General features: G+C 64.8%; 56 protein-coding genes (2 of these 56 cut by a window edge). 15 read left to right on the top strand and 41 right to left on the bottom strand.

Going from position 1 to position 56376, the window contains the following annotated elements; genetic code table 11:
• Positions 1-116 carry the beginning of an Lrp/AsnC family transcriptional regulator gene (locus V9L18_RS04155; RefSeq protein WP_337345894.1) on the bottom strand. The gene continues 367 nt to the left of window position 1, outside the view, so the window shows 116 of its 483 coding nt (coding positions 1-116); its start codon is at positions 114-116; its stop codon lies off the left edge, out of view.
• A 175-nt stretch (positions 117-291) separates the two neighbouring features.
• On the opposite strand from V9L18_RS04155, the gene V9L18_RS04150 reads away from it, so the two are divergent.
• The 6 genes from V9L18_RS04150 (at position 292) to V9L18_RS04125 (ending at position 5896) form a co-directional block, all read left to right on the top strand.
• The gene (locus V9L18_RS04150; RefSeq protein ID WP_337345893.1) at positions 292-1671 is read left to right on the top strand and encodes an amino acid permease; all 1380 of its coding nucleotides are present in this window, start codon (positions 292-294) and stop codon (positions 1669-1671) included.
• Between the two features lie 190 nt (positions 1672-1861).
• On the top strand, positions 1862-2899 hold the full coding sequence (locus V9L18_RS04145; RefSeq protein ID WP_337345892.1) for a thiamine pyrophosphate-dependent enzyme: 1038 nt from the start codon (positions 1862-1864) through the stop codon (positions 2897-2899).
• A complete protein-coding gene (locus V9L18_RS04140) occupies positions 2892-3944 on the top strand; it encodes an alpha-ketoacid dehydrogenase subunit beta (RefSeq protein WP_376044069.1) in 1053 nt (350 codons plus the stop codon). Before V9L18_RS04145 ends, V9L18_RS04140 begins: the two co-directional genes overlap by 8 nt.
• The gene (locus V9L18_RS04135; RefSeq protein ID WP_337345891.1) at positions 3937-4266 is read left to right on the top strand and encodes a biotin/lipoyl-containing protein; all 330 of its coding nucleotides are present in this window, start codon (positions 3937-3939) and stop codon (positions 4264-4266) included. The genes V9L18_RS04140 and V9L18_RS04135 overlap by 8 nt, the downstream gene beginning before the upstream one ends.
• Positions 4267-4270: 4 nt before the next feature.
• Positions 4271-5098, top strand: coding sequence for an alpha/beta fold hydrolase (locus tag V9L18_RS04130; protein ID WP_337345890.1), 828 nt, complete (start codon positions 4271-4273; stop codon positions 5096-5098).
• A gap of 150 nt (positions 5099-5248) precedes the next feature.
• On the top strand, positions 5249-5896 hold the full coding sequence (locus tag V9L18_RS04125; protein ID WP_337345889.1) for a phosphoribosyltransferase: 648 nt from the start codon (positions 5249-5251) through the stop codon (positions 5894-5896).
• Positions 5897-5985: 89 nt separating this feature from the next.
• Here the strand turns inward: V9L18_RS04125 and V9L18_RS04120 are convergent, their stop codons facing one another.
• The 3 genes from V9L18_RS04120 to V9L18_RS04110 form a co-directional block, all read right to left on the bottom strand.
• Positions 5986-7317, bottom strand: a complete 1332-nt coding sequence (locus V9L18_RS04120; protein ID WP_337345888.1) for an MFS transporter — start codon at positions 7315-7317, stop codon at positions 5986-5988.
• Between the two features lie 151 nt (positions 7318-7468).
• Complete coding sequence (gene hpaB, locus V9L18_RS04115; protein ID WP_337345887.1) at positions 7469-8923, bottom strand: 4-hydroxyphenylacetate 3-monooxygenase, oxygenase component; 1455 nt, start codon at positions 8921-8923, stop codon at positions 7469-7471.
• A 60-nt stretch (positions 8924-8983) separates the two neighbouring features.
• Positions 8984-9520 carry a flavin reductase family protein gene (locus V9L18_RS04110; RefSeq protein ID WP_337345886.1) on the bottom strand — a complete coding sequence of 179 codons (537 nt, stop codon included), beginning with the start codon at positions 9518-9520 and terminating at the stop codon, positions 8984-8986.
• 163 nt (positions 9521-9683) lie between these two features.
• Here V9L18_RS04110 and V9L18_RS04105 point away from each other — a divergent pair, with 163 nt between their 5' ends.
• Positions 9684-10412, top strand: coding sequence for an IclR family transcriptional regulator (locus V9L18_RS04105; RefSeq protein ID WP_337345885.1), 729 nt, complete (start codon positions 9684-9686; stop codon positions 10410-10412).
• 24 nt (positions 10413-10436) lie between these two features.
• On the opposite strand, the gene V9L18_RS04100 is transcribed toward V9L18_RS04105, so the two are convergent.
• The 4 genes from V9L18_RS04100 to V9L18_RS04085 form a co-directional block, all read right to left on the bottom strand.
• The gene (locus tag V9L18_RS04100) at positions 10437-11807 is read right to left on the bottom strand and encodes an MFS transporter (protein WP_443197927.1); all 1371 of its coding nucleotides are present in this window, start codon (positions 11805-11807) and stop codon (positions 10437-10439) included.
• A gap of 110 nt (positions 11808-11917) precedes the next feature.
• Positions 11918-14950 carry an SMC family ATPase gene (locus V9L18_RS04095; protein ID WP_337345884.1) on the bottom strand — a complete coding sequence of 1011 codons (3033 nt, stop codon included), beginning with the start codon at positions 14948-14950 and terminating at the stop codon, positions 11918-11920.
• Positions 14947-16134 (bottom strand): exonuclease SbcCD subunit D, encoded by a 1188-nt coding sequence (locus V9L18_RS04090; RefSeq protein ID WP_337345883.1) that lies wholly within the window; start codon positions 16132-16134, stop codon positions 14947-14949. The genes V9L18_RS04095 and V9L18_RS04090 overlap by 4 nt, the downstream gene beginning before the upstream one ends.
• 92 nt (positions 16135-16226) lie before the next feature.
• A complete protein-coding gene (locus tag V9L18_RS04085) occupies positions 16227-17180 on the bottom strand; it encodes an aquaporin (RefSeq protein ID WP_337345882.1) in 954 nt (317 codons plus the stop codon).
• 167 nt (positions 17181-17347) lie between these two features.
• On the opposite strand from V9L18_RS04085, the gene V9L18_RS04080 reads away from it, so the two are divergent.
• A complete protein-coding gene (locus V9L18_RS04080) occupies positions 17348-18430 on the top strand; it encodes an ADP-ribosylglycohydrolase family protein (protein WP_337345881.1) in 1083 nt (360 codons plus the stop codon).
• Here V9L18_RS04080 and V9L18_RS04075 read toward each other — a convergent pair.
• Complete coding sequence (locus V9L18_RS04075; RefSeq protein ID WP_337345880.1) at positions 18417-18953, bottom strand: DUF4395 domain-containing protein; 537 nt, start codon at positions 18951-18953, stop codon at positions 18417-18419. The genes V9L18_RS04080 and V9L18_RS04075 overlap by 14 nt on opposite strands.
• Before the next feature lie 67 nt (positions 18954-19020).
• Positions 19021-20055, bottom strand: coding sequence for an exonuclease domain-containing protein (locus tag V9L18_RS04070; RefSeq protein ID WP_337345879.1), 1035 nt, complete (start codon positions 20053-20055; stop codon positions 19021-19023).
• 195 nt (positions 20056-20250) lie between these two features.
• Here V9L18_RS04070 and V9L18_RS04065 point away from each other — a divergent pair, with 195 nt between their 5' ends.
• The gene (locus V9L18_RS04065) at positions 20251-21024 is read left to right on the top strand and encodes a DedA family protein (protein WP_337345946.1); all 774 of its coding nucleotides are present in this window, start codon (positions 20251-20253) and stop codon (positions 21022-21024) included.
• A 106-nt stretch (positions 21025-21130) separates the two neighbouring features.
• Here V9L18_RS04065 and rdgB read toward each other — a convergent pair whose 3' ends face one another.
• The 6 genes from rdgB to clpS form a co-directional block, all read right to left on the bottom strand.
• Complete coding sequence (gene rdgB, locus V9L18_RS04060; protein WP_337345878.1) at positions 21131-21760, bottom strand: RdgB/HAM1 family non-canonical purine NTP pyrophosphatase; 630 nt, start codon at positions 21758-21760, stop codon at positions 21131-21133.
• A gap of 83 nt (positions 21761-21843) precedes the next feature.
• Positions 21844-22611, bottom strand: a complete 768-nt coding sequence (gene rph / locus V9L18_RS04055; RefSeq protein WP_337345877.1) for a ribonuclease PH — start codon at positions 22609-22611, stop codon at positions 21844-21846.
• A 102-nt stretch (positions 22612-22713) separates the two neighbouring features.
• Positions 22714-23511: an MBL fold metallo-hydrolase gene (locus V9L18_RS04050; protein ID WP_337345876.1), complete on the bottom strand. Its 798-nt coding sequence runs from the start codon at positions 23509-23511 to the stop codon at positions 22714-22716.
• Positions 23508-24575: a glutamate racemase gene (murI, locus tag V9L18_RS04045; RefSeq protein ID WP_337345875.1), complete on the bottom strand. Its 1068-nt coding sequence runs from the start codon at positions 24573-24575 to the stop codon at positions 23508-23510. Before murI ends, V9L18_RS04050 begins: the two co-directional genes overlap by 4 nt.
• 105 nt (positions 24576-24680) lie before the next feature.
• Positions 24681-25247, bottom strand: a complete 567-nt coding sequence (locus V9L18_RS04040; RefSeq protein ID WP_337345874.1) for a DUF2017 domain-containing protein — start codon at positions 25245-25247, stop codon at positions 24681-24683.
• A complete protein-coding gene (gene clpS / locus V9L18_RS04035) occupies positions 25240-25623 on the bottom strand; it encodes an ATP-dependent Clp protease adapter ClpS (RefSeq protein WP_337345873.1) in 384 nt (127 codons plus the stop codon). The genes V9L18_RS04040 and clpS overlap by 8 nt, the downstream gene beginning before the upstream one ends.
• A gap of 227 nt (positions 25624-25850) precedes the next feature.
• Here clpS and V9L18_RS04030 point away from each other — a divergent pair, with 227 nt between their 5' ends.
• Positions 25851-27179: a nicotinate phosphoribosyltransferase gene (locus V9L18_RS04030; protein WP_337345872.1), complete on the top strand. Its 1329-nt coding sequence runs from the start codon at positions 25851-25853 to the stop codon at positions 27177-27179.
• Complete coding sequence (locus V9L18_RS04025; protein WP_337345871.1) at positions 27179-27814, top strand: isochorismatase family protein; 636 nt, start codon at positions 27179-27181, stop codon at positions 27812-27814. Before V9L18_RS04030 ends, V9L18_RS04025 begins: the two co-directional genes overlap by 1 nt.
• An 86-nt stretch (positions 27815-27900) precedes the next feature.
• Here V9L18_RS04025 and V9L18_RS04020 read toward each other — a convergent pair whose 3' ends face one another.
• From V9L18_RS04020 to V9L18_RS03985, 8 genes are all read right to left on the bottom strand, one after another.
• Complete coding sequence (locus V9L18_RS04020; RefSeq protein ID WP_337345870.1) at positions 27901-29685, bottom strand: DEAD/DEAH box helicase; 1785 nt, start codon at positions 29683-29685, stop codon at positions 27901-27903.
• Positions 29685-30026: a DUF3039 domain-containing protein gene (locus tag V9L18_RS04015; protein WP_066292415.1), complete on the bottom strand. Its 342-nt coding sequence runs from the start codon at positions 30024-30026 to the stop codon at positions 29685-29687. Before V9L18_RS04015 ends, V9L18_RS04020 begins: the two co-directional genes overlap by 1 nt.
• Positions 30027-30093: 67 nt before the next feature.
• Complete coding sequence (gene nagB / locus V9L18_RS04010) at positions 30094-30876, bottom strand: glucosamine-6-phosphate deaminase (protein ID WP_337345869.1); 783 nt, start codon at positions 30874-30876, stop codon at positions 30094-30096.
• 30 nt (positions 30877-30906) lie between these two features.
• The gene (locus V9L18_RS04005) at positions 30907-32478 is read right to left on the bottom strand and encodes a transporter (protein WP_337345868.1); all 1572 of its coding nucleotides are present in this window, start codon (positions 32476-32478) and stop codon (positions 30907-30909) included.
• A complete protein-coding gene (locus tag V9L18_RS04000) occupies positions 32460-33254 on the bottom strand; it encodes an ABC transporter ATP-binding protein (protein ID WP_337345867.1) in 795 nt (264 codons plus the stop codon). Before V9L18_RS04000 ends, V9L18_RS04005 begins: the two co-directional genes overlap by 19 nt.
• 72 nt (positions 33255-33326) lie before the next feature.
• Positions 33327-34424: an NADH:flavin oxidoreductase/NADH oxidase gene (locus V9L18_RS03995; protein WP_337345866.1), complete on the bottom strand. Its 1098-nt coding sequence runs from the start codon at positions 34422-34424 to the stop codon at positions 33327-33329.
• Complete coding sequence (locus tag V9L18_RS03990) at positions 34424-35443, bottom strand: tetratricopeptide repeat protein (RefSeq protein WP_337345865.1); 1020 nt, start codon at positions 35441-35443, stop codon at positions 34424-34426. The genes V9L18_RS03995 and V9L18_RS03990 overlap by 1 nt, the downstream gene beginning before the upstream one ends.
• A 69-nt stretch (positions 35444-35512) precedes the next feature.
• Complete coding sequence (locus tag V9L18_RS03985; protein ID WP_337345864.1) at positions 35513-37213, bottom strand: hypothetical protein; 1701 nt, start codon at positions 37211-37213, stop codon at positions 35513-35515.
• Between the two features lie 207 nt (positions 37214-37420).
• On the opposite strand from V9L18_RS03985, the gene V9L18_RS03980 reads away from it, so the two are divergent.
• Positions 37421-38728, top strand: a complete 1308-nt coding sequence (locus tag V9L18_RS03980) for an AI-2E family transporter (RefSeq protein ID WP_376044095.1) — start codon at positions 37421-37423, stop codon at positions 38726-38728.
• Here the strand turns inward: V9L18_RS03980 and V9L18_RS03975 are convergent.
• Together V9L18_RS03975 and V9L18_RS03970 are read right to left on the bottom strand one after the other, a co-directional pair.
• Positions 38725-39525 (bottom strand): alpha/beta hydrolase, encoded by an 801-nt coding sequence (locus V9L18_RS03975; RefSeq protein WP_337345863.1) that lies wholly within the window; start codon positions 39523-39525, stop codon positions 38725-38727. The two genes, V9L18_RS03980 and V9L18_RS03975, sit on opposite strands and share 4 nt — an antisense overlap.
• A 67-nt stretch (positions 39526-39592) precedes the next feature.
• Complete coding sequence (locus V9L18_RS03970; RefSeq protein ID WP_337345862.1) at positions 39593-39937, bottom strand: ATP/GTP-binding protein; 345 nt, start codon at positions 39935-39937, stop codon at positions 39593-39595.
• 37 nt (positions 39938-39974) lie between these two features.
• Between V9L18_RS03970 and nucS the strand changes: the two genes are divergently transcribed.
• Both nucS and V9L18_RS03960 read left to right on the top strand, forming a co-directional pair.
• Positions 39975-40670: an endonuclease NucS gene (gene nucS, locus V9L18_RS03965; RefSeq protein ID WP_337345861.1), complete on the top strand. Its 696-nt coding sequence runs from the start codon at positions 39975-39977 to the stop codon at positions 40668-40670.
• A gap of 300 nt (positions 40671-40970) precedes the next feature.
• Complete coding sequence (locus V9L18_RS03960) at positions 40971-41174, top strand: cold-shock protein (RefSeq protein ID WP_011692441.1); 204 nt, start codon at positions 40971-40973, stop codon at positions 41172-41174.
• Positions 41175-41348: 174 nt separating this feature from the next.
• On the opposite strand, the gene V9L18_RS03955 is transcribed toward V9L18_RS03960, so the two are convergent.
• The 14 genes from V9L18_RS03955 to V9L18_RS03890 all read right to left on the bottom strand — a co-directional run bounded on the left by V9L18_RS03955 (position 41349) and on the right by V9L18_RS03890 (position 54809).
• Positions 41349-43922, bottom strand: a complete 2574-nt coding sequence (locus tag V9L18_RS03955; RefSeq protein ID WP_337345860.1) for a bifunctional lysylphosphatidylglycerol flippase/synthetase MprF — start codon at positions 43920-43922, stop codon at positions 41349-41351.
• A complete protein-coding gene (locus tag V9L18_RS03950; RefSeq protein WP_337345859.1) occupies positions 43919-45229 on the bottom strand; it encodes an alpha/beta hydrolase in 1311 nt (436 codons plus the stop codon). Before V9L18_RS03950 ends, V9L18_RS03955 begins: the two co-directional genes overlap by 4 nt.
• Before the next feature lie 5 nt (positions 45230-45234).
• Positions 45235-45666, bottom strand: a complete 432-nt coding sequence (locus tag V9L18_RS03945) for a DUF2550 domain-containing protein (protein ID WP_131131696.1) — start codon at positions 45664-45666, stop codon at positions 45235-45237.
• 10 nt (positions 45667-45676) lie between these two features.
• Positions 45677-45961 (bottom strand): F0F1 ATP synthase subunit epsilon, encoded by a 285-nt coding sequence (locus V9L18_RS03940; protein ID WP_131131695.1) that lies wholly within the window; start codon positions 45959-45961, stop codon positions 45677-45679.
• Between the two features lies 1 nt (position 45962).
• Positions 45963-47417: a F0F1 ATP synthase subunit beta gene (gene atpD, locus V9L18_RS03935; RefSeq protein WP_337345858.1), complete on the bottom strand. Its 1455-nt coding sequence runs from the start codon at positions 47415-47417 to the stop codon at positions 45963-45965.
• Positions 47418-47501: 84 nt separating this feature from the next.
• A complete protein-coding gene (locus V9L18_RS03930; protein ID WP_337345857.1) occupies positions 47502-48392 on the bottom strand; it encodes a F0F1 ATP synthase subunit gamma in 891 nt (296 codons plus the stop codon).
• A gap of 73 nt (positions 48393-48465) precedes the next feature.
• Positions 48466-50103 carry a F0F1 ATP synthase subunit alpha gene (gene atpA / locus V9L18_RS03925; RefSeq protein WP_337345856.1) on the bottom strand — a complete coding sequence of 546 codons (1638 nt, stop codon included), beginning with the start codon at positions 50101-50103 and terminating at the stop codon, positions 48466-48468.
• 83 nt (positions 50104-50186) lie between these two features.
• Positions 50187-51014, bottom strand: a complete 828-nt coding sequence (locus V9L18_RS03920; RefSeq protein ID WP_337345855.1) for a F0F1 ATP synthase subunit delta — start codon at positions 51012-51014, stop codon at positions 50187-50189.
• Complete coding sequence (locus V9L18_RS03915; RefSeq protein ID WP_337345854.1) at positions 51014-51565, bottom strand: F0F1 ATP synthase subunit B; 552 nt, start codon at positions 51563-51565, stop codon at positions 51014-51016. Before V9L18_RS03915 ends, V9L18_RS03920 begins: the two co-directional genes overlap by 1 nt.
• Positions 51566-51620: 55 nt before the next feature.
• Positions 51621-51824, bottom strand: a complete 204-nt coding sequence (gene atpE / locus V9L18_RS03910) for an ATP synthase F0 subunit C (RefSeq protein WP_009356484.1) — start codon at positions 51822-51824, stop codon at positions 51621-51623.
• A 78-nt stretch (positions 51825-51902) separates the two neighbouring features.
• Positions 51903-52703: a F0F1 ATP synthase subunit A gene (gene atpB / locus V9L18_RS03905; protein ID WP_337345853.1), complete on the bottom strand. Its 801-nt coding sequence runs from the start codon at positions 52701-52703 to the stop codon at positions 51903-51905.
• 81 nt (positions 52704-52784) lie between these two features.
• Positions 52785-53117 (bottom strand): AtpZ/AtpI family protein, encoded by a 333-nt coding sequence (locus V9L18_RS03900; protein WP_337345852.1) that lies wholly within the window; start codon positions 53115-53117, stop codon positions 52785-52787.
• On the bottom strand, positions 53110-53592 hold the full coding sequence (locus tag V9L18_RS03895; RefSeq protein ID WP_337345851.1) for a hypothetical protein: 483 nt from the start codon (positions 53590-53592) through the stop codon (positions 53110-53112). The genes V9L18_RS03900 and V9L18_RS03895 overlap by 8 nt, the downstream gene beginning before the upstream one ends.
• A gap of 104 nt (positions 53593-53696) precedes the next feature.
• Positions 53697-54809, bottom strand: a complete 1113-nt coding sequence (locus V9L18_RS03890) for an MraY family glycosyltransferase (protein WP_337345850.1) — start codon at positions 54807-54809, stop codon at positions 53697-53699.
• 313 nt (positions 54810-55122) lie between these two features.
• Here V9L18_RS03890 and V9L18_RS03885 point away from each other — a divergent pair, with 313 nt between their 5' ends.
• Complete coding sequence (locus tag V9L18_RS03885; protein ID WP_337345849.1) at positions 55123-56019, top strand: glycosyltransferase; 897 nt, start codon at positions 55123-55125, stop codon at positions 56017-56019.
• Here the strand turns inward: V9L18_RS03885 and V9L18_RS03880 are convergent.
• Positions 56016-56376, bottom strand: partial view of a WecB/TagA/CpsF family glycosyltransferase gene (locus tag V9L18_RS03880; protein ID WP_337345848.1) — the 3' portion only. Its footprint extends 398 nt past the window's final position; 361 of the gene's 759 nt are visible here — the last part of the coding sequence; its start codon lies beyond the right edge, outside the window; its stop codon occupies positions 56016-56018. The two genes, V9L18_RS03885 and V9L18_RS03880, sit on opposite strands and share 4 nt — an antisense overlap.

Here is a 56376-nt window from a genome sequence, read left to right as displayed (position 1 = left end):
CTCGATTGGATCGTCGCGCGGGCCACGCCCAGCACCCTGGAGGCCTCGAGCACCGAGGCCCGCGGCGAGTCAGTGAAGAATCGGACAATTTTGGCGTCTAAGGCATCCACGTTCATACAATTTTCCTTCTGGGGCCAGCGGAAAAAGGCAACCTGTGAGCCTCTTGCCGTGATGACTAATCAAACTGAGTCCATGATGGCACGACGGCCGCACGCTGGCCGGCGGGCGAGGCGGTAAATTCGAGTGGTCCCACGAGGACCACCACCTACACCCCAAGAAGGTTCAAAAGGCATGACAATGAAGTCCACGCACGTGCGGCCGGAAACCCACCTCGGCCACACCATGAAACCCCGCCAGCTCACCATGATGGGGCTGGGAAGCGCGATTGGCGCCGGCCTCTTCCTGGGCTCCGGCGCAGGAGTCCAGGCTGCCGGGCCTGCCGTCCTTGTTTCATACCTGGTGGCCGGGACGCTCATCATCCTCGTCATGTGGGCGCTGGGGGAAATGGCTGCCGCCAACCCCACAAGCGGCGCGTTCTCGGTGTACGCCGAACGCGCACTGGGGAAGACAGCGGGCGCTACCGTGGGATGGCTGTGGTGGCTGCAGCTCGTCGTCGTGATTGCCGCCGAGGCCCTGGGGGCGGCAGGGCTCCTCTTCTCGGTCTGGCCGATCATTCCCGTGTGGGCCCTTGCATTGATCTTCATGATTGTGTTCACCACCATCAACCTCGCCGGAGTCAAGAACTTCGGCGAGTTCGAGTTCTGGTTCGCCATCCTTAAAGTCGCCGCGATCGTGCTCTTCCTGGTGGTTGGCGCCAGCCTGCTGCTGGGCCTCCTTCCCGACGTCACATCGCCGGGGCTGGCCAACATCACAACAGACTTCGCTCCGGCGGGCCTCGGCGGAGTGGCCACCGCCCTGTTTGTGGTGATCTTCGCCTTCGGTGGCACGGAGATCGTTTCCGTTGCCGCAGCCGAGACCGAGGACCCCGAACACAGCGTGGGCAAGGCCATCCGGACGGTGGTGTGGCGGATTCTGGTCTTCTACATCGGCTCGGTTTTTGTTATTGCAGCAGTGTTGCCTGCCACCTCAGAGGGCCTCGCGTCGCCCTTCGCGGGCGTTCTCGATGCCGCCCGGATCCCGGGTGCCGGCACGGCAATCACGCTGGTGGCCGTCGTCGCGCTTCTCTCCGCCCTGAATGCCAACCTCTACGGCGCCTCCCGGATGGTCTACTCGCTGTCCGAACGCGCCGAGGCGCCACGCTTCCTGTCCCGGCTGAGCAGGGCGAGCGTGCCCGCACTCGCTGTTGGCGTCTCCGTGGCCTTCGGTTTTGCCGCAACGGTGCTGGAGCTCCTGTTCCCGGAACGGATCCTCCCGGCCCTCTTCCAGCTGGTGGGGTCCACCTGCCTGGTGGTATGGGGCACAGCCCTTGTGTCGCAGCTCATCCTGCGCCGCAGAGCAGACCGTGACGGGATTGCCCTGCCCTTGCGAATGAAAGGCTATCCGGGATTGACCATCCTCGGACTGGTTCTCCTGGGCCTGATCTTCGCCGTCGGCTTCAGTGCGGAAAGCAGCCGTGCACAGCTGCTCAGCACTTTCGCCCTGGTGGCCTGCCTCGCCGCGGCCTGCTGGATCGGCGCCCGGCTCTCCAGCCGCGAACGGCAGCCCAAGTAGGTAGCACTAAATGTCGTTATGGACGCTCATAACGACACTTGCTGCTACCCAGTTGGGCGGGCAGACGGGAGCACCGCAACATGAGCAAGTTGCTAGGCAACATGGTCAACAGGGCGGCAGCTTTTGGCAGTTTGGTCAGTGGAATGTGAGCTGATTGTTTAGGCTTTCGACGGTGACTAGGGTCACAGGCATGGGCACTCTTCCTCCACCGCCTCCCGGTGAACCCGCTGCGCCGTTGACCCCGGACGAACTCCGCGAGCTGTACTCCCTCATGGTCACCGTCAGGCACTTGGACACATCCGCCGTCGCGTGGCAGCGGCAAGGCATTATCCCCGGCTACGCCCCCGAACTGGGCCAGGAAGCAGCCCAGGTGGGAAGCGGGTACGCCGTGGACCTGTCCCGCGACTTCGTGTTTCCCACGTACCGCGAGATGGGCGTTGCCCGTGCCATGGGGGTGGATATAGTCTCCTACATGGCCACGCACAAGGCCACCTGGCACGGCGGCCTATACAACCCGCTCGAATCCCGGCTTGCCCCGATCCAGGCAGTGGTGGCCGGCTCCGTGCTTCACGCCGTCGGCTGGGCCCACGGCCAGACCCTGGATCACAAGGACGGCGTGGCCCTGAGCTATTTCGGGGACGGCGCCTCATCCCAGGGCGACGTCCACGAGGCCATGAACTTCGCGGCGGTCTTGAAGGCGCCGGTGGTGTTCTTCGTCCAGAACAACGGCTGGGCCATTTCAGTCCCTACCGAACGGCAGGTGGCGGGCGGCTCCGTGGCCGCCCGGGCGGATGGTTATGGCATCCCCGCCAGCCAGGTCGACGGGAACGACGTCGTGGCAGTAGTGGACGCGACGCGGAAGGCGCTGGCGAACTGCCGTGCCGGTAACGGCCCTGTCCTCATCGAGGCCATGACATACCGCCGCGGCCCGCACTCCACGTCCGATGACCCCGGCCGCTATCGCTCACTTCAGGAAGAGCACGACGACGCCGGCCAGGACCCGCTGGAACGGTTCCGTCAGGTCCTGCTCACCAGGGGGATCGCCGGCGAGGCATTTTTCGCCACAGCCCTCGCCAGGGCCAAAGCGGAAGAAGAGCTGGTCCGCTCGGGCCTTCAGGCGCTGGAAGCACGCCCTGGCAGCGAAATGTTCGATCTGGTGTTCCAGGAAACCACGCCTGCCCTGCAGGCCCAGGCTGCCAACTGGCGGGAGGAGTCGGAGCATGTCTAACTCCATCCTTGAAAGCGAGGCCTCCATGGGTCAGGGAAATCCAGGACACGAAGTTGTGCAGTTGTCCATGCAACAGTCCCTGAACCGGGCCCTTCACGAGATCCTCGCGGACAACCCCAGGGCAGTCGTCTTTGGCGAAGACTGTGGCCGGCTCGGCGGAGTCTTCCGGATCACGGACGGTCTCCAGGCCAAGCACGGCGAGCAGCGGGTCTTTGACACGCCGCTGGCGGAATCAGGCATCCTGGGCATGTCCGTGGGCCTGGCCATGGCTGGTTTCCATCCCATCCCCGAGGTGCAGTTCGACGGCTTCGCCTACCCGGCGGTCAACCAGATCGTCTGTCAGATCGCACGGCTGAATTACCGCAGCCGCGGCACCTTGCCGATGCCCATCACCCTGCGCGTTCCCAGCTTCGGCGGGATCCGCGCCCCCGAACATCACGGCGAATCCCTCGAGGCGCTGTTCGCCCACGTTCCCGGCCTGAAGGTGGTGTCTCCGTCGAACCCGCACGAGGCCTACCACCTGCTCAAGTACGCAGCCACGCGGCCGGACCCGGTGATTTTTATGGAACCGAAGTCCCGCTATTGGCAAAAGGGCGAGGTTGATATCGCCAATGCCGAGGCCGACGGCGGCTCTCCCGACGCTGCGAAGGTCATGAGGCCAGGCAGGCACCTCACTCTGGTCGCCTGGGGTGCGATGGTGGCACGCTGCCTGCAGGTGGCGGAACTGGCGGCTGAGGACGGCGTGGACATCGAAGTCCTGGATTTGCGCTGGCTCAAGCCCATCGACGCGCCGGCTTTGGTGGCATCCGTAGCGAAGACGCGGCGCGCCGTCGTCGTTCATGAAGCACCGCTGACTTCCGGCCTCGGCGCGGAGGTGGCGCAACTGATCACGCAGGGCTGCTTTGACACGCTCAAGGCGCCCGTGGAACGGGTAACCGGTTTCGACGTGCCGTACCCTTCCGGCGACCTCGAAGACGAATACATCCCCAATGTTGACCGGATCCTCAACGGGATCCAACGCGTATTGGAGTACCGCCGTGGCTGAAATCTCGTTCCCGCTCCCCGACCTGGGCGAGGGCCTCATTGAAGCAACTGTGCTCGAATGGCTGGTTTCCCCCGGTGACCACGTGGAGCGGAACCAGCCGCTGGTGGAAGTCGAAACCAGCAAATCCGCTGTTGAACTGCCCAGTCCGCAGGCAGGTAAAGTGGTGCGTACCTTCGGTGGGGCAGGTGACAGGATCAATGTCGGCGACCCCCTGATCGTGTTCGAGGTGCCGGATAACACCGCCGGAATTGTTGGCACGGTCCCGAAGGACGAGGCACCGAAGCGCCGGGTCCGCCTGAGCGCCGTACTTGATGAGGACTGACACCATGAGCGGCAGGCACACAGGCGAGATGCATTCCCACACCGTTGAGGGCACCGATCCCCAGCTGTACGTGCGGGTGCACGATCCCGCGCAGGACGCCGGACTCCGGCCCATCCTGCTGCTCCACGGATTTTCCTCCTCGAGCAAGCTCAACTGGGAGGACACCGGATGGGTGCCGGCCCTGCTGGAGGCGGGCCGGCGTGTCATCACCGTGGACCTGCCGGGACACGGCCGCAGCGGCGCCCCGGAGGACCGGGATTCCTACTCCCCCAGCCGCATCCGTGCTGACCTGCTCCAGATCGCGTTCGACGCCGGCGTCCGGCCATTGCATGACGGCGACCCTGCCAGCGGGATGGACGTTGTGGGCTACTCGCTGGGCTCCAGGCTCGCCTGGGAATTCGGCGCCACCCAGCCCGAGATCGTCCACCGGCTGGTCTTGGGCGGTCCGAATGTCGCGGACCCGCTGGCCGCTTTCGACCTCGTGGCAGCCCAGCGATACCTTGCAGACGGGACTCCCATCGCGGACGAGTCCACCGCGGGGTTGCTGAAGATGGCCATGCTGCTGCCCAGCAACAACATTTTTGCCCTGCTTTCCTTGGTTGAAGCGATCAAGGACGAGCCCTACGATCCTGCCGAGGCCGTCCCGCACATGCCCGTGCTCCTGGTTGCCGGCGACAAGGATGAGCGGGCTGCAACCATGCCGCAGCTGGCCGAGCTGGCCAGGACGGCAGGTTCCATGTCCGAGCAACTGCTGCTTCCGGGCAGAAACCACACCAACGCCATTACCAGCAGGGCCTTCAAGCAGGGCGCCATAGACTTCCTGGCGGTTTGACCCGCAGGGGTTTCATAACTCCCGTCCGCCCACGTCCGAAGGCAGCTGAATGCTTGTGGCCTGCCGGGTTGGAACGGGCCGGTACTTCCCGGTGCTGCCACCGCAGACGGTAGGCTGGAAGCGGGGCGGAGTCAGCCGGGAGAGGGAACAATGAGCACGCGTTTTGAAGACCGCACGGATGCCGGTGAGCGTCTGGCTGCGGTGCTGACGCAGTTCCGGGAACGTCCCGACGCGATTGTCCTGGGGCTCGCCCGCGGCGGAATCCCGGTTGCGGCGGCCGCGGCGAAGGCCCTGTACCTGCCGCTCGGTGCCGTGCTGGTCCGGAAGCTCGGAATCCCGGGCCATGACGAGACCGCGTACGGAGCCCTGGCGTGGTCAGACGGGCGCGTTGTGCGCCTGCTCAACAGGCCCCTCATGTCACGCGTCCTGGAACATGGCGTCCGGCAGGAGTGGCTGGACGAGGTGGAGCAGAGGGAACGCGCTGAGCTTCTCCGACGGGTTGAAACCTACCCGGCCATCAAGCATGACCTCAAGGGAAAAACGGTCCTGCTGGTCGACGACGGCCTCGCGACTGGAGCCACGATGAGGGCGGCGGTCGAAGCGGTCCGTTCCGGCGGCGCAGCCCACGTGGTGGCCGCAGCCCCGGTCGGTTCAGTGGAGGCGGAGGCTGCGGTGTCGTCCGTCTGCGATGCCGTACTGTGCCTGCACCTGCCGGGCAAGTTCCGGGCCGTGGGAAGTTTTTACCGCCATTTCGAGCAACTGACGGACGAGGACGCCATCAGCCAGCTGGAACAATAGCCCGCCGGCCTTCACGACAGGGATGGCAGGCACGGAACCCTTCGGTCCGTGCCTGCCATCGAAAGATCCGCTGACGCGGCGCAGTCTCCCTAGTGGTGGCTGATTCCCAGGGGGCGGCCCTTGGTCTCCTTGGCCAGCAGGACGCCGACGGCCGAGATCACGCACAGGATCATGATGTAGATACCGATCGAGCCGGTCCATTTGGTGCTCAGGAGCAGCGACTCGGCGATGGTGGCAGCGAACGCTCCGCCGAGGATGGCACCGAAAGCGTAGCCAATGGAGATGCCCGAGTAGCGCACGTTGGCCGGGAACATTTCGGCATACATGGCGGACATCGGACCGTAGGACAGTCCGAGCCCGATGGTCAGGACAAACAATGCCACGCCGTAGAGCATGATGTCCTTCGTGTCGATCAGCGCGAACATCGGGATCATCCACGCAAAGACGATGCCATAACCAATCAGGAAGGTCTTGACCCGGCCGATCCGGTCAGACAGCCAGCCGCCGACCAGCGTGAAGATCAGCCATCCGAAGGATGCCAGGGTGGTGGCCAGGAGGACCTGCGGTGTGGGCATCTTTAGAATCCTTGTGGCGTAGGAGATGAAGAAGGCAATCAGCAGGTAGCCGGCGGCGTTGTTGCCGATGAAGATCATGGTGGAGTACAGGACAGCCTTCTTGTGCTTCCGAATGAGTTCGCCGAGGGGTGCCTTGCTCGCTTCCTTACGGGCAGCCATCTCCTTGAAGACCGGGCTCTCGGCCACGGCCCGGCGGATCAGGTATCCGACCACGATCAGGACGATGGACAGCAGGAACGGCACCCGCCAGCCCCAGGCGGCGAAGTCCTCCTTGGACATGCTGCTGTTGAGGAAGAACAGCAGACCGGTGGCCAGGATCATGCCCACCGGAACACCAATCTGCGGATAGGCGCCGAACAGGCCGCGCTTGTTCAGCGGTGCGTGTTCGACCGCCATCAGCGCGGCACCGCCCCATTCGCCGCCGGCGGAGAAGCCCTGGATGATGCGCAGGGTGATCAGCAGGATGGGTGCCCAGACGCCGATCTGGGCGTACGTGGGCAGCATGCCGATCAGTGCCGTCGCGGCACCCATCATGACGAGGGTGAACACCAGCATCGCCTTGCGGCCGAGGCGGTCACCGAGGTGGCCGGCGACGACAGCGCCCAGGGGCCTGAACAGGAAGCTGATGCCGATCAGGGCAAACGACAGGATCTGCGCCAGGCCAGGGTTGGAATCGTTCAGCGGCGCCAGGAACAGCGGTGAGAGCAGGGTTCCCGTCAACTGGGCAAAGATGAAGAAGTCGTACCACTCGATGGTGGTGCCTACGAGGGTCCCGGCCAGGACCTTGCGTTCTTCCCTCCGGGTGCTGGGGCCGGCAAGTGAATCCACCAAAGAAGGTGTGGTCATTGAAACTCCATTGTTTAAGGCAGGGGTGCTGCCAGGTGAAACGCCTTCATGATTACCGACAGAACGGTCAGTTAGTTAGTAGCGTACTACGAATATGTGAGGGAAAACACGCCCCTCGCAGATATTTCGACAGATGGCGGGATCGGATGCATCAGTCTTCCCTCGTCAGGAACTCCCTCACCCTCGCCCGGACCGGCCCGCGGTCGTAGGAACTGACCAGGGCGCCGGCCATCCGCACGGGGTCCCCAAAGAAGAAGTACTCATAAAGCGCCTGCCGGCCCGAGAACGACGAGACGCTCGCGTCAAACGCCAGCTTGAACAACCTCACGCGCTCCGGGCCGGTAAGAGTCTTGGCCTGCAAGTAGAGGTCTATGTCTGGCCGCGCTTCCCCGGCGACGTCGGCTTCGCCGGGAAGGGCCATCAGGCCGGACGCCGAAAACTTCCGGATGATTTGGGGAAAGCGCTGGGCCACTTTGGGATACCAGTTCCGGGCGGCATTCAACGTAGACCACTTGGGCAGCATCACGCCGTCGTCGTTCAACGCCGCTTCAGCCTCCGCTGCCGTCATCAGCGCCTTGCCGATCTCAACGGTCTGGATCAGCTCGGCGAGATCCTCCTGGATGTGCTGGAAGCCGTCGATGCCGATCGAATCCGCGATTTCGGAGGCGAGGCCAAGATAGAACTCACTCTTGGCAATCGTGCGCGTGACCACCTGGTGCGTCATGAGCGCGGCGGCTCCGGTTTCGGAATAGAAAACGTTGCAGAGTTCCGGATGCCCGAGCATGAAAATCCGCTCGTTAGGGACAAAGACGTCGTGAAAGACCACGACGGCGTCCGTCTCCTCGAAGCGGCTGGCCAGCGGTTCGTCGTGCCTGCTTCCACCGTGGAACAGCGAGGTGCGGCACAGGTACCGGACGCCTTCGGCGTCGTTCGGGACCGCGAAGGCGTAGGAGTACGGGGCATCCTCGGGGGTTCCGCGAAGGATCGTCGAAGGGAACACCAGCAGTTCGTCGGCGATCGGGGCGATCGTGGCCAGCATCCGGGCACCCCGAACCACGATGCCGTCCTTGCGCTCTTCAACGACGCGGGCGGAAAGCTGGCCGCCGAGCTGCTCAGAGCCTGAGACGGAGCGATTGGCCTGCGGAGGGATCAGGGTGTGGGTGGCGAGCAGGTCGTTTTCACGGCAGTGCTCGTAGTAGTTGCGGATGTTTTCGCCGAACATCGGATCCACCTGCGCGAACCACTTTTCGGAGGCCGCGAGCGCCGTCAGGGCACTGTTCATGTAGTCGCCGGTGCGGCCCAGGAACCCGTTGGAGTACTCCGCCCACGTCCTGGTGGCAGCCCGCCGGTGGGCCAGGTCCTCCCTTGTCCGCGGGATCAGGAAGGAAGCGCTGACCGTGTCACCGGAGGTGGGCGAGGCATAGGTCAGCGCAGCGGCGTGCTGCGGCTCGTGCTGCATGTCAAAGAGCCGCGCGTACGTGCGGGCCACGTTGGCGAAAGACGGATGCTCTGCGATGTTCCCGGTGACCATCTCGCCGTCGATCATTACTTGCGGCGTCATGGAATTGAGCTTGTCCAAATATTGCTGGCCGGTGCGGATGCCCATCGTGTTTTCTCCGTTCGTCGTTGAACTGCCAAGTGGTGGTCCCGTGGCGGGAGCAAGGGGTCAGAGGAGGTTCTCCATTCCCAACTGGCTCTCCGGAATGGTGGTGAAGCTGCTGTTGGCAAAGGCCAGCGCGTCACCGCTGCGGTAGTTGAAATCGGCCACCTCGCCCACGTAGAGCGTGTGGTCTCCCCCGGGGTAGGCGGCCCAGGGCCTGCACTCGAACCAGGCCAGGACACCTGATAGCCGCGGCGCCGACCCGCCCTCAACCCACAACGGCTCCGGCCCCGGCCGCCCGGCGAAGTGCAAGGCCAGTTGGCGTTGCTCGGCACCAAGGATATTGACCGTGAACGCCCGGCCGGACAATTCGTCGTGGGCCCTGGCGCTCCGGGCGATGCTGACGAGCACCAAGGGCGGCTCCATGGACACGGACGTGAAGGAGTTAACCGTGATGCCGTGGCGCCTGGTTGCGCCGTCGAAGGTCACAATGGCGACCCCCGTGGCATATCTGCCCAGACTGCCGCGGAAGTGATGCGACCGCGGGGCCGAGGTCCGGCCGGCGGCTGACGGATCGGCCGTGTTCCGTGGATCGGAAATCATCACTGATCCTCAACGCAGGACCCGCGAGCGCCACATGGTGGACGCTTTCACACGCGAGTTCTATATTTGAACTACTAATTCGTATATAGGACGCTACTCGGATGAAGGCGTCAGCACAAGAGTGGGCCGATCCCCCCGCCCGGAGCCGCCTAGGATGGACACCATGAATCCCACAGCCGCCGCCCCCGCCGGAGCAGCGCAGGCGTCGCCGTCGCAGACACTTTCCCGCGGCATCCGGGCACTCGAGATCCTGGCCGCCGCCCAGAGCCCGATGACCATCGCCGAGCTTGCCGACGCCATGGGCGTCCACCGGTCCGTCGCGTACCGGATCCTGCGGACGCTGGAGGACCACTCGCTGCTGGTGCGCGACGACGCCGGCCGCGTGCAGCCCGGCCCCGGCCTGGCCGTCCTGGCTCGGGGCGTCTCACGAAATCTCCAGACTGCCGCCCTCCCCGAACTCACCCACTTGGCCAACACCCTGGACATGACGGCTTTCGTGGCCGTCTGGGACCACCTCGACTGCATCACCCTGGTGACCGTGGAACCGCGCCATTCAGGGGCGACAGTCGCCCAGCACCCTGGCACCCGGCATCCCATCAGCGCGGGGGCACCGGGCATCGCCATCCAGTCAGCACTGACAGAGGCCGAGTGGGCCCAGCTGGCGCCGGGGATACCCTACCGGCCCGAGGCTGCTGATGCCCGCCGCGCAGGGTACTCAGCCAGCCATGACGAGGTCATTGCGGGAGTGTCATCCCTGGCTGCCCCGGTCCGGGTGCCCGGGGGGCGGCCGGCCGCCCTCGCCGTCGTCTATATCCGGTCCTCGCATGACCCCGCCACTATGGGTGTTGCCTTGGCCGAAAGCGCTGCCAGGATTGAACGCCAGCTGGCCTGATGGGCGCTGCTGCGGCGCGGCGGCTTAGGGCCGCTTCCGTCGAAGCACGACGGCGGACGCAGCACCAAGCAGGATAAGGGCAACCGACGCTGCGACGGGTACGAGGAACGCCACTGAATAGCCATGGGCCTGTGCCAGCTGGCCCGCAACCGCGGATCCGACGGCTGTGCCTGCCACAATGCCGCTGGCCAGCGCCGTCATGACCGTTCCCAGCCGTCCTGCGGGAGAGATGAGGCCGCCGATGGCGAAGACCGTCACCATCACCGGGCCAACCGGGATTCCCAGAACCAGCAGCACCAGCACCATACCCGCAGCCGACGACGGAACAAAGAGCAGGAACGCCAGGGCCGCCATCAGGACGGCGCCGAGCAGCCACCGTGCCGAGAGGGTGAGGCGCTGCGGCCAGTAGGCTACGGACAATGCGGCGACGGCGGAGCTCACGCCCATCACGGCATACAGCAATCCGGCGATTTCGGAGGTGGCAAAGCCCGCTGCAAACGAACTCAGGGCTGTCTGCGTGGACCCGAAGAAGGTGCCCATGCAGACCATGGCCAGAACAGGGAGGGCCACCGCCCACGGGATGGTGCGTGGGGTGGCTTTCGGCGCAGCTGCATTCGTGCCCTCATTGCCGGGGCTTAAGGGTCCCCGGGGTACCGTGCGGTGGACAGGAACAGCCCGGTGGGTCCGGTGGATGGCAAACGCAGGGACCAAGGTGATGGTCAGGGCAGCAGCAAGGGCAAGGGGAAGCCAGGGCGCGACCAAGCTGGCCAGGATTCCCACCAAGGCAGGACCCAGCACAAACGTGAGTTCGTCCGCGGTGCTCTCATAGGACAGGGCTGTGTCCAGATCCTGCCTGTTCGACGCCTTGCTGTCAGCCGGGCTGTTTCGGGAGTTTTGGGACGTCAACGCCATCCAGCGGACCCGTGCCAGCGGGCCGACCTGCGGGCAGCTGGCCCCAGCGGCAAACGCGGCCGCGAGCAGGGCCGCGGGGAAGGCCCCGTCCAGGACCGTGGCGTAGGCTGCGGCAATCAGCGCGAGTACGGCGAGGGCGTTGAGGGCGGCTGCGATCAGCAGGACAGGACGCTGACCCCGGCGGTCTGCCATCGCCCCGAGTACCGGCGCGCCGAGGGCGGAGCCGATTCCGACCGCACCTGCCGCAGTGCCGCCCACAGCGTACGAGCCGGTGATCGAAGTCACCAGGGTCAGGGTCCCTACTGTGAGCATGGCCAAGGGCAGCCGGGCAAAGAGTCCCAGGGGAATAAAGGTACGTCCGGCCAACTGCGGAAGCTGCGCGAAGCGCCCCTTGGCTGTCGGCTGGGGAGCGTCAGTTGGAGGGCTGCCGGTCTTGGAACCGTGCTGCAGGGAGGGAGTTGATGGGAGGGTTGAAGGATTCAAGGTTCCGGGCTCGTTCAGTCATGCGCATCGTCCCTCCTCCCGATGCGCGCAACCCGGTAACTGTCCGATTATAGCGGTTGCCCGGCACCTGGGGTTTCGGCGATCCGGTGTCAGGAAAGCGGCGAAACCGTATCTGAGATGTGCAGTGCGGACCCGTTGCGGCCTTTGACCACCTGGAGCTGCACTCCGATGCGTTGCTTCATTTCGCCCACATGGCTCACGAGCCCCACCACCCGACCGCCGTCCCGCAGCCCTTCGAGGGCGTCCATGACCTGTTCCAGCGATTGCTCGTCCAGGCTGCCGAAGCCCTCGTCCACGAACAAGGTTTCGATCTGGATTCCGCCGGACTCATGCTGGACCACATCGGCCAGGCCAAGGGCCAACGACAGGGATGCCATAAATGATTCACCGCCGGAGAGCGTCGACGTGTCACGGCGGTGCCCGGTCCACTGGTCCACCACCTCCAGTCCCAGCCCCGATTTGGCCCCGCGTGCCGCTTTGGCATCGGTGTGCTGGAGCAGGTAACGGCCGTCGCTCATGGCAACCAGTCGCTCAGATGCTGCCAGGGCCACCTGTTCCAGCCTCGCCGCGAGGACGTAGCTGTTCAGGCTCATGCGGTAGGTGTTCTCACCGCGTCCGCCGGCGGCGTCCGCCAAGGCTGTCAGCATCCGTGCGCGCTCCCGCGGAGCGTTTCCGGAGCCGGCGAGGTCCTGGTATTCCGCCATGATGCCATTCAGGGATTCCACGCAGCGCTTCGCCACTGCCGCCGAAAGGCCGGCCGCGCGTGCCTTCTCCTCAGCCTGTGCAGCAGCTGCCTGCAACTCCCCGAGCTGTGCCTCGTCCGGGAACAGCTCCAACTCCTGTTCCTCAAGGGCCAGCATCACTTCTTCGGAGGCAAAGAGCTCCGCAACCCTGGCCTGTTCATCGTGGCCGGCGCGGATCTCTGCCTGCAGGGAGGCAGCCTCGGCGCTGTCAAGCAGTTCCGCCCGGGCATCCCCGGCTGTGTTGAAGCCTGCCTCGGGCAGGGCCAACTCCAACTGTTGCCTGGCGTCGGCGGCCCGAACCTCGGCCTGGTCCAGCTGGGCCTGCGCCTGCACCGTCTTTTCAAGCGTTCGGGATGCTTCCTGCAGGGCGCGCAGCCGGTGCGTGAGGTCGCGGTGGCCGGAGCGGAGGCCAGACAGTGACTCGTGGAGGGCAGTTGCCTGTTCCAGGACCTCAGCCAGTGTGGACTGCACCTGCGCAAGCTCCTCGCCGGCAGCGGCCCTGGCGGTCTCTGCTTCTGCGATGCGCGTTTCGATTTCCGTGAGCCGCAGCCGCATCCCTTCCAGTTTGGCAGCCGCCTGATCTGAGCGTTCAGCGGCCTGCCGGGCGTCGTCGGCCGCTTTCCGGGCTTCTGCTTCGGGTGTGTCGCCACCCTGGCCAGCAAGGACGGCCACCAACTGCTTGGCTCCTGCCAGCTCCGTGCCCAGCGTTGAGAGCCGGGCCTCGGCCGCCTCGAACACCTCCCTGGCCTCTTCTTCGGCCTGGCCCAGCTGGAGGGCTGACTGGGCGGCCTTTGCCGGGGATGGGTGATCCGGGCTGCCGCACACGGGGCACGGAAGGGCGTCGGCCAGCTGGGCCGCCAGTTCAGCTGCCGCATTGGCCAGGCGCTCTTCGCGAAGGTCAAGCCAGCGGCGCTTTTTCTGCAGCTGATCCTCACGGCATGCCTCGTAGTGCTCTGACGCCAACAGTCGCGCCGCAACCGCCGAATGATGGCGGCGGACGACGTCCAGCAGTTCGTCGGCCGCGGCGGCTTCCTTGGTGTGCATGACGGCGGCTGCTGCCAGCTCGGCGAGTGGCTCCAGGCCCGCGGACACGTCCGCATACTCCGCCCGCAGGGTTTTGAGCCGGCCATCAAGTTCAATCCCGGCGGCCTGCAGTTCTTCCTTTGTGCGGCCGAGCGCTGTCCGCCTGGCCGTGAGGGCACGAAGCCGCTCTTCGTCCGGCAGCCGTGCTTCCACAACGGCCAGCAGGGAGCGCAGCCTGTCCAGTTCCCTTTCAGCATCAGGGGCGTCCGGATCAAGCCTCCCAAGCTCCGGATCCTCCTCCACTGCCATTCGCAGCAGGGTGAGGGCCGCCTCACGTGCGGCAGAGGCACTGCGGAGTTGGGCCTCCGCCTTCTCCACTGCCTGCAGCTGACCGGTCAGGACTTCCGCCTGGCGGTGCCGGGAAAGCCGGGCGGCGTGCGCCGCCAGCAGCGGAGCTGCTTCCTCCGCGGCGGCCTTCCGCGCTGTTGCGGACTCCAGCCGGCTGCGGCGCCCGGTCCGGGCCACCGCGGTGTCCAGGGCCTGCCGGTGCTCCCTGCTCAGCGAAGCGGCTGCCTCGGCCTCGCCGGCCAGGCCAGCGGCGCGGACGGCGAGGGCTGCCTGCAGCCACTCAATCCGGGCCGCCGGGTCTGCTGCCGGCGGCGCGTCGGATTCATCAATGCCAACAGCGGATACCTCGGCTTCTGCCCTGGCCGCGAGCAGCTCAAGTTGTCCGTTGAGACGGGAAACATCGTTGCGCGCTTCCTGGGCAAGGAGGGAGAGCTCCTGTTCCACTGCCTCGAAACGCTGTGTGCCAAAAAGTTTCTGCAGGAGGTCCAGACGGTCCGCCGCCTTTGAGCGGAGGAATGCGGCGAAGTCTCCCTGTGGCAGCATGACCACGCGCGTGAACTGTTCCCGGTCCATCCCCAAAAGGCCGGTGATTTCGGCGCCCGCTTCATCGTTGCGACCGGATTTTTCCGTCCATTCCCCGTTCACCCGTTCGCGGAGCAGGGTTTTGGCCTGCTGGGTAGTGAACCCATTCTTCCCCCGGGTGCTGGGCTTGTCCCAGGACGGCGAGCGGGTGACTTCGAAGTGCCGCCCCTGGGCTGAGAACTCGCAGCTGACGGCCGGTTCGGTGGCCGGGTCCGCGTGGTCGCTGCGAAGGCGTTTGCCGTCCTGCCGCGCGCCGGGTACAGAGCCGTAGAGCGCGAAGCAGATGGCATCCAGGACGCTGGTCTTGCCTGCGCCGGTGGGTCCGTTCAAGAGGAACAGCCCATGGGCGCTCAGCCTGTCGAAATCGATTTCCTCGGTGCCGGCAAACGGTCCGAAAGCGGAGATCCTGAGCCGATGGATCCTCACAGCGACGCCTCCTGGAGCCGCACGTTGTCCAAGGCAGCTGCCAGGGCACTCCGCTCGGCGTCGTCGGGTTCACGGCCACGGACATGGTCCAGGAATCCGCAGCAGACGGAGAGGTCGTCCTCTGCCTCGGCCAGCCTGCTGCTGTAGGTCGACGCGGGCTTCATGGCCGCGCCCTGCGGGTCAAATCCCAGCACCAGCGTGTCCGGGAAACGCGACCGCAGGCGTTCCATGGCCTGGGCGGGCCGCTGGGCGTCCGTCAGGGTGATCTGGCAGTAGGCATCTTCTGCCCAGGTGTGGTCACTGGATTCCAGCAGTTCCGCGATCCCGCCGCGGAGTACCGCCAGTTTCCGGGGGGCCTCCCAGGCCACTTCGGTCACGCTGGCGACTCCGGCCGGGCCGACGTCGATAAGCCAGCCCCCTTTTTGGTGCCTGGCTTCCGAGAAGGAATAGGCCAACGGGGATCCGGAGTACCTGACCTGGGCAGAGAGCGTCTGACGGCCATGAAGATGGCCCAGGGCCGTGTAGCTGAAGCCGTCGAACAGGTCCAGGGGGACGGCCCCGACTCCGCCGATGCTGAGGTCCCGTTCGCTGTCCGAGCTGATGCCGCCGCTTGCGAAGGTGTGTGCCAGCACGACGGAATAGACAGTGCCCTGCCCGGCGCGGCGCCGGAGATCCGCGCGGATGAGGTCCGTAGCTGCCCGGGTGACCTCGAAGTGGCTGGCCGTCTCCACGCCCAGCGGCTCGGCCACCAGCCGCGGTTCCAACCACGGAATGCCGTAGATGGCCAGCGTGGCGCCGGCTGCGCCGTCTTTCACGGGCGTTGCATCCAGCGGCAGCAGCAGGGGCTGGCCCAGTTCGGCCAGCCGAGTGCGAAGATGCACCCCGCCCCGTTCCAAAAGCCGGGAGGCAAACCCCAGCCTGATGGCGGAGTCGTGGTTGCCGCTGGTCAGGACCACTTGGGCGCCGGCTCCGGTGAGCCTTACCAGGGCATCGTCCAGCAGGCCCACCACATCCACTCCCGGCAGGGCGCGATCGTATACGTCGCCGGCGATCAGGACAACGTCAACAGCGTTTTCCGAAACAGCCTTGACCAACTGGTCGATGAAGGACCGCTGGGCATCGAGCATCCCGACGCCGTGGAACGACCGGCCCAGATGCCAGTCCGATGTGTGCAATAACCGCATATTCCTACGCTATCGGCTGCCACTGACAGTTTGAGCCAACCCCGCTGCAAGGGCCCCTGCGCAGTGCATGCGGGGACCCTTGGCCGGGAGTCCTAACCGCGTTTTCCGTCAAAGAACTCCTGGGCCTCGTTGCTTTTGGTCGCCGGGACCACCGCGGGCTCGGACGCAACCGAGCCTTCCGGCCCGTCCAGGTTTTCCGCTTCTTCGAGCTCATCGGATTCTTCCAGGTCCGCGTCCGCCGCGTCCGCGGAAACAGCAACGGACGTTCCGCCGGCGGCAGGAGTCGAAACCGCGAAGCCGCGGAAAACCAACCCTGCGATGGCTGCGCCCACCAGCGGCGCCACCCAGAAGACCCAGAGCTGCTCCAGCGACCAGGACGAGCTAAAAACGGCAGATGCCGTGGCGCGGGCAGGGTTGAAGGGCGCGTTGCCCACGGACTGGCCCAGCTGCAGCAGCACTGCGAAGGCGAGGCCCACTGCGACGGGTGCAGCGGCTTTGTTCAGGCCATTCCGGGCGGTGGTGCCCAGGAACACGGCAACCAGGATGGCGGCGCCCAGCACTTCCAGCAGCAGGACAGCGGCCATGGGCGCCTGGATAATGGAATGCTCACCAAAACCCGCCGTGACGGTGTCGAACGCCGTCCGGCTGTCCTGGATGCTGGGAAGCGTGCGCAGGATCGCGAAGAGCGCCAGGGCGCCGAGCAGGGCACCTGCCAGCTGCGCCCCGATGTACGCAGCGGCGTCTGCCAGGCGGATCCGCCCGGCCACGGCATGGCCGACGGTCACGGCGGGGTTGAAGTGTCCGCCCGACACATAGCCGAACGCCAGCATTACGGCAGTGACAGCGAGGCCAGCGGCGAGAGCGGCAGGCAGCGGGCTGGACTGCGGAATGGTGAAGAGCGGCACACCGAGGCCCGCCACCACCAGAAACAAGCTGCCGAATGCTTCGGCTGACAGTCTGGCCACCAGCCCGTAACGGACGGCGACAGCGCCGCTGCCGTACGGCTCGGCGTTGTGGGCGTGGTGAACGGGCACAGGCGTGGTCATGTTTGGACGGTCCTTTTCGTAGGGGTCAGGCACAGTGGCCGGGAACTGCGGTGGGCTGTAATGCACCAGGCAGCCCCTGCATTGTGCCACCGGAGTCTGGGCGTTGGCTGGAACCGAGCTTAGCGTCCGGTGCAGGCGACGGCCTTCGCCACGGTAAATTTACTGGCATGAGCTATGAACCGGGCGCCCTTGCCGTGCCTTCGTTGGAGTCCCGCATCCATGGTTGCCTGCTGGGCGGGGCGCTGGGCGACTCGCTGGGTTACGCCGTCGAGTTCGACTCCATCGCGGACATCCGCCGCCGGTTCGGTCCGGAAGGACTGACGGATTTTTCAGCGGTCGACGGCGGCAGCCACTTTTCGGACGACACCCAAATGACCCTTTACACCGTGGACGGCCTCGTCGAAGCCCTCGAATGGGCCAACTCCGGCGTGGGCGCCGACGTCAACGCCTGCCTGTGGCTGGCATACCTTCGCTGGCTGGCCAGCCAAGGTGAGGCGGCACCGTCCTCCGCCCCGGTTCCCCAGCCACGCTGGATCGACACTCAGGAGGTGCTCCGGCACCGCCGCGCCCCAGGCTCGGCCTGCATCAGCGGACTCGCCACCGGCGAGATGGGCACGTCCTTCCGTCCGGTCAACCCCGACTCCAAGGGCTGCGGGACGGTCATGCGGTCCGCACCGTTCGGGCTGATACCCCACATCACGCCCGACGCCGTCTACAAGCTCAGTGCCGACGCCGCGGCCCTGACGCACGGCCACCCGTCCGCGCGCCAGAGTGCGGGAGCGTTCAGCCTGTTGATCCACCGTCTGGTGTCCGGTGAAAGCCTGCAGTCGGCTGCGGCGGCTGTCCTGGTTGATGTGCGGGCCATCGCCGACGTCGCACCGGAATTGCCGGTGCGACTGGAGGCTGCCGTCCGCCTGGCCGAAACCGGGCTTGCAGAGCCGGAGGAACTGGTGCAGCAGCTCGGCGAGGGTTGGGTCGCGGAGGAGGCGTTCGCCGTCGGGCTTTACTCGGTCCTGGCCACCGCCCCTGACGAAACCGCCCCAAGCGCACCGGAAGACCACTTCCGTGCCGCCATCGGCCTGGCCGTCAACCATAGCGGGGACAGCGACTCCACCGGTTCCATCGCCGGCAACATCCTCGGCGCCTACTACGGCGAGGCGTGCCTCCCGGCTGCCTGGCTCGAGCGGTTAGAGGCTCCGCACGTCATCCGCGGCATGGCGGACCTGCTGGTGGGCGTCACAACCGCCTAAGGGAGATGTTGTTGCAGGCTTCGCAGACGTCCTCGGGAATGAGGCCACGGCGCTGCAGCAGCCCGAAGATGACACAGCCCAGGCAAAAGCCTGCAAAGGCTTCCAGCGAGGCTGCCAGGATCAGCACCGCCAGCACGATCCAGGCTGCCGGGGCTGCCCCAACGGCGAAAAGGATCAGGGCGGTGGTGGAGACCACGGTGCCCAGACCTTGGGCGAAGCGCTTGGGAGGTCCCGGGACGAGCTTAGGCCGCCCCAGCCGCGGTGCCAGGACTTTCACCGAAAGCAGGGCCAGCGGGGAGATCCTGGGGCCGAACAGCACCCGAAGCCAAAACCCGGCGGAGATCAACAGCAGTCCCCACCCGGAACCGGTCAACAGCGTGATGCCGGCCAGCAGCACTACAAGCCCGGCCGTGATCCGGGCAGCGTATTCGTTGACCGGGTTGGGGAAGGCAAACACCACGCGCCAGTCGATCCCCGTCCGCGTGGTCGGAGGGGTGGTCTGAACGCCCGTGGATTTGATCATGCTGCAAGGCTAGGAGTACACCGGGCGGCGTGGAAGGTTTGTTGCGCCAGATGAATGGCGCCAGGCATCAGGCCGGGTGGGCTCCCGCAGCAGCGCCGGCAGTGGCGTAGCCGCCCACCATCTGGAGGAACTCGCCTTCGGAGAGCACTTCGATCATCTGGCCACGTTCGTGCAGTTCCAGGACCCGCCGGGCTTTGCCGGTCAGCCTCCCCGAGCGCAGGTCCGAGGCCACAAACCCGTCTCCCACCACGAGCACGGTGGTCCGTGCCGTCACCCTGCTTTCGGGCCGGGCGCCCAGTTCTGCCGAGCGGACCTTGGCTTCGGGCCTGGCCATGGAAAGCTCTCCGGTGAAGACGACAGTCTGGCCGAACAGCGGATGGCCGGGTTCGGCGTCGGCATTGGGCAGCGGGTTGGCACCCTCCTCAGGCCAGCCCGACCGGAACGGCAGTGGACGGGCGGCGCCACTGCCGCCGGTGCCGGCAACGTCGATTGCAGCGAGGCTTTGCTTGGACAGGGCGTCCCGGGATGGATCGAAGGCCTGCTGGTGGGGCACGGCAAGGCCAAGTGACAGGTACAGCTCGGCGATGCTGTTGGCCCCGTTTCGTGCCGCGATGTCGATCAGGATGCCGGCGCATGCCCGCGCGTCCTCCCCGGCGTCGTGGTGGTTGACCAGCGGGACGCCGGCCTCCTCGGCGGCGAACGGCAGGGAGTTGGAGACCAGCGAGTAACAGCGGCGGGACAGCATCACGGTGCAGACGTAGTCGTAGGCGGGCCCGGGAAGGCCCGACACCTCCAGGCCTGACCTGATGACGCCGAGGTCGAAGGCCGCATTGTGCGCCGCAAGGATGTCGTCGCCGATGAAGGCACCGATTTCCGGAAACAGCTCACCAAACCGGGGCAGCCCGGCAACGTCCTCGGCCCGGATGCCGTGGATCCGGACGTTGTGGTAGTCAAAGTGGTCGTGGTTCGCCGGGGGCCGCATAAGCCAGGACGCCTCGGCTACGACCTTTCCACCCCGGACCTTCGTCAAGCCCACCGCGCACGGTGAACCCCGGAAGCCGTTGGCCGTTTCGAAGTCGATCGCCGTAAAGTCCAAACCCACGGCCCACACTTTACCGCCGCGCATGGCCCTTCCGGCGGCACCACGGCGGCGCTGTCGCGGATATCACCTGCACGAGGGCGGGTGGCGGCGAGGATGACCAGCGGATTCCCGTACTTGGTCCACTGAGTGACGGGTGGCATCCGCGCCACCGCCACTGGCTAGGTCAAGTACCCTGAGTAGGTGAACTTTCTTGCGATCAGCGACCTCGCCGTGCCCATGCTGGGAGGTGCAGGACCGGTCCAGCCGCAGCTGGCATCATTCCTGCCCGACTGGCTGAACCCCCAAGTCTTCCTGGCCGACCCTGCACTGGCTCCTTGGGTGGTGCTGCTCGTCTGCGGCATCGTCTTCGCCGAGACAGGCCTGCTGGTGGGCTTCTTCCTGCCCGGCGATTCGATGCTGTTCACGGCCGGCCTGCTGGTGGCCACCGACACCATCAAGTTCAATGTCTGGCTGCTGGCACTGCTGATCACCGTCTCAGCCATCATCGGCAACCAGACCGGCTACCTGATCGGTTCCAAGGCCGGTCCTGCCATCTTCAACAAACCAAATTCCCGCCTTTTCAAGCGTGAAAACGTGGAGAACGCCCACGCATTCTTCGAAAAGCACGGCGGCAAGGCGCTCATCCTGGCGCGCTTCGTTCCAATCATCCGGACCTTCGTTCCGGTCATCGTGGGCGTGGCCCAGATGGACAAGAAGAAATTCTTCCTCTTCAACGTGATCGGCGCTGTTCTCTGGGGCAGCGGCGTCACCCTCCTGGGCTACCTGCTGGGCGACAGGGTCCCGTGGGTCAGGGACAACCTGGACATCATCTTCATCGCAATCGTGCTGGTCTCCGTGATCCCGATCGGCATCGAAGTACTCCGCGGCATCTCGGCCAAGCGCCAGGCAGCCGTCTTCGGAACGGATGCGGTGGACGAATTCATCGAAGAGCACGCCCCCGCTGAAGAGCGCAAGACCAACCTGGACTAGGTCCTGAAGAGCACCGCAGGCACAACGCCTGCACAAAGGAAGGGAGCCCTGCTTATGCAGGGCTCCCTTCCTTTGTCTCTTCGATCCGGTGTCATCAGAGACCGCGCTACGTCCGGGCGAGGGCCTCAACGATGGCGGGCAGCAGGGCCCGGAAGGCCTTGCCCCGGTGGCTGATCGCGTTCTTCTCCTCCGGGGACAGTTCCGCGCAGCTGCGGTCCTCGCCGAGCGGCTGCAGGACGGGGTCGTAGCCAAAACCGCCCACACCCCGGGGCTCGCGCAGCAGGATCCCCTCAAGCTGCCCGTATTCCACCGTTTCGTGGGCCGTGCCGCCCGGCGCAGGCACGGCGAGCGCCGCGGCGCAGACGAAGGCCGCACCCCTGTGCCCGTCCGGGACGTCGGAGAGCTGGTCCAGCAAGAGCCGCAGGTTGGCGGCGTCATCACCGTGCCGGCCGGCCCAGCGTGCAGAAAAGATGCCAGGGGCCCCGCCAAGGACGTCCACAGCCAGCCCTGAATCGTCGGCGATCGCCACCAGGCCGGTTGCCTCGGCCACGGCACGGGCCTTGAGCAGCGAATTCTCGGCAAACGTCACGCCTGTTTCGACGACGTCCGGCGCACCGGCCGTCGCGGCATCCACTACCTGGGTGTCGACGTCGAGCCCTGGAACCTTGCCGCGCAGGAGCTCACGCAGCTCGCGGAGCTTGCCCGCGTTGTGGGTGGCGAGGACGAGCCGGGGCACGGTGCCGTCCAATCCAGCGCTATCCAATCCAGCGCTGTCCAATCCGGCGCTATCCGGAAGGCCGCCGCCTGGTGCTGCCGGGTTCACAGGGCATCCGCGAGGGTTTCGCGCTGGATCGCCGCCAACTGGGTTGTGCCCAGGAGGGCAAGATCGAGCAGCTGGTTCAGCTCGTCACGGTCGAAAGGGGCCCCTTCCGCGGTGCCCTGGACTTCCACGAACTTCCCTGACCCGGTGACCACAACATTCATGTCAGTCTCGGCCCGGACATCCTCGACGTAGGGCAGGTCAAGCATGGGTACGCCGTCGATAATGCCCACCGAGACTGCGGCGATGGTGTCGATCAGGGGCTGGGCGTTCTTGGCGATCAGCTTGTTGTCGCGGGCGAAGCGGATGGCGTCGGCCAGGGCCACGTAGGCTCCCGTGATGGCCGCGGTCCGGGTTCCGCCGTCGGCCTGCAGGACGTCGCAGTCCAGCACAATCGTGTTCTCGCCCAAAGCTTTGGTATCGATGATGGAGCGCAGCGAACGGCCGATCAGCCGGGAGATCTCGTGCGTCCGCCCGCCGATCTTGCCTTTGACCGACTCGCGGTCCGAACGGGTGTTCGTGGCGCGGGGCAGCATGGCGTATTCGGCGGTAACCCAGCCCCTGCCCTCGCCCTTGAGCCAGCGCGGAACGCCAGCCGTCAACGAAGCCGTGCACAGGACCCGCGTGTTGCCGAACTCGATCAGGGCCGAACCCTCTGCCTGCTTGGACCACCCGCGCGTGATGCTGATGGGGCGGAGCTGGTCGGGCGTACGGCCATCGGCGCGCACTACGGGTACCACGGGCACTGCGGTTGCTTCTGAAGTCATACCTTTAGCTTATCGACTAGCCGCGGGCAGCCCGGCCACGGGCACCCCTTCCGCGCTCCACCCCAGGCCCGGTACCCGTACTTACCCAACGGGCACGTACTCCTAGATCGTGTAGTGCACTCCGGCCACGGCGACCGCGACGTCGCCGCCAAAGACCGGGCGGGCCTCGGCCATGACGGTAGTGGGTGAGGTCCAGACGGGGATGTGCGTGAGCAGGAGCCGGCGCGCGCCGGCAACCGCCGCCGCCTCGCCCGCGCGCTTGCCGGTCAGGTGCACGTCCTTGATGCCGTCGTCGCGGCCCTCTTCGAAGGCTGCCTCGCAAAGGAAGAGGTCAGCGTCCTTGGCCGCTTCCTCCAGGCCGGCGCAGGAATCAGTATCCCCGGAGTACGTCAGCACCCGGCTGACCAGGTTGCCTTCCTTATCCGGCTCTGTGACCTCCACCCGAAGGGCGTAAGCCTCCTCCACCGGGTGGTTCACGGCGAACGGAGTGATGGTGAATGGGCCAAGGGTTACGGACTCGCGTTCGGTCCAGTTGGTGAAGTCGAATTCCTCGTGCATGCCGGGATCCAGCTCCAGGCCATACGCAGTGGCCATGCGGTCGGCCGTTGCCGCCGGGCCCCACACAGGAATCCGGCCGCGTCCCCAGCCGCCTGGCTTCCAGCGGACCGCCACGTGCAAGCCGCACAGGTCCATGCAGTGGTCCGGGTGCAGGTGGGTCAGGAAAATCGCGTCGATGTCCTCGAGATCGGTGTAGCGCTGGATGGCGCCCAAGGCTCCGCTGCCCAGGTCCATCACGATCTTCCAGGTCCGTTCGCCGTCGTTGGCGGTAAGCAGGTAGCAGGACGCCGGCGAGCCGGGTCCCGGGAAGGAACCCGTGCAGCCAACGATGGTGAGCTTCACTGGGCAGGACCCCCGGCCCGGCCGGCATTGCCCACGAAGTTCGACAACCGCCGCTGGGGCCTGATGCTTCCGGCTCCGCTCTGCGCAGCGGCAATCATCTCAGGGGTGATCCGGGCCAGGCTGCCTGTGGGGTACTGGGCGGAAACATGGTCCACGTGCCGGACTGACAGGACCTCCGGCCCCAGGAAGCGGCGCGCGAGCGCTTCGAACTGTCCGGCATCGCCCGTGGCGATGAAGTGGTGTTCGGGCGGCGTTGCCGTGGTGCGCTGGAGGTCGTGGGTTGCCAGCGCGCGGTAGACATCCTTGGCCGTCTCCTCCGCGCTCGAGACCAGCGTGACGTCCTCGCCCATGACGTAGGAAATGACCCCGGTCAGCAGCGGGTAGTGGGTGCAGCCCAGGACAACGGTGTCAACGCCGGCGGCCTTCAGCGGTGCCAGGTACTCTTCGGCGATGGCGAGCAGCGCCGGGCCGGTGGTAATGCCTGCTTCGACGTAGCTGACGAACTCAGGGCACGCGACTGACGTGATCTCCAGGTCCGGCGCGGCGGCAAAGGTGTCCTCATAGGCTCGGGACCCAACGGTGGCGGACGTTCCGATGACGCCCACGCGTCCGCTCCGGGTGGCAGCCACTGCCCGCCGCACAGCGGGCTGGATCACTTCAATAACGGGAATCCCGTATTTGGCGGTGTACCGCTCACGGGCGTCGCGCAGGACAGCGGCCGACGCCGAATTGCAGGCAATGGTGAGCAGCTTGACGCCCGAGTCCACCAGTTCGTCCATCACGCCCAGGGCGTTTGCCCGGACTTCGGCGATGGGCAACGGCCCGTACGGCCCATGGGCGGTGTCGCCAACGTAAAGGATCGATTCGTTGGGCAGCTGGTCGATGATGGACCGCGCCACGGTCAGTCCGCCGACGCCGGAATCAAAGACGCCGATGGGCCGGGATCCCAGGTGACCGCCGGGAATGCTGCTGGCTGGGGACTCCGCCGCAGCTGCTGTCGAATCCGTGCTCGAGGCTGTTGTCATGATTATTCGAGGATAGGTCTTCCCTGTGGGTGCGGCCATCACATTGTGTCGGCCGACTCATGTCTAATTTGTCACACTGCAGGATATATCCCCGAAGCAGGAGGCTGACGCACACCGGAAAGGAGAGCCCGGACAGGACAGCATTCAGGCCCGCGTGTCCAAGGACTGGAGCATCGCCTGGACCAGCGACTCCTGCAGCCATGTGGCGAAGTTATATACGAGGGCAAGGTAGCTCTCCACGTCCTCCGCCTGGGACCAGTCCTGCATGAGGTGGACGTGCTCCGCGTCCTCCTCATCCCGGATGTCCAGCCGTTCCGCCAGCACCAGGCGGACGTCGTTCAGGGCCATCGACCAGTGTCGGGCGCCCTCAGGGGTCAGGAGAATTTCGTCTTTGTCCAGGTCCAGGGCGGCGGCCCGGAGGGCACCGATCTTGGTTTCCCGCAGTGAACGCTCGGTGAGCTGGCGGAATTCCAGGGACGCGCCGTCGTCGTTTTTCATCACGTTGGGAAGCAACCGCCGGACCGCGCGGTCGGTGGGTTCCTGGACGTCCATGTCCAGCCCGATCATCGCGGTCAGCGGATCCTGGTTGGCCCGCTCCTCCGGCTGAAGCATCGAGATGACGTCATCGATCAGGCTGCGGAGCAGTTCCCGTTCGGCAGGTTCGAGGAATCCGGTGATGCCTTTGAGTCCGTATTTGAATGCTTTAGCCACGCTTGCCTCGTCCCTGCCCGGATCCGCCCGGTTTGCCTGAATTGCCTCCCGGCCCCCCGGATGCCTTCTCCACGGTGGCCCACAGCCCGAAGCCGTGCATGGCCACGGCATGGCGTTCGACCTGTTCCTTGCTGCCGTGCGCAACAATGGACCGGCCCTTCTTGTGGACCTCCATCATGAGCTTGTTCGCCTTGGATTCGGAGTAGCCGAAGTAGCTCTGGAAAACATAGCTGACATAGCTCATCAGGTTGACGGGATCGTTCCAGATCACCAGGTTCCAGGGGATGTCCGGGGCGGTCAGGGAGTCGGTGGACGCCTCTGTCCCGGTCCGGGTGCCCTCCTGTGTATCAGGGCCGAGCGCAACGCTTAAGGTCATCTGTCCATTCTATGGGGAGGCCCCCGCCGGATGGGCCCACGCCGGCGAGGGCCCCGCGGCGAAGCGAAGCGAGACGTCGGGAGCCGGTGGGTGGGCCCACGCCGGCGAGGGCCCCGCGGCGAAGCGAAGCGAGACGTTGGGAGCCGGTGGGTGGGCCCACGCCGGCGAGGGCCCCGCGGCGAAGCGAAGCGAGACGTTGGGAGCCGGTGGGGACTAGAGTGAATTTTGTGAGTACCTCTGCCGGCTGGGACCATCCCCGCACGTCCTTTTACACAGACCACTACGAACTGACCATGCTGCAGGCGTCGCTCCATTCCGGCGCCGCGCACCGCCGGTCGGTCTTCGAGGCCTTCGCACGGCGGTTGCCCGACGGCCGCCGCTACGGGATTGTGGCGGGCACGGGCAGGCTCCTGGAAGGTCTCGCTGACTTCCGGTTCGGCGAGGCGGAACTGGATTTCCTCGGCCGGACCGGCGTGGTCAACCAGGACACGCTCGACTACCTGGCGAACTACCGCTTCTCCGGGGACATCTGGGGCTACCCGGAGGGCGAGGCCTACTTCCCCAACTCGCCCATCCTGATCGTCGAGTCAACGTTCGCCGAAGCCTGCATGCTGGAGACTTACCTGCTTTCCGTCCTGAACCACGACAGCGCCATCGCCTCCGCAGCCTCCCGCATGATCACTGCGGCCGGCAACCGGCCCTGCATCGAGATGGGGTCCCGCCGCACGCACGAGGAATCCGCAGCGGCCGCCGCACGCGCCGCCGTCATCGCCGGGTTCGACAGCACGTCCAACCTCGAGGCCGGGATCCGCTACGGCATAAAGACAGTGGGCACCGCCGCGCATTCGTTCACGCTCCTGCATGACACCGAAAGGGAGGCCTTCGAGGCGCAAATCGCCTCCCTGGGGCCGGCCACCTCGCTGCTGGTGGATACGTACGACGTCGAAGCGGCAGTCCGTGCCGCCGTCGAGCTGGCAGGGCCCCGGCTGGGTGCGGTGCGGCTGGATTCCGGCGACCTCGTCGCGCAGGCACAGTGGGTCAGGCAGCTGCTGGACGAACTTGGCAACGAGGACACCAAGATCGTGGTTACCTCGGACCTGGACGAGTTCGCCATCGCCGCACTGCAGTCCGCGCCTGTCGACTCGTATGGCGTTGGCACGTCACTGGTCACTGGCTCAGGCGCACCCACTGCCAGCATGGTCTACAAGCTCGTCAGCCGCACCGACGACGACGGCAACTTCGTCTCGGTGGCGAAGGCTGCCAAGAACAAGACCAGCATGGGCGGGCGCAAGTACGCCCTGCGGAAGCTCAATGAGCACGGAATCGCCACCCAGGAAATAGTAGGAATCGGACATCGCCCCGAGGACGACGGCAACGACCGGCCCCTGCTCCAGCAGTTCATGAAGAACGGCGAACTCCTTCCGGGCTGGACCGGGCACGAAGGCGTTCTTCGCGCCCGGCAGCGGCACGCGGACACCATGGCCGAACTTCCACCCGTGGTCAACCGGCTGCAGCGCGGCGAAGCCGCCATTCCCACCATCTACGAGGAGTACTGATGTCACGCGCCTTGATCATTGTCGACGTCCAGAACGATTTCTGTGAAGGCGGTTCACTGGCTGTGGCCGGCGGCGCTGAGATAGCCGCGGCAATCAGCGATTACGTGGACGCACATCACCTTGAGTTCGACCACATCGTCGCCACGCAGGACTGGCATATCGATCCCGGTGCCCATTTCTCCGAGGAGCCCGACTTCAAGGACAGCTGGCCGCCGCACTGCGTTGCGGGGACCAAAGGGGCAGAACTGCATCCTGACCTGGACACCGAATACATCCAGGCCTATTTCCAGAAGGGCCAATTCGCTGCAGCGTACTCGGGATTCGAAGGGCTCCTGGCGCCCGAGGACGCAGTACCCACCGGGGACCGCCAACCCGGGTCCCTCTCCGCCGGTGATCCCGAAAGCTACGCCGCAGCCGACGACGCCATCGGGCTTGATGACTGGCTCCAAAGCCATGATGTCGAGGACGTGGTGGTTGTGGGGATCGCCACGGACTACTGCGTGATGGCAACCTCCCTCGATGCGGTCCAAGCGGGCTACTCGGTAACGGTCATCCGCTCCCTCACCGCCGGAATCGCGGAAGACCTCGACGACGCCGTGGCCGAAATGGAACTCGGCGGCGTAGACGTCGCCTGATGGCAGGCCAGGCACCTGCAGGAGTGGCCCGGTGCTTTGCACCGGGTCACTCCTCTCTTTACGTCACGACAGCTCCAAACGGGCTGCTATTTCCTGCCGATAAACCAGTCCTGGAGCTTCCGCAGCCTTGACTGCAGCTGTTCCTCGTTCGCCTGGGCCACCGGGGGTCCGCCGCACACCGTCCGCAGCTTGGTGTGCACCACACCGTGCGGGGTTCCGGTCCGCGCGGACCAGGCCGCCACGTTCTTGGCCAGTTCGTTGCGCAGGTCCATGAGCATCCTGTGGTCCGGGATCGCAGGAGCGGTCGGCGCCTGTTCGGCCGCCGGTGAGCGCCGGTTCTTCCGGTTGAGCTGGTCGTGCTGGCGCTGCCGGAGCAACGTTCCCACCTGCTCGGCGTCAAGTAGCCCCGGGATGCCGAGGAAGTCCAGCTCATCCTCCGAGCCCACTTCTCCCCCGGTGCCGAACTCGCCGCCGTCGAACAGGACACGGTCAAACGAGGCCTGCGAATCGAGGGCCTCGAACTTGCCCTTGGTCAGGCTGTCCGACGCTTTGTCCTCCCGATTCGCTTCCGCCATCAGGGAATCCTCGGGATTGAACAGCCCATCGGCGTCCTCCTTCTCGGGGCGGTCAAGTGCGTGGTCGCGCTCGGCCTCCATCGAGTTTGCCAACGCCATCAGCTGCGGCACGGACGGCAGGAAGACCGATGCCGTCTCACCCCGTTTCCGGGCACGCACAAAGCGTCCCACAGCCTGGGCGAAGAACAGCGGAGTGGAGGTAGACGTTGCGTACACCCCCACTGACAACCGGGGAACGTCAACGCCTTCAGATACCATCCGGACGGCGACCATCCACCGTTTCTCGCTGGCCGTGAATTCCTCGATCTTGCTGGAGGCTTTGGCGTCGTCGGACAGGATCACAGTGGGCGACTCGCCGGTGATCCGCTTCAGCTGCCCGGCGTATGCCCTGGCGTCCTCGTGGTCGGTGGCGATGACCAGGCCGCCGGCGTCCGGGACCGTCCGGCGCACCTCGCTGAGGCGTTTGTCCGCTCCGGCAAGGACAGCCGGGATCCATTCTCCGGCCGGATTCAGCGCCGTCCGCCACGCATGGGAAGTAATATCCTTCGTGACCGCAGCCTCGCCAAGCGAAGCCGCCATCTCCTCCCCGGCGCTGGTGCGCCAGCGCATCTGGCCGGAGTACGCCATGAACATCACGGGACGGACCACGTGGTCCCGCAGGGCGTTGCCGTAGCCATAGGTGTAATCCGCTTTGGAGCGGCGGATGCCGTCCCGGTCCTGCGCGTATTCCACAAAAGGGATGGGCGACGTATCCGAACGGAACGGGGTACCCGTCAGCGATAGCCGCCGGGCAGCGGGATCGAACGCCTCGCGCAGCCCATCGCCCCAGGACAGGGCCTCGCCGCCATGGTGGATCTCATCGAGGATCACCAGGGTGCGGGCGGCCTCCGTCTTGGCCCGGTGCAGCATAGGTTTGCTGGCCACCTGGGCATAGGTGACGGCGACTCCGATGAACCCGCGGCCGTGCTGGCCATCGGAGTTCTTAAAATTGGGGTCGATGGCGATGCCTACTTTGGCAGCGGCGTCGGCCCACTGCCGTTTCAGGTGGTCGGTGGGCGCAACAATCGTGACACGGTTGACCGTCCCGGATTCGATGAGCATGGACGCCACACGCAGCGCGAAGGTGGTCTTTCCTGCCCCGGGGGTGGCTACCGCCAGGAAGTCCCGGGGGCCGGTGGTGAAGTAAAGGTCCAGGGCTTCCTGTTGCCAGGCACGGAGTTTTGGGGCGGTTCCCCAGGCTGCACGTTCCGGATAAGCCGGGGGCAGGGTGGGGCCGCCAAAGAGCGTCTCCGTCACTACTTGTTGTTGCCCGAGTCCCCTCCGGGACCCTTGCCGCCGTCGTTGCCCGGGCGGAGGCCTTCATAAACCTCTTTGCACATGGGGCATACCGGGAACTTCTGCGGATCCCGGCCCGGCGTCCACACCTTGCCGCAGAGGGCAATGACGGGCTCACCCGTCAGCGCGGATTCCATGATCTTTTCTTTGCGCACGTAATGCGAGAAGCGTTCCCGGTCACCGGGCTCAACTTCCTGGCGCAGTTCCTCGCGCTCAATAGTGGCCGTGGACGTTCCAGCCCCGGAAAGCTCGCGCATCGGGTCGTTTTCGAGAGGGTCCGTCATGCTAGTCATGGCATCCATCTTAGCCGTTCCGGGAGAGTGGCGTCCGACGGCGGGAGGACCGTTTCGCTTCTCACAGCCCCTGCGCCTATAGCCCCTGCCAGGCGGGTTTGTTGTCGTAAGTGTGCCGGTAGAAATCAGCGAGTTTCAGCGACGACGCTGCAGCCTCGTCCAGCAGGATGGTGGCATGCGGGTGGAATTGCAGGATCGAGGCCGCGCAGATGGCGGCGACAGGCCCTTCCACGAAGTCACGGACAGCCTGGGCTTTCTGCGCTCCCGTGGCGATGAGGATAACGTGCTTAGCCTCAAGGATGGTGCCCAGCCCCTGCGTCACCACGTGGTGCGGCACCTCTGCGAGGCTGTTGAAGAACCTGGCGTTGTCCCGGCGCGTCTGCTCGATCAAGCTCTTGATCCGGGTCCGGGACGCGAACGACGAGCCCGGCTCGTTAAAGCCGATGTGGCCGTCCGTGCCAACGCCCAGAAGCTGCAGGTCCACTCCCCCCATGGACCGCATCTGGTCCTCATAGGCCTCGCAGGCAGCCGGAAGGTCCTCGGCGGCACCATCCGGAGTGTGCACGTTCTCCGGGAGGATATTCACCCGGTTGGTGAACTCGCGCCTGACCACCTCGCGATAGGACTCCGGGTGCCCGGGCTCCAGGCCAACGTATTCGTCCAGCGCAAACGCGTGCGCCGCGCTGAAGTCCAGCCCGTCACGCTCGTGCCGTGCCGCCAGTTCGTCATAGACGGGAAGGGGCGAGGAGCCCGTGGCAAGCCCCAGAACCGCGGCGGGCTTTCGACGCAGCAGCGCTTCGACGGCGTCTGCTGCCAGTTTCCCGATCTGTTTGCTGCCTGGAAGGATGACAACTTCCACTCGCGGCCACCTTTCTGGAGTTCTGCGGATTCAGCGGTTAACGGTCAGCTGGGCCAGCAGTTCGGGTCCGCGGGCGTCAAGCCACTTGCCGCCCAGCCGGATCCCTGCCCCAAACAGCGCCAGCCCCAGCATCAGTCCGACGACCAGGTTCGCCCACCCGAAGACAGGGTTGCCAGTGACAAGCTGCGCGATGAACAGCCCCACCTCAGGCAGGACCAGCAGGCTCAGGACTCCCATCCCTACGAACTGCACCGCCAGGGTCTGGCCCACATTGCCAGGGGGCTTCTTGAACGGGCTGTCCCCGGGCAACGGCACGGCCACCGTGTAGCGTGCCGAGACCACGGACGACAAGCCCAGCCCGGTGAACAGGATGCCCAGGCTGAGGCCCAGCTGGGCCGGGAGTGCATCCCAGCTGCCCGTGAAGAAGCACTGGCCCACGGCGAAGATCAGCACCACCGGCAGGGCGAAGGTGAGGCAGGCGAGCGCCCTGCCGAGCCGGTCATCGGTTCCCTTCACACCGGTGGCCAGGTGCAGGGCGAAAGCCGTGTTGTCATAGGAGACATCCGCCGAGATGGACCACGCCAGCAAGAACGCGGCCAAAGGCGCTGCCAGTGCCAGGGTGGCATAGTCACCGCTTTGGCTGCCTTGGAAGACGAGCAGGATGGGCAGCAGCGGAACCACAACAAGTGAACCTGAGTAACGGGGATCGCGCAGCCAGTACGTCAACGCCCTCGCCGTGACGGCACCGGCAGGAGTGGCCGGCAGCAGGCCAAGCAAGCCAAGCTTTCCGCCTTTCCGGCTCCCGCTTCCGGCATAGGGCGGATTGACGAGGGCCCGCTCAAGCAAGAGCTTCCAGCACCAGGCGAGGCCAGCGAGTGTTGCCAGGGCGATAAGGAATTTCACCGCCGCCGAACCCGGGTTCCCGGAGGCAACGTCGCCGCCGAGTGACCAGGCAGCCCCCAGGGGCGTCCAGGACAACGTGGCCGCCAACTCCGGCAGGAAGCCCGTAGAGGCGGAGACACCCCTGCTCACGCCCGCCACGATCGGGCCCATCATGATGAGCGGGATCATAAAGACAATGGCGCTGACGTCCTTGAAGCGCCGCGACGACGCAAGGCTGGCGGTTGCCGTGGTCACCACCTTGGACAGGACAATACAGCTGAGGACGCCGACGGCGGCACCCGCCAGGGCGGCCACGGCCGGCAAAGGTCCGCGGGCCCACGTCCATACGGTAGCGAGCGCCACAAGTGCAGTGGCGAGGCCGGGAATGCCAATCAGGCCGCCAAGTGCCAGGCCGGTCAGGAGCTGCCGCATGGGGATGGCGGACGTGGTGAAGCGGGCCGGATCCAGGGTCAGGTCCGCAGCGGACGCGGCCAGGGGGATGATGGCCCATCCCACAAGGGACGCCGAGCCGCCGAGCACCACCACGGTCTGGGCCAGCTCCGGGTCCGCGCGGCGCAGCAGGACCAGCGCCACCACCAGGGCGCCCACGAGCCCCAGTGCGTACAGCCCGCCGATGGCCATGCCCACCAGCTGCCAGGGACTGCGCCGGAGGCCGTTGCGAAGCAGGGTCAGCTTCAGCCTTAGAAGGTGCGCAACCATTCCAGGCCTTCCGTGTGGTTGCGGCCGCCAACGAGCTGGACAAACCTCTCTTCCAGGGAGGCGCCGGCCCGGACCTCGTCCACCGTCCCGGCAGCGAGCAGCCGGCCCCCGGCTACCACAGCGACGTGGTCGCACATGCGCTGCACGAGGTCCATGACGTGGCTTGAGACAATCACCGTCCCGCCGGAGGCGACGTAACGGTCCAGGATGGCGCGGATGTTTGAGGCCGATACAGGATCTACTGATTCGAAAGGCTCGTCCAGCACCAGCACCCGGGGCGCATGGATCAAAGCCGAAGCAAGGGCAATTTTCTTCGTCATGCCTGCCGAGTAGTCCACCACCAGGGTGCCCGCGTCCTGGCCAAGGTCCAGGGCAGACAACAGCTCGCCCACGCGGGCGGACACCACGTCTTTCTCCATTCCGCGCAGCAGCCCGGCATAGGTGACCAGTTGCTCTCCGGTGAGCCGGTCAAAGAGGCGCACTCCGTCGGGCAGGATGCCCATCAGCTTCTTCGCTTCCAGCGGCCTGGTCCAGACGTCCACGCCATGGACCACCGCGGTGCCGAAGTCCGGCCGCAACAGGCCGGTGGCCATCGACAGGGTAGTGGTCTTCCCGGCACCGTTGGGTCCCACGATGCCAAAGAATGAGCCGGCCGGGACGTCGAGGCTGATACCGTCAACGGCGATTTTTCCGCCGAAACGCTTGGCGAGCCCGCGGATGGACAGGGCGGGAACCGGGCCGGCGTGCACCACCGGATCAGGATGCGGAGCAGTCATAAAGCCAGAGTAGCCCTACGGTCCCGTGTGGGGGGTCCTCCCGCAGGAGTAGGGACAAAGGAGTAGGGCCGCCTAAAAGGAATGCCGCGGCACGGCACGTTCATATTGCGGGGCCCAGGCCAGATCATGCCCCAGTTCGAAGGCTGCCCGGAGCCACCAATGCGGGTCCCGCAGCGCGGCCCGGGCGATGAACACACCGTCAGCCTGTCCGGTGGCGACGGCGTGCTCGGCCTGGCCGGGCGAGGTCAGCAGGCCCACGGTGCCGGTGGGTACCCGGGTTTCCCGTCGGATCCGTGCGGAGAAGCCGGTCTGGTATCCGGGACCTGGCTGGATCTGCTGGTGGGCCACCGCTCCCCCGCTGGAGACGTCGATGAGGTCAACACCGTGTTCATGGGCCTGCGCAGCCAGGCGGACGGAGGCCTCTATGTCGATGCCGCCCTCCGCCCAGTCAGTAGCGGAGATTCTCAGCAGCAGTGGCATGGACTCCGGCATGACTTTCCGGACGGCGTCGATCACGGCGAGCACGAGGCGGTTCCGCCCAGCTTCATCCCCGCCCCAGGAGTCGGTCCGCGTGTTCGTCAGCGGGCTCTGGAACTGGTGCAGGAGGTAGCCATGTGCCCCGTGCAGTTCCAGGGTGTCAAAACCGGCATCGACGGCCCGGATGGCGGCGGCAGTGAAGTCGCTGATCACCCCCTGGATCTGTTCCTCGGTCATCTCGGCGGGTTCGGCATAGCCGTCAAAGGCCGACGGCGACGGGCCTACTGTGGCCCAGCCGCCGTCGGACTCCGGCACGCTGCCGCGCTGGCCCGAAAACGGCCAGTACGTGGATGCCTTCCGCCCGGCGTGGGCCAACTGGGCGCCAATCTTCGGCTCCGCGGCGCCGTGGCGGTGCACAAAGTCCGTGATCCGTTGCCAGGCCTCGGCCTGTTCGTCGTTGTACAGTCCGGCATCCCGCGGGCTGATGCGCCCCTCGGCATTGACGGCCGCCGCCTCCGTGAGGATGAGGGCAGCGCCGCCGGCGGCGAAGGACCCCAAATGCATCAGATGCCAGTCGTTGGGGACTCCGGGGGCGCCGTCGGGTTCGCAGCTGTACTGGCACATGGGTGACACCCAGCCGCGGTGCGTCAGCTCCAGGGAGCGCAGCCTCAGCGGCCGGAACAGCGCCGACACTAAAACAGCACCCGGGCCAGGTTCTGCCTCGCCTTCGCCACGCGTTCGTCGGTGGTGCCCACAACGTCGAAAAGTTCCAGGAGGCGGACACGGGCCGTTTCCCGTTCGGGGCCGAAGTTCCTCCCGATGAAGCTGACCACGCGGTTGAGGCCGTCTTCGACGTGGCCGCCGGCAACGTCCAGGTCCGCAACGGCGAGCTGGGCGTCAAGGTTATCGGGCTCCTCGGCTGCCTGGGTCCGCAGCGCCTCGGTGTCCTGGGCGGACAGCGGCTGCAGCCTGGCCATCATTTCCACCTGAGCCAGGCCGGCCTTGGCCTCTGCGTCTGCTGGCATTTCCAGCAGCGCCTGGCGGTAGGCGGCGGCCGCTGCCTGGTAATCGCCCTCCTCGATGGCGTCGTAGGCGGCCTGGTGCAACGGGGGAAGCGGCGCGGGTTCGGCGTCCGCGGGTGCTCCATTGCCCAGGCTGCCGGTGACGCCATTGGCGGCCGCGACTTTCAGCAGTTCATCGAGCAGCGCCCTGACCTGTGCCTCGTCCGCGCCGCCCTGGAACAGCGGGACCGGCTGGCCTTTGAGCACGGCAACGGCGGTAGGAACTGCCTGCACCTGGAAGGCCTGCGCGAGCTGCGGAAAAGCATCGATGTCGGCTGTGCCCAGAACCAGGCGGCCGCCATAGCTGTTGACGACTCGTTCGAGCGTGTCCAGCATTCCGGCAGATTCCGGTGAGTAGGCGGCCCAGAGGGCGAAGACCACCGGCACCCTGGTGGAGAGCTCCACCAGGTCTTGGAAGTTTCCTTCTGTGACATTGACCCGCAGCGGTGCCGGGCCGGCCTCGGAGGTTCCGGCGGCGTCCCCGGAAAGGGGCGGATTACCCGGCGCATTGCCGGGCACGTTTCCGGGCGCATTTCCGGGACCGGGAGCCGGCGCCTGGCGTTGTTTCAGTGCGGAAAGGTCGACGGCGCCTCGCAGGTTAAGCAGGCTGGCAGCGGCTGGAGGGACTGGGCGGGAAGCTGGCGAACTCATGCTTTCCACTCTAGCCACTCCGGCCGCTGCCGGGGGTAATGCACAGCGGGCTTGTGCCCTGCTGCCTGCCTACTTGAAACTTGCTCCGACCAGTCCGCGGGTGGCGGCAACGAGCTTGATGGGGTCCGTTGAGCCGGTCGGCGGGACATAGACGGCCATGGACTCGGCAAAGTTCAGCACCATGCCGGTGGTGGTTTCCTTGCCTCCGGCGAGCGCCGCTGCGTCGTCACCGATGGTGAGCTTGTCGCCGGAAGCCTTGGGAGTGCCGTCGAACGCGAAGTTCAACCGACCCAGAACCAGGGCACCGCCGTCGGCCGTTCGGAACACCACTGTGCTTTCCGGCACGACTTTGTGGGTGAAGGAGAAGTTGCCGTTCTCACCGGACTTGACCACTTCAGCCTGGTAGGAGAGTGTGTCGGCGATGTACGGCGAGGACTCACCTTCCACCAGCTTGTCCTTGAAGCTCGAGTCAGGGGAGCTGAGGCGGTCTGCCAGGCCCGCGAGGGCCTCCTCCCCGCTGTACAGCAGGCCGGTCTTGTCGTTCGGAGCCAGGGTCTCCGTGCCACTCCTGCCGATGGACGGGAACGTGGTCCCCGGCTGCAGCGGGGTGGTTTCCACGAGCTTGTAGTTCTCCCGCGGGGACGGCTGTACCAGGGTCAGCAGCTGGGGCACCACGTTGCCGTCGCCCTGGGTCACGGCCAGGACCTGGCGCGGCCAGTCACGCTTGCTAGTGACAACGGTGGTGAGCAGCTTCGTGGAGCGAACGGGCATCCGTGCCTCGTAGGCACCCACCTGGGAGCGGATCTTGTAGTTCTGGGTCCGTACTTCCAGCTCGGTTCCCGCGACGCGATCGGCCAGCTTGCCGGCGTCCTTGGCGGCGTCGCCTGCGTCAGTGGCACTGGAGACCTGCTCCAGGATGCGGCGGAACTGCGCGTCCAGGAGGACAGGCGAGGATGGAGCGGCCCCTTCGGAGGCGGAAGCCGTGGGCTCCGATGAAGGCGCAGGAGTTGTGGTTGCGTTGGCGGCGGCGCCCGTTCCGGCTACGACGGCTGCCGTGACGGCTGCTGTGACCATGCCTGCACTCACCATGCCCAGGCGGGCCGTGGAGCGTGTCTCGGCCTTGGCGCGGGCCCGCTGGGCGAACAGGCTTCCCTGGCCGGTGCCGTCGCCGTTCCGGGTTCGTGCAGAAAGGATAGCCAACGCAATGCCGGCGAGGATCAGCAGGCCGCCGATGACCATCAGCGGAATGGCCCACGGCGTGGAGATGTCGTTCGGGAATGTCATCGACACTGTGCCCGGGGCAGCCTTTGTGCCGTCAGAGGCCAGCAGCAGCGACCATTCACCATCCGCGGGAGGGGTCCACGAGTAGTTCAGTTCGCCACTGGCGTTTTCGCTGGACACCCACAGGTCTGATCCTGCGGGGTTCGGGGCTGTGGCTTCGCCGTCGGCGTGCTCCACCTTCAGGGACTTGTTGTCTTCGGAGACCCCCGTGACGGTGTTGTGGGCGGCCTGGCCCACCCATGCGTCAACGTCGTCCGGACGGCCGGCAGCGAGGATGAAGTTGCCATCACCCTTGATGTTGATCTTTACCGTGCCGCCGTGAAGCGTGCGGAGGTTCTGGTCAATGACGGTCAACGGCGCCTCGGCGGCATCTGTGGGTACCGAGGCCGTGAAGGTCTCGGATGGAGCCCAGATGGTCTTCTGGCCGATACCGGCCAGAAGTGTCAGGAGGCCGAGCAGCACGAGTGCGACTGCAGTCTTGAAACGCAAAGGAAACACCTATCATCAGCGGGGGTTTGCTTTCAATAGTAACCGTTTTGTTACCAATAGCTCAGTCGGGGGCCTGCCGCGCGCGTCCCGGCCGCTCCTGGACAGGCGATCCTCCCGGCTGTTGACAAGGCTGCTGATAGTGTTTGCGATGATCATCACACCGGCCCGCAGCCGCGGCGCCACGCACGGAACAGGCCCCAAAAAGCAGTGACTGACAAGACGGAAGAATCCCCCGCGGGACAGGAAAATCCACCCGCTGTTCCCGCGCAGCGTACGGGGCCGGAGCGGCCTGTCCTGGTCCGGCGATCAGGCGCCGCGGCTGCCTTGGGATCCGTATTACGAAGGCTCCGCCAGCCGCTGCCCGGTGCGCAGCCCCGGCTCCGCTTTGAGATGCCTCCCGAGTATTCACAGCAGGAAGAGTCTGCCGACTCCGATTCGGTGCAGTCACCTCCGCAGTTTGGCCAGCCAGGTCCACGAATCTCGCCGCAACACCCGCTCTACCTCGGGTTCATGGGCACAGTGGGCGTGGGGCTGGCGCTCCTGGTCTACTGGATCGGCTCCAACACCACCCAACTACTCCTCTGGATAGTCGCAGCCCTCTTCATTGCCCTGGGCCTGGATCCGGTGGTCGGCTGGCTTGAAAGCAGGAAAATTCCGCGCCCTGCCGGCATCCTCGTCTCGGTGTCAGTGCTGGTCACCGCGGTGGTGGGATTCTTTGCCACCCTGATCCCCACCATCGTGGAGCAGGTCACGGAAATCGTCCAACAGGCACCGGTCTGGGTGCGCGATTTTATAGATTCGGACTTCTTCCGAAGCGTGGATGACCAGTTCGGCGTCCGGGACCGCATCGAGGACGAACTGGATAAGTTCGTCAATAACCCCGAGGCCATGGGCGGCATCTTCGGTGGGGTGGTGGGATTCGGCTCAACGGTGGCCAACGGGCTGTTCGGCACCCTGATCGTCCTGGTGCTGAGCCTCTACTTCCTCGCGGCGCTCCCGGCCATGAAGAAGTGGGGCTACCGCCTGGCACCCCGGTCGCGCAGGCCGCGCGTGCAGGCGCTCTCCGAAGAAATCACGCGCTCGGTGGGCAACTACGTCATCGGACAGGCGTGCGTCGCGTTGCTCAATGCCACCTTCGCGTTTGTGGTGATGTCCATCCTGGGCATCCCGTTTGCCGTCCTGCTCGCCTTCGTGGTGGCTCTGCTGGCATTCATCCCGCTGGTGGGCGGACTGATTGCGGCGGTGGTGGTGCTCCTGGTGTCGCTGACGGAGGGTTGGCAGACGGCCGCGATTTACGCGATCTGCTACTTCGCCTACCTGCAGTTTGAGGCGTACTTCATCTCGCCCCGCATCATGCAGAAGGCCGTGGCAGTGCCGGGAGCCGTAGCCGTTATTTCCGTGATCGCCGGCGGCAGCGTGCTGGGCATCCTGGGCGCCCTGATAGCAATCCCCACCGCAGCCGCCATCCTCCTGCTGGTCAAGGAGATCTATATCGTCCGCCAGGACAAGCACTAGGCCGCAGCAGTGGCTGCCGGGCCGTTCCATTCCTGAGGCAGGCCTTCCGGGCCGGATCCAGCCTCCGTAACCTCATCCACGATTTCGTTAAGTACCCGCGCGGCGTACTTTTCGCCCACCCAAAGGTGCTTGGCGCCGTCGACCCCCACAACGCGGGCCTGCGGCACCAGCCGGAAGCGGTCCGCCGCGGCCTCGGGCCGCAGATAATCATCGTGTTCGGGCACCAGCACGGTCAGGGGTTTGCCGCTCGCCGCCCAGGCACCCAGGTGGGCATCCGTTGCCCGGTGCAGCGGCGGGGACAGCAGCACTGCCCCTTCGACCTGGGAGGCCACCGGTTCTACTGCGCCGTACATCAGTGCGAGTTCGGTGCCGAAGGACCAGCCCACCAGCCAGCGGTTCGGGAGCTGGCGTTCGACGGCGAAGCGGACGGCCGCCTCGACGTCGAACCTCTCGCCGATCCCCTCCTCGAAGGCTCCCTCGCTGGTGCCGCGGGGAGAAGAGGTTCCGCGCGTATTGAACCGCAGCACCGCTACGCCCGCCAGTGCCGGAAGCCTGTACGACGCTTTCCGGTACACGTGGGAGTCCATGAACCCCCCGTGCGTGGGCAGTGGGTGAAGCGTGATCAACGTCGCGGTAATCTCTCCGGACTCGGGCAGCGCCAGTTCCCCCACCAGGGTGTGGCCGTCTTCGGTGCGCAGCTCAACGTTTTCGCGCCTCGCGGGGAGAACGGTGGAGGCACGAATGGGTGCAGGGCCAACAGGAACGGTGAACTCGTACGACGCCGGATCAAAAGTCATGCCTGCCAGCTTAGCGACTTTGCGCTGCCGGGATTGTCCCTTGGCGGCCACCGGTTTACCGGTCTGCTCAGCGGTACCGGTAGCTGCGTGACATCCAGCAGTTCGTGTGCCAGTGGCGGCGCTCGGCCAGGCCGGCGGCCGCGCCGAAAAGGTGGTCATCCTTCCACACCACCAGGTGCGCAATCCCGGGCAGTACGGCCGTGGAGCAGCCAGGGCAGACGTACGTCTTTTCCGCGTTCCGGGCCGTCATGGTCCGGACCATCCAGTCGCCGTCGGGGGCGCTTTCGCGGCGGGCAATGCCCGCCCGGGCCCGCTCCAGGTCAAGTTCCGGGACCTCGCCGTTTCCCTTCTTGCCTGCAGCTGCGCCCGGTTTTCCGGAGGCAGGGCGGCGGGGGCGGTTCGAACGCGGCATGCCTCCATTCTGCCCCAGCCCCGGTAGTGTGTACGGCGTGCGACTTGTCATAGCCCGATGCTCCGTTGATTATGTTGGCCGGCTCAAAGCCCATCTCCCCCTTGCCGCCAGGCTCCTGCTGGTCAAGGCTGACGGGTCGGTGCTGGTCCATTCCGACGGCGGCTCCTACAAACCGCTGAACTGGATGAGCCCGCCGGCAACTTTGCGTGTGTCTTCCCCGGAGGACGTTGATCTCGAACTGGGAGTCACGGAGCAGTGGACCGTCCAGTCCGCCAAGACCGATGACCGGCTCATCATCAACATCCATGAGCACCTTCACGAGTCCTCCCATGATCTTGGTGTTGACCCGGGCCTGATCAAGGACGGCGTTGAGGCGGATCTCCAGCGCCTGCTCGCGGACCAGATAGAAACCCTCGGTTCCGGCTTTTCACTGATCCGCCGGGAGTATTTCACCGCCATCGGCCCGGTGGACATCCTGGCACGCGACGCCAGCGGGGCCACCGTGGCCATCGAACTGAAGCGCCGCGGCGACATCGACGGCGTTGAACAGCTCACCCGCTACCTTGAACTCCTGAACCGTGACCCGCTGCTGGCACCGGTCCGCGGCATCTTCGCCGCCCAGCAGATCAAGCCCCAGGCCAAGGTCCTGGCCAATGACCGCGGCATCGACTGCGTCACCTTGGACTATGACGCCATGCGCGGTGTGGACGACAGCGAATCCCGGCTTTTCTAGGCACTTCAGTACGGCGAATCCGGAGATGCGGCCGTTACAAGGCCCTGACGAGGGGTTTAACGCTTGTTTTACGCAAAATTTACCGGATTGGCTGTCTGGACCGTTGACCTGAGGGTAGTGACATGAAATTCTTATCTGAGTCTTTGTGTAGGTGTTTTTCATGCTCGCAAGACATGTTGCGAGCGCGAAGCTCCTGCAGGGCCAGTTCCTAGGAACGGCAATCCAGGATTCTTCTCGCGGAGTGACCAAGGCCAGCACGAGGTGTGCTGGACTTAAAAGTTCCATTATGAGGAGAAATAAATGGCACAGGGAACCGTCAAGTGGTTCAACGCTGAAAAGGGCTTCGGCTTCATCACCCCGGATGACTCCGATGGCGATGTCTTCGTTCACTACTCCGAGATTCAGACCGGTGGCTTCAAGACCCTCGACGAGAACCAGCGTGTTCAGTTCGAAATCGGTCAGGGCGCCAAGGGTCCCCAGGCTACCGGCGTGACGCTGGTCTAGTCCCTCGCCTGTCGGCCGCACGTGTGCGGCCCCCGCGAATTAATGATCCCCGGCATAAATGCCGGGGATCATTTTTGTTATTTACCAAAAGCCAAATGTGGCGGGCCTTCCGTTATGGCATTCCCCGAAGACTTCCCCAGTCATAAATGTTTTGTCCCACCATGGGGCCGCTTGTCAGTTCACCAGTTCGCGGAGGAGCCTGGCGCCCTGCCGCAGGGACAGCCCCGGCAGGTACGCCCTGGTGAGCGCCCTGCCAATGGCCGGAAGGTGCAGCGGGTCCTGGTAGTAGAGGTACAGAGTGCGGTACTCCGGCTTGAAGCGTGACTTGAAGGCAGCCAGCGAACGGAAACCATAAACCGGCTCGAGCGCATGTCCGACCACATCCAGGATGCGGACCAGATTCTCCGCATGCACCGGGCCGGCCCGGCCGCTCCCCTGTCCGTCCGCCTCCCCGCTCGCCTGCCCATCCTCCGGGCGCCGCGCCAGCGGAGATCCGGACAGCGAAATGACCTCCACCGACTTTCGTAGCTCCAGCACTGCCGAGGCAATCAGGAACTCCATGACTCCCGGGAACCCGCCGGCTCCGCGGCGCATGACGTCCAGCGTGCGGCTGACCAGCTTGCCGCCGTCGTACACGGGAAGCCAGCTAGTCACCCCATGTACGTTGCCGTCCCTGTCAACGGCAAGGCAGCACAGCACGTCGTCGTCCATCAGCTCATCCAGCCCGCCGAGGGTAAAGCCCATTTCGGGGACGGACTTTTCGGCCGCCCATTCCTCCGATACTTCGCTGAGCTGGCCGCGCAGGGCCTGTGGCAAACCGTGATAGCTCCCCCAAACAGCGGTGACGCCCATTTTCGCTGCACGGTTCAGTGCGGTCCGCACGTTCTGCCATTCCTTCCCACGGAATTCCAGTTCGCGTACCGCAAGCCTGGTCTCTTGGGCAACCGCCACCCGGTGGAAGCCCCGGTCCTGCAACGGTGGCCAGAGGCTGGAGTCGCAGGAATAGAACGCGGGAATGAGCGCATGCCGGCTGCAGTGTGCAAGGAAGCCTTCAGCAACACCGGAACGCGAGGCCCGCGCGCCAAAGGGTCCGGCAAGGGTAAGCGCGACGCTACCGTGCTGCTGGTACGCGACGGCACCCCTATGATCCGGGCTGAACCAGTACACGTTGGGTTCCCACAAAGCCATCCAGGACAATGAATCGCCGCCCTCCTGCAATAGCCCTCGCACCCTCGCCCTGTCGGACGCGCCGGCATCGCTGCCATGGTGCCGCCCCAGCAGTACGAACCAGACGCCGGCCAGGGCAATCACCCAAAAAACGGGACCGGAGAAGGCGAAGATGAAGGACTCTGCGCCGTCGCGGTCTGCGAACACCCTGCGATAAAGGTTGGGGATGGGAACGGGCAGGTATTGCCGCGACAGTTCAGCAAGCAGTCCCAAGGGGCCGCCGTCGCGGGTCATTCCGCCCGCGCTGAGCCACGCCGCACTGTAGCCTCCGGCCAGCAACAGCAGGGCCCCGCCCAGCACAGCCATGAGCGTTCGACGGGCTTCAGGGACGGTCTCAACCCTGAACTGCCTGCGGTTGGCCCACAGCACGGCGGCCAGCAGCAGGGGCACCGTCACGAGTGGCAGGATGTGCGCGAACCCTGACCCCATCGCCGCCGTATGCGGCCGCGACGGATAGTGCGGGATCAGCGCAAAAAGCGCCAGGTAGACGGCCGCCAGCGCTGTGACGGCCAACTGGATCACCAGCGTGATGCGCAGGGCAAGCCGCCGCCCGCGGCGCATTCCGTCCGCGCAGATCAGCAGCAGGATGACGGGAACGATCGCCAGGGCCAGCCCCACCGGTCCTGCGAAACCCTGCCGGCCCGCCTCCAGGCAGGATGCCTCAACCGTGGAACCGCAATAGGATTCCAACTGGCTCAGCGTAGGCAGCGGATTCAGGACTACGTCGCGCAGCAGGGCAAGGGGACCGGTGGGGGTCCTCGCCACGGCCGTAAGGATGGGTCCAACGGCAAAAACGGCCACTGTCAGGGCGAGCAGGTTGCGCGTTTCGCGGCCTGTGGAACGGTGCCGGTGCAGGTGGCCGTGCTCGCCCTGGATCCACCAGCCGGCGACGAGGCCAAGGAGTGCCCCCAAGAAACCAATCACTGTTTCCGGGTGGCCAACATAGAGCACAAGGAGAAGCGATACCGACACCAGCCCCGTCCGCAGGCGCCTCTGCCAGAGGACTGCGAGCCGGCCGCTCGCGGCGAGGCCAACAGCGAGAACGGCGGCGTAAGGGCCGATGAGGTGGCTGTCCGCCATCAGGCCCAACCAGCCATCGCCTGCGTATCTGGCCACCTGGGTGATCAGGAGGAAGAGAGTTACAGAGCCGAACTGGCCGGCGGCAAAGAACACAGCAGCCTGCAGTGTCCCAAGTTTTCGCTCGGCGAGTCCCAGCAGCAGGAGGATCATCAGTGATGCCGTCAAATAGGCCAACGGGTTGGTGGCGAAAAACATCGACGTAAACAGCGACCACCACAGGCCCGACTTCAGTCCCGGCCCGCTGACGCTGGCGAGGTCCAGCATGGTTTCCGGCGGACCGGCAAGATAGCTTCCGGTCAGGGCTCCGGTCAGAATGAAGGCCCCCAGGACGCCCAGGGTGAAGGGAATCGAGCTGAGGCGCGCCTTGGAGCGCTGCCACGCCGGCCGGCCCACAGTGGCCCAGGCGAGTGAGGCCGTCCGGACATCGGTTCCGGCACTCATGACTTGATACCCCAGCGGGCGGCCAGGAACGCAAGCCCGTCCGCCATCCCGCGGGACGGCGTGTCCCAGGAGTGGCCGGCATGCTGGACTTGCGTGGCTTCGACAGTGAAGCCGGCCTTCCTGGCAGCCTCGGCAAGGGTGTCCATGTATTCCACAAATTCGGGGTCCCGCTCCCCCGCTGCGAAGTACACTGCTTTGGCGTCAAACCGCTGCTGGTTCATCCTGGTCAGCGGGGTCTCGCGCTCAAAGGCAGCGGTGTCTCCGGCATACGCCGCGTCGATGGTTTTCTGCCGTTCCTTGGCAAGGGCCGGTTCGAGTTCGCTGGAGAACGCCAGCACAGAGCTGTAAAGATCCGGGTGGCGGGTGCCCATCTGCAGGGCGCAGGTTGCACCGAAAGAAAATCCGCCCGCAGCCCATTGCCTGTGGTCAGGGTCCACATCCAGGGTTGTGTTGATCCATGCCGGAAGGTCCACGGACAGGTAGGTGTCCGCCCGGGCTATCCGGCTGTCCAGGCACAGCGTATTAGCCGACTGTGTACCGTTGGGGTCCGCCACCACGACAACCGGCGCAATACCGCCGTGGCCGGAGGCAAACGTGTCCAGGTGTGTCCTCAGTGCGCCGCCGGTGAGCCAGTCGGCTGGACCGCCGGGCTGTCCGGAGAACAGCACGAGGACCGGAAGCGCGGGCCTGTTGGTGGCGAAATAGGCCGGCGGCAAGTAGATGTAGGCTTCCCGCGTCTCCAGCCCCGAGGCCGTTCCGGGGATGGTTGCCTTTCGGAGGGCGCCCTCGTCAGGCACCTCCCCCTGCGGGGCCCAGCCTGCCAACGGCACGGGAGAGGGGCCGCCAGGCTGGCGAGTCAGGGCAGGCTCCAGAGCCGGGATCCGGGCCAGCGCGGTGCCCATGAGGTCGCTGACTGTCCGGTTGAGGCCAAAGTACGCGTTGATCTGGACTCCGGACAACAGGAGCACCAGCAAGAAAGCAACAATACCGGCGCCCCGCGCCCGCTGGGTGGACCGCGGCAGGCGGATCAGCGCCAGGATCAGGGCGGCTACAGCTGGAACCGCCCAGAGCAGGACGTCATCCGGAAGGTCCTCCGGGAAAGTCGAAAAAACGTCGATCAGCGCCCAGTGCACCAGGCCCACTACGGCGAAGCCGCCGGCAACGGAGACTAGGACTGAGAGCCACCATGGACGCGGTCCCTCAGCTGCGGGGCGCCACAGCAGGTATACGGCTGCAGCCGCCCCCAGTGCCGAGGCGGTCCAAAATACCGGTCCGTCAGTCAGCCGGACATCAGCAATGAAGTCCACGCCGGCTAGCGCCAGGTTCCGACACCGATGACCGGCCCGGCTTCCAGCCAGGATGAGAGCCCGGTGTAGGCATCGAACTTCATGGCCAGCCGCAGGTCCTGGCCCTCATAACGCAGTTCCACAATTACGACGTCGGGCTGGACTTTCACAGCCTCTGCTTCGGTCGGCTTGCGGCGGCCAAGCAGCTCCAGGGAACTTCGCTTGAACTTATGCTTGGGCCGGACACTGAGGGAGAGCAGCCGGAACCACTCAAGGTCGTTGTCCTGATAACGACAAACCCCCATCTGCCAGCTGTTTCCAGCTACGCAAATGGAGGCGTCCACCGTGCCCAGGGCACGCCGCAAATTGAAGCGGCGCACCCCGGAAAGGCACAGTGCAAATATCAGCAATCCAAAGGCGATTGCCATGGCGATGAACGGAAGACTCGGTGCGTCCATCAAGGTCGTGCTAGCGGATCCCAGCAGTAGCCGCGTCACCCAGCTGGGCGTTGTCAGCAACAATAACCACGCGGTTGTTGTCGACGGAGAAGAATCCGCCGTCAACAACTACGGCAATACGGTCACCGGAAACCGGCTGGATGGCCAGTTCACCTTCGGCCAGGATCGCCAGCAGGGGCGAGTGGCCGGGCAGGATTCCGATCTCACCATCGCTGGTGCGGGCCTTGACCATCGTGGCCGCTCCGGACCAGATAAAGCGGTCCGCTGCGACAATCTCAACCTCAAGCTCAGCCATATTACTTGGTCTGTTCCTGGATCTTGGCCCACTGGCGCTCAACATCATCCAGGCCGCCGACGTTGAAGAACGCCTGCTCTGCGATGTGGTCAAGGTCGCCGTCGCAGATCGCCGTGAAGCCTTCGACGGTGTCCTTGATGGAAACCGTGGAGCCTTCGACGCCGGTGAACTGCTTGGCGGTGTAGGTGTTCTGGGACAGGAACTGCTGGATGCGGCGTGCACGCGACACGACGATCTTGTCCTCTTCCGAGAGTTCGTCAACGCCGAGGATGGCGATGATGTCCTGGAGTTCCTTGTTCTTCTGCAGGATCTGCTTCACGCGGACAGCCGTGTTGTAGTGGTCCTTGCCGATGTACTGGGGATCCAGGATTCGGGAAGTCGACGTCAGCGGGTCAACGGCCGGGTACAGACCACGGGAGGCGATTTCACGGGAAAGTTCCGTGGTCGCGTCGAGGTGTGCGAAGGTCGTGGCCGGGGCCGGGTCGGTGTAGTCATCTGCGGGAACGTAGATAGCCTGCATCGAGGTGATGGAGTGGCCCTTGGTGGACGTAATGCGCTCCTGGAGGAGGCCCATTTCGTCCGCAAGGTTGGGCTGGTAGCCCACAGCCGAAGGCATGCGGCCGAGGAGGGTGGAAACCTCGGAGCCTGCCTGCGTGAAACGGAAGATGTTATCGATGAAGAGCAGCACGTCCTGGTTCTGGACATCGCGGAAGTACTCCGCCATGGTCAGGGCCGACAATGCCACGCGCAGGCGCGTTCCCGGCGGCTCATCCATCTGGCCGAATACAAGGGCGGTGTCCTTGAGGACTCCAGCCTCTTCCATTTCAACCCAGAGGTCGTTGCCCTCGCGGGTACGCTCGCCCACACCGGCGAATACGGAGGTACCACCGAAGTTGCGGGCAACACGGGTGATCATTTCCTGGATCAAAACGGTCTTGCCCACGCCGGCACCGCCGAAGAGGCCGATCTTTCCACCCTTGATGTACGGGGTGAGAAGGTCGATCACCTTGATGCCGGTTTCCAGCATCTCGGTGGAGCCTTCAAGCGAAGCGAAGGCAGGAGCCTTGCGGTGGATGGGCCAGCGTTCGCTGATCTCCAGTTCCGACTCGGCAACGTCGAGGGGCTGGCCCAGGACGTTGAAGATGTGGCCCTTGACGCCGTCGCCAACAGGCACGGAGATCGGGGCGCCGCTGTCCACCACGGACGTGCCGCGGACGAGTCCGTCGGTAGCCTGCAGGGAGATGGCGCGGACGAGGTTGTCACCCAGGTGCTGGGAGGTCTCGAACGTGATGGTCTTGGTGACACCGTTGAGGGTGATCTCCGTGGACAGGGCATTGTAAATCGACGGGATTGCGTCAGCCGGGAATTCGACGTCGACAACCGGGCCAATAACACGTGCAATACGGCCGGTGGCACCGGACGTTGCGGCTACGTGTTCGGTAGCAGTGGCAGTCATCTCTCTCACTTCACTCAGTAGATGGCGTGGGGTTAAGTTTATCTGTTGTGGTGCAGGTCCCGCGGGAACCGAAAATGCCGAAGGCTAGGACGCGAGGGCGTCGGCGCCGGCAACGATTTCGGAAAGCTCCTGCGTGATTTCAGCCTGGCGGGCCGTGTTGCGCAGACGCGTGTACTTCTTGATCAGGTCCGTCGCGTTGTCGCCGGCGGACTTCATCGCCCGCTGGCGCGCAGCAAGCTCGGAAGCTGCTGCCTGCAACATGGCTGCGAAGATACGGGATTCGATGTAGCGCGGCAGCAGGGCATCAAGAACCTGCTCCGATTCCGGTTCGAATTCGTACAGCGGCAAGAGCTCCGATTCCGAAGCGGCCTGCTCTTCAACGACCTCGAGCGGGAGCAGGCGGATAACCGTCGGCTCCTGGGTCACCATGGACTTGAAGCGGGTGTACACAACGTGGATTTCATCCACGCCGCCCTCTTCGTAGGCCGTTGCGAAATCCGTCAGCAGCGCTTCCCCGACTTCGCGCGCAGTGGCGAATTCAGGGGCGTCAGTGCCACCGGTCCAGACCCGCGCATACTCGCGGTTCCGGAACTCGTAGTACGCCTGTCCCTTGCGGCCGACGAGGTAGGTCTTGACTTCCTTGCCTTCAGCATGGAGCAGCTCGTTGAGACCTTCCGCCTGCTTGAGCACACTTGCCGAGTAGGATCCTGCCAGGCCACGGTCCGAGGTAATTACCAGGACTGCGGCACGGCGGATCTGCTCCGGCTCAGTGGTCAGCGGGTGGTCGATTTCGCTTTGGCTGGCGACAGCAGAAACGGCGCGCGTGATGGCGTTCGCGTAAGGCAGTGAAGCTGCTACGCGCGCACGGGCCTTGCCGATGCGCGAGGTAGCGATCAGTTCCATCGCCTTGAAGATCTTGCGCATCGACGTGGTCGAGCTGATCTTCTGGCGGTAGACCCGAATCTGGGCTCCCATACTTATCCTTTCCTAAGATTCCGTAGACCGGGTGCGCCGGACCCGTGGGTCCGGCGCACCCCGTTCAACGGAACTAGCGCTTCTGCTTGACGATTTTTTCCTGGTCGACTTCGCCCTCGGAGATAGCATCATGCTCCTCGTGGCCAGCCCCTACCAGGCGGTTGTCACCCTCGCCGAAGAAACCCTTTTTGAAGTCCACGATGGCGGTCTTCAGTGCTTCTGCGGTGTCGTCGCCCAAAACGTTGGTCTGTGCCAGCGTGGTGAGGATCGAGGACTTGTGCTTGAGGTGCTCCAGGAACTCGGACTCGAAGCGGCTGATGTCTTCCACCGGCACGTCGTCGAGGTATCCGTTAGTGCCTGCCCAGATGGACACAACCTGGTCTTCGACCGGGAACGGCGAGTACTGGCCCTGCTTCAGCAGTTCCATCAGGCGGGCGCCACGGGTGAGCTGCTGGCGCGAAGCTGCATCCAGGTCCGAGGCGAACATGGCGAAAGCCTGCATGTCGCGGTACTGGGCCAGGTCCAGCTTCAAGGTACCGGAGACCTTCTTCATGGACTTGACCTGGGCAGCGCCACCAACGCGGGACACCGAGACACCAACGTCAACAGCGGGACGCTGGTTGGCGTTGAAGAGGTCCGACTGGAGGAAGATCTGGCCGTCGGTGATCGAGATCACGTTGGTCGGAATGTAGGCGGAAACGTCGTTTGCCTTGGTCTCGACGATCGGCAGGCCGGTCATCGAACCCGCACCGAGCTCGTCGGAGAGCTTGGCACAACGCTCCAGCAGGCGGGAGTGCAGGTAGAAGACGTCACCCGGGTAGGCTTCGCGTCCCGGCGGGCGGCGCAGCAGCAGTGACACTGCGCGGTAGGCTTCGGCCTGCTTGGACAGGTCATCGAAGATCACCAGGACGTGCTTGCCGCCGTACATCCAGTGCTGGCCAATGGCCGAACCGGCGTAAGGGGCCAAGTACTTGAAGCCTGCGGGGTCGGAAGCGGGAGACGCCACGATGGTGGTGTACTCGAGTGCTCCGTGGTCCTCAAGGGTCTGGCGGACCGCTGCGATGGTGGAAGCCTTCTGGCCAACACCGACGTAGACGCAGCGAACCTGCTTGGAGACATCTCCGGAAGCCCAGTTGGCCTTCTGGTTGATGATGGTGTCCACGGCGATGGCCGTCTTACCGGTCTGGCGGTCACCAATGATCAGCTGGCGCTGGCCACGGCCGATCGGGATCATGGCGTCGATGGCCTTGAGTCCGGTCTGCATCGGTTCGTGGACCGACTTGCGCTGGGTGACGCCGGGAGCCTGGAGTTCAAGCGCACGGGTGGTCTCAGCCTTGATCTCACCGAGGTCATCGATCGGCTGGCCCAGCGGGTCAACAACGCGTCCAAGGAACGCGTCGCCTACCGGCACGGAAAGGATCTCACCGGTGCGGTGGACTTCCTGGCCTTCTTCGATGCCCGTGAAGTCACCGAGGATGATGACACCGATTTCGCGGACGTCAAGGTTCTGGGCGAGGCCCAGCGTGCCGTCCTCGAAGCGAAGCAGCTCGTTCGCCATGACCGAGGGAAGGCCCTCAACACGGGCGATGCCGTCACTTGCGGTGGTTACGCGGCCAACCTCTACGCGCTCTGCGTTTCCGGGTTCGTAGGACGCCGCGAACTCGTTCAACGCATTACGGACGTCGTCGGCGTTGATGGTCAATTCGGCCATCTGCAGTCCCTGCTCTCCTGTTTTCGTGATCATCGTTGCTCACGATGACCGGGGTTTCTATCAGTTAAGTTGTGCTTGTCCGGCTAGCCGGCCAGTTGGCGGTGAAGCTGGCCCAGACGGGAAACAACGGAAGCGTCAAGCACTTCGTCGCCTACCTGGACACGGATTCCGCCGATCAGTGCAGGATCAACGTTGATGTTGACCTTGAGCTCGCGACCATACAGGGAGTTGAGCCCTGCCTGGAGGCGGCTGAACTGCGTCTCCGTCAAAGGACGGGTGACGCTGACCGTTGCAATCCAGCGCTGCTGCCGCTTGGCCGCCAGCTCGGCGAACCGCGCCACCAGCCTGGTCGGCTTCAGGCCTCGGGGCTGCGAGACCGCCTGGCCGATGAGGACTTTGGCTTCCTCGCTTGCGCCAGGAACCAGCCTTTCGGTGAGGGTGGTCTTTGCAGCACCGCTTGCCTGTGGTTCGGACAGGGCACGTTGTACCTCGTGGCTGGAGGCAACGGCCTGGTTGAAGGAGAACAGATCGTTCTCCAGCTCTTCCAGCCCAGAGATTCCGGAGGCAGAAACGGCAGACTTGTTTTCAGCGACGGCGATGACCACCGTTGCGGCAAGAGTCTCGAGTGCATCGCCGATGTCTCGTGCCGATGCCCAGCGCAAACTGGCCAGTCCGCCCGCGATATCCGCAGCATCAGCGGAGACTTTCCCGCCAAACAGCTGCTTGACCAGCGCCGACTTTTCGTCACCGCTACGGGACGGGTCAGTCAGGGCGCGGCGCAAGCCAGCCGAGCTGTCCACCGTTCCCAGGATTCCGAAGAGTTCCTTAGCCAGCTGCAGTGAGGCGATGGGAAGCTTGGCTTCCAACGCGGTCAGTGCCGTGGCCAGCGATCCGCTCGATACACCTGCCATTACTGAGCTGCACCTGCGTTCTGGTTCTCCAGATCTGCCAGGAAGCGGTCAACGACGCGAGCCGAACGCTCGTCATCGGTGAGTGCTTCACCAACAATGCGTCCTGCCAGGGTGGTGGCGAGAGTGCCCACCTCGGAGCGCAGGGACACAACTGCGGCCTGGCGCTCCGATTCGATCTGCACGTGTGCCTGAGCGGTGATGCGGGCGGACTCTGCAGCCGCCTTTTCCTTCAGGTCAGCAAGGATCTGAGCGCCTTCTGCACGTGCTTCCTCGCGGATGCGGTTGGCTTCTGCGCGGGCGTCAGTCAGCTGCTGCTTGTATTCCTCGAGTGCAGCGGAGGCCTCAGCCTGGGCCTTTTCAGCCTTCGCGATGCCACCTTCGATGGCCTCGGCACGCTCTGCGAATGTCTTCTCGAACATCGGGACAATGAACTTGACCACGATGTACATGAGGACAGCAAAGCCGACGAGGACGACGCCCATTTCCCAGACATTGGGCATCAGGGGGCTGGTTTCACCCTCTGTGGCGGCTGAGATGATCAGCTGATTCATAATTCACCCGTCCTTATCTACTCGGTTCTGGATGTTCGCTTGTTCTGAAGTCAGACTAGAGAACGAAAGCGAAGACCAGGCCGAGGATGGCGAGGGCTTCAGTCAGCGCAAGGCCGAGGAATGCGATCGGCTGCAGGACGCGCTGTGCTTCCGGCTGACGTGCTACACCGTTGATGTAGGCAGCGAACACGAGACCCACACCGATACCACCGCCGATTGCGGACAGACCGTAACCTACGAGGTTGAGATTGCCTTCCATTTTATTCCTTTCAAGATGCCATCTGTGTGGCAGGTTGTTTGGTTTGCTTCATCCCCGCAAGGGGAAGATTTTGGGAGCCTAGTGGCTGTCCGCGTGCAGAGCGCCTTCGATGTAGATGGCGGTCAGCAGGGTAAAGACGTACGCCTGAAGCGCCATGATCAGGGCTTCGAGCATGTACATGGCGATGGCGCCGACCAGGACCAGGACCGAGGTGCCCTTCAACAGGAGGTTTTCCTGCATCACGAGGTACTCGATGCCGGAACCGGCAAGCATCACGATGAGGTGGCCGGCCAGCATGGTGGCAAACAGACGGAGGCTGTGCGTGACCGGACGAACCAGGAAGTTGGAGATGATCTCGATCGGAACCACGATGGGCAGGATGTAGAACGGGACTCCGGACGGCACGGTGGCCAGCTTGAAGTACTTGATGCCGTTCTTCTTGATGCCGATGGCAATCCAGGTGAAGTAGACGATGCCCGCAAGGACATACGCACCGCCGACGTGCGAGAAGCTCGGAAGCTGGATCACGGGGATGGCGCCGTAAATGTTGTTCACGAGAATAAAGAAGAAGAGGCTGAACAACAGCGGGACATACTTCATAAAGTCTTTGCCGCCGATAATGTCCTTGGCGATGCTGTTACGCACAAAGCCGTAGGCCATTTCACCAGCGAACTGGAGCTTGCCGGGGACAAGCTGCTGCTTCCGTGCAGCTAGCAGAAAGAATGTGGCGATAATGACGACCGACAGGATTACCAGCAGCATCTGCTTGGAGAATCCGTCTGCCGCCCCCCACGGCAGGATTGCCGGCAGGTGCATTTCTTCAATTCCAGGAGGAGTGAACTCTCCTGAATCTTGGGCCGGGAGCGCAAGCGCGATCAACGCGTTTCCTCTCTGCAGTGTCCATCATTGGGCGTTGGTCGGGGATCCGCGGATTTGCGCTCCGCTGTTCCCCGTGTGAAATTATTTGGCATTAGTGTTTCCGTCCGCGGACGGGCCGCTGTCTGCGCCGCTCTTACCGGCTGTGTTTCTGAGACTGGTAAGGCCATGCATGTGGGAAAGATAAAATCCTCCGACAGCTCCAAGCAGAGCGCCTGCGAGCACGATCCAGCGGGTTCCCCACAGATTATCCAGACCCCACCCTATCAAACTCCAGACGATGATTCCGCCAATTATGTAGCTGAAGACGGCCATCCCGGCGTTGTATCCGCCGTCGTTGTTTTCAGTGGATACACCGGGTGCGGAACCGGTTACGCGAGGCTTTGACGGGCCCCTGTTTCGCTTCCGGTCAGACATCGCGTGGTTCCTTGGTCTCGGGGTCGTTGTAGATCTGCAACCGTGCCTTGCTGAAGCCGTAGATCTCCGCACCCTGCCAAAGTACGACGGCGGCGACGGCCCCGATCAGGAACCATCGGCCGTGAAGCCACTCCGGAGCACCGATAAGGAACAGGACGACGGCGAACCCCACGACTTTGATGAAATATGTCGCAACAAAGACGCCGATGGCGCCCGATGGATTGCTGCGCCCGACGAAATGGCCCACGAGGAGGCTGATGCCGAAGAACAGCATCACCAGCAATCCGCCCAGCACAGCCGACAGGGCACCATTCACGCCGTCCAGGAACGCCGCAACCACGGAACACAGGACCAGGCCTGCCCCGGCGGCCAGCGAGCTGAGTACAAGAAGGCGGAGCCACAGTGACCGGGTGGGACCGGAGACACCAACGGGTCCGTTGCCGGACACGGGTCCGGAGTCGGCGTTGGAGGTCATATGATCCCAATCGTCGGTACCAAGGCAAGGAGCCAGGGGCGTGGTGGAGGTCAGCTTGAGCTGCCCCTAAATTCTACACGAGATAGAAATATTTCCGAACGCCGTTACGCCGCGGGTTCCTCTTTCCTTCGCCGCAGGTACGGCCACGCCGTCACGAGGCCCATCACCAGGGTGGCGAAGAGGTCAACAGAGAGCACAATCTGCCACGGGAACACTGCAAAAGCCAGCCCTCCGAAGGACAGGATGGCAGTCCACAGATACATGAGGATCACCACGGTCCGGTGCGAATAGCCGATATCAAGCAGTTTGTGGTGGAGGTGCCCGCGGTCCGCCGACCACGGGGAACGTCCGCGTGCCGTGCGCCGAACAACGGCGAGGCCCAGGTCAAGCAGTGGGAGGAACAGTACTGCGAAGGGCAGCAGGATGGGTATCACGGTGGAGATACCGTTGGCCCGGTCATACAACCCTGACGTGATCTGTCCGGTGGAGACAATACCCGCGGAGGCCATGAGCAGGCCGATGAGCATGGCGCCGGAGTCCCCCATAAAGATCTTGGAGGGGAACCAGTTGTGCGGCAGGAAACCTATGCAGCTGCCCACCAGGACCACCGTAATCAGCGTGGCGAGGTCCGATTTATCCAAGATGACGGATGTGCGGTGGACCCAGTAGGCGGTGAAGAAGAACGCTGTGCCGCCGATGATGGCCACGCCGGCAGCCAGTCCATCAAGGCCGTCGATGAAGTTGAAGGCGTTCATGGTGGTCACGATCAGCCCCGCGGTCAGCACCACCCGAAGCATCTCATTTTCCAGGGTGATCGGTTCCGGTACCCAGGGAACAATCGTCATCTGGACTCCCCAGATGGCTACCACCAGGGCTGCCGCACTTTGCCCGATGAGCTTGACCCACCAACGGATGTCCAGCAGGTCATCGGCTATACCTACCAGCACGATCAGCACGGCTCCGGCGAGGATTCCCCACGGGGAAAAGTTGTTCCGGTAGATGTCCTTCACGAAGAAGGATTGGCTGGCCACGATCAGGGCCACCATCACACCAAGGAAGATAGCCACGCCGCCCAGCCGTGATACCGGCGTCGAATGCATGTCGCGGCTGCGGATGGGCATGTGGAGCTCGAGCCGGTTTCCGATAACCCGGGCACCCCAGGTTGCCGAGTAGGACACGACGGCAGCCGTCAAGCCCATGAGCAGGTACATAATCATGCGATGGCGGCCATTTCGTCAGTTCCTGCCGTAGCTCCTGGAGCTACGGCAGTGCTGGGGCTGGGCAGCCACAACAGCGGCTGTTCCGTGGTCGATGGGCTCACTGGCAGGGGATCTGTTCTTCGATAAATGAAACTTCTCCGTCGCCGGGCGCGCAGCAGGCAGTGCATTTTTTTCTTGTACGCAGTGCCTTACACGGCTGTATTACAGTGGACTCTAGTCAAAGATACTAGCGCCAACGGCTTCATGGCTTCGCGCCACACGGCGCACTGCGAGCGGGGAATTCCCTGTCAGCCATGCTGAAAGGAAGTCCATGACCCCCCGTATTGCTGTTGCTGCGGTGACCTTCGACCGTCACCGGGAGCTGTCCACCCTGTTGGACGCCATCAACGCCCAGTCCGCATCCGTGGACACCATCTGCCTGGTTGACAGCGGCACCAACCCCGCACGCGACGTAGCCAGTAAGCATTCCAACGTGGACTATGTCCGGTCCGAGGCCAACCTGGGCGGCGCCGGCGGCTTCGCCCTGGCGGCGCTCAAGGCCGTCGCAAGCGGCGCAGACTGGATCTGGATGATGGACGACGACGCCGAACCGGCTGACCCGGAATGCCTGGCCACCCTGCTTCGCGAAGCTGAAGCCCGCGATCTGGAGGCCGTGGTACCCCTCGTTGTCGCGCCGGGCCAGCCCGACCGGCTGTCGTTCTTCTTCCGCCTGGACGGAAAAGTCACCCACGACCGCGCCGAACTGGAGAAGGTCGGTTTCCTATTGGATGACGGACATTTCTTCAACGGCGCGTTGATCCGCTCAGACGTCTTCTTCAAGGTGGGCCTGCCGGACATGCGCCTCTTCATCCGGGGCGACGAAGTGGACTTCACAATCCGGCTCCGCAAGGCGGGCATCCGGTTTGGCACCGTCACAACCACCGCCATCACGCACCCCCACGCCTTCGCCGAAACCAAACACGTCTATGGGGCCGGCTGGCATGTCATCGTGCCGGAGTCGGCCTTCAAGCGGTATTACTACTACCGCAACCGCGGTTATCTGATCCGCCGGTATTTCCGGGTCAAGTCCTTCGTGGCCGACGTCGGCGGCTACGTTGGCTATTTTGCGCAGCGCCGAGACCTGCCCGGGTTCCTGGACTGGGCCAGATCGTTTACCACCGGGCTGCGGGCCAAGGGATTTGCTCCGCTGGAAGAGCAGAAGTTCTAGGACGTCCGCCTGAGGCGGCGCCGTGCGAGCAGCCACAGCAGGACCCACGGCTCGCCAAAGACGCGGTAGGCCACCCTGCGCGGGTGCAGGACCAGGCGCCAGGCCCATTCGAGCCCCAGCCGGCCCAGCCAGCGGGGTGCCAGCTTCTGGATTCCGGCGAGCTGCTCGATCGCCCCGCCTACGGCGCAGTAAATGGCCGGCGGCAGGGTATCCAGCCTGCGCTGCAGCACTGATTCCTGCAGCGGCATGCCCAGTCCCAGGAGCACCAACTGGGGACGCTGTTCGGTGAGCCAGGCGGCGGCGGTGTCCTCGACGTCGTCGTTCCAGCCTTCGCCAGGAAAGCCTGAGACCGCCGCG

The sequence above is a fragment of the Pseudarthrobacter sp. CCNWLW217 genome, assembly GCF_037203985.1.
Classification (GTDB): Bacteria; Actinomycetota; Actinomycetes; order Actinomycetales; family Micrococcaceae; genus Arthrobacter.
Note: the sequence above shows the minus strand (reverse complement) of the source record. Positions and strands in the feature narration are given on the sequence as shown.

What these genes read in the sequence shown, in the direction of transcription:
- V9L18_RS04150 (WP_337345893.1), top strand. Translation starts at nt 292, where the DNA reads ATGACAATGAAGTCCACGCACGTGCGGCCGGAAACCCACCTCGGCCAC.
- V9L18_RS04145 (WP_337345892.1), top strand. Translation starts at nt 1,862, where the DNA reads ATGGGCACTCTTCCTCCACCGCCTCCCGGTGAACCCGCTGCGCCGTTG.
- V9L18_RS04140 (WP_376044069.1), top strand. Translation starts at nt 2,892, where the DNA reads ATGTCTAACTCCATCCTTGAAAGCGAGGCCTCCATGGGTCAGGGAAAT.
- V9L18_RS04130 (WP_337345890.1), top strand. Translation starts at nt 4,271, where the DNA reads ATGAGCGGCAGGCACACAGGCGAGATGCATTCCCACACCGTTGAGGGC.
- V9L18_RS04125 (WP_337345889.1), top strand. Translation starts at nt 5,249, where the DNA reads ATGAGCACGCGTTTTGAAGACCGCACGGATGCCGGTGAGCGTCTGGCT.
- V9L18_RS04120 (WP_337345888.1), bottom strand. Translation starts at nt 7,317, where the DNA reads ATGACCACACCTTCTTTGGTGGATTCACTTGCCGGCCCCAGCACCCGG.
- hpaB (WP_337345887.1), bottom strand. Translation starts at nt 8,923, where the DNA reads ATGGGCATCCGCACCGGCCAGCAATATTTGGACAAGCTCAATTCCATG.
- V9L18_RS04110 (WP_337345886.1), bottom strand. Translation starts at nt 9,520, where the DNA reads ATGATTTCCGATCCACGGAACACGGCCGATCCGTCAGCCGCCGGCCGG.
- V9L18_RS04105 (WP_337345885.1), top strand. Translation starts at nt 9,684, where the DNA reads ATGAATCCCACAGCCGCCGCCCCCGCCGGAGCAGCGCAGGCGTCGCCG.
- V9L18_RS04090 (WP_337345883.1), bottom strand. Translation starts at nt 16,134, where the DNA reads ATGCGGTTATTGCACACATCGGACTGGCATCTGGGCCGGTCGTTCCAC.
- V9L18_RS04085 (WP_337345882.1), bottom strand. Translation starts at nt 17,180, where the DNA reads ATGACCACGCCTGTGCCCGTTCACCACGCCCACAACGCCGAGCCGTAC.
- V9L18_RS04080 (WP_337345881.1), top strand. Translation starts at nt 17,348, where the DNA reads ATGAGCTATGAACCGGGCGCCCTTGCCGTGCCTTCGTTGGAGTCCCGC.
- V9L18_RS04075 (WP_337345880.1), bottom strand. Translation starts at nt 18,953, where the DNA reads ATGATCAAATCCACGGGCGTTCAGACCACCCCTCCGACCACGCGGACG.
- rph (WP_337345877.1), bottom strand. Translation starts at nt 22,611, where the DNA reads ATGACTTCAGAAGCAACCGCAGTGCCCGTGGTACCCGTAGTGCGCGCC.
- murI (WP_337345875.1), bottom strand. Translation starts at nt 24,575, where the DNA reads ATGGCCGCACCCACAGGGAAGACCTATCCTCGAATAATCATGACAACA.
- clpS (WP_337345873.1), bottom strand. Translation starts at nt 25,623, where the DNA reads ATGACCTTAAGCGTTGCGCTCGGCCCTGATACACAGGAGGGCACCCGG.
- V9L18_RS04025 (WP_337345871.1), top strand. Translation starts at nt 27,179, where the DNA reads ATGTCACGCGCCTTGATCATTGTCGACGTCCAGAACGATTTCTGTGAA.
- V9L18_RS04015 (WP_066292415.1), bottom strand. Translation starts at nt 30,026, where the DNA reads ATGGATGCCATGACTAGCATGACGGACCCTCTCGAAAACGACCCGATG.
- V9L18_RS04005 (WP_337345868.1), bottom strand. Translation starts at nt 32,478, where the DNA reads ATGGTTGCGCACCTTCTAAGGCTGAAGCTGACCCTGCTTCGCAACGGC.
- V9L18_RS04000 (WP_337345867.1), bottom strand. Translation starts at nt 33,254, where the DNA reads ATGACTGCTCCGCATCCTGATCCGGTGGTGCACGCCGGCCCGGTTCCC.
- V9L18_RS03990 (WP_337345865.1), bottom strand. Translation starts at nt 35,443, where the DNA reads ATGAGTTCGCCAGCTTCCCGCCCAGTCCCTCCAGCCGCTGCCAGCCTG.
- V9L18_RS03975 (WP_337345863.1), bottom strand. Translation starts at nt 39,525, where the DNA reads ATGACTTTTGATCCGGCGTCGTACGAGTTCACCGTTCCTGTTGGCCCT.
- V9L18_RS03970 (WP_337345862.1), bottom strand. Translation starts at nt 39,937, where the DNA reads ATGCCGCGTTCGAACCGCCCCCGCCGCCCTGCCTCCGGAAAACCGGGC.
- V9L18_RS03960 (WP_011692441.1), top strand. Translation starts at nt 40,971, where the DNA reads ATGGCACAGGGAACCGTCAAGTGGTTCAACGCTGAAAAGGGCTTCGGC.
- V9L18_RS03955 (WP_337345860.1), bottom strand. Translation starts at nt 43,922, where the DNA reads ATGAGTGCCGGAACCGATGTCCGGACGGCCTCACTCGCCTGGGCCACT.
- V9L18_RS03945 (WP_131131696.1), bottom strand. Translation starts at nt 45,666, where the DNA reads ATGGACGCACCGAGTCTTCCGTTCATCGCCATGGCAATCGCCTTTGGA.
- V9L18_RS03940 (WP_131131695.1), bottom strand. Translation starts at nt 45,961, where the DNA reads ATGGCTGAGCTTGAGGTTGAGATTGTCGCAGCGGACCGCTTTATCTGG.
- atpD (WP_337345858.1), bottom strand. Translation starts at nt 47,417, where the DNA reads ATGACTGCCACTGCTACCGAACACGTAGCCGCAACGTCCGGTGCCACC.
- V9L18_RS03930 (WP_337345857.1), bottom strand. Translation starts at nt 48,392, where the DNA reads ATGGGAGCCCAGATTCGGGTCTACCGCCAGAAGATCAGCTCGACCACG.
- atpA (WP_337345856.1), bottom strand. Translation starts at nt 50,103, where the DNA reads ATGGCCGAATTGACCATCAACGCCGACGACGTCCGTAATGCGTTGAAC.
- V9L18_RS03920 (WP_337345855.1), bottom strand. Translation starts at nt 51,014, where the DNA reads ATGGCAGGTGTATCGAGCGGATCGCTGGCCACGGCACTGACCGCGTTG.
- V9L18_RS03915 (WP_337345854.1), bottom strand. Translation starts at nt 51,565, where the DNA reads ATGAATCAGCTGATCATCTCAGCCGCCACAGAGGGTGAAACCAGCCCC.
- atpE (WP_009356484.1), bottom strand. Translation starts at nt 51,824, where the DNA reads ATGGAAGGCAATCTCAACCTCGTAGGTTACGGTCTGTCCGCAATCGGC.
- V9L18_RS03900 (WP_337345852.1), bottom strand. Translation starts at nt 53,117, where the DNA reads ATGTCTGACCGGAAGCGAAACAGGGGCCCGTCAAAGCCTCGCGTAACC.
- V9L18_RS03895 (WP_337345851.1), bottom strand. Translation starts at nt 53,592, where the DNA reads ATGACCTCCAACGCCGACTCCGGACCCGTGTCCGGCAACGGACCCGTT.
- V9L18_RS03890 (WP_337345850.1), bottom strand. Translation starts at nt 54,809, where the DNA reads ATGATTATGTACCTGCTCATGGGCTTGACGGCTGCCGTCGTGTCCTAC.
- V9L18_RS03885 (WP_337345849.1), top strand. Translation starts at nt 55,123, where the DNA reads ATGACCCCCCGTATTGCTGTTGCTGCGGTGACCTTCGACCGTCACCGG.